At 46.3% G+C, this 57,671-nt stretch carries 52 protein-coding genes and 9 pseudogenes (1 of these 61 running past the window's edge); 31 read left to right on the top strand and 30 right to left on the bottom strand.

Translation table 11 applies throughout. The features are described from left to right. The 7 genes from E1963_RS10895 to proB form a co-directional block, all read right to left on the bottom strand. On the bottom strand, positions 1–405 hold the beginning of the coding sequence (locus E1963_RS10895; protein ID WP_132277893.1) for an aspartate aminotransferase family protein. Its footprint begins 774 nt before the window's first position; only the first 405 of its 1,179 coding nucleotides appear in the window; the start codon lies at positions 403–405; the stop codon falls past the left edge of the window. Between the two features lie 4 nt (positions 406–409). After that, positions 410–1,309, bottom strand: a complete 900-nt coding sequence (gene argB / locus E1963_RS10890) for an acetylglutamate kinase (RefSeq protein WP_132277891.1) — start codon at positions 1,307–1,309, stop codon at positions 410–412. A gap of 23 nt (positions 1,310–1,332) precedes the next feature. Then, entirely contained in the window at positions 1,333–2,556 is a 1,224-nt protein-coding gene (gene argJ, locus E1963_RS10885; RefSeq protein ID WP_132277889.1) for a bifunctional glutamate N-acetyltransferase/amino-acid acetyltransferase ArgJ, read from the bottom strand. A 19-nt stretch (positions 2,557–2,575) separates the two neighbouring features. Next, positions 2,576–3,022, bottom strand: a complete 447-nt coding sequence (locus E1963_RS10880; protein WP_132277887.1) for a GNAT family N-acetyltransferase — start codon at positions 3,020–3,022, stop codon at positions 2,576–2,578. Between the two features lie 20 nt (positions 3,023–3,042). Continuing rightward, complete coding sequence (argC, locus tag E1963_RS10875; RefSeq protein ID WP_132277885.1) at positions 3,043–4,083, bottom strand: N-acetyl-gamma-glutamyl-phosphate reductase; 1,041 nt, start codon at positions 4,081–4,083, stop codon at positions 3,043–3,045. Between the two features lie 254 nt (positions 4,084–4,337). Continuing rightward, on the bottom strand, positions 4,338–5,585 hold the full coding sequence (locus tag E1963_RS10870; RefSeq protein ID WP_132277883.1) for a glutamate-5-semialdehyde dehydrogenase: 1,248 nt from the start codon (positions 5,583–5,585) through the stop codon (positions 4,338–4,340). Then, positions 5,560–6,504 (bottom strand): glutamate 5-kinase, encoded by a 945-nt coding sequence (gene proB / locus E1963_RS10865; protein WP_132277881.1) that lies wholly within the window; start codon positions 6,502–6,504, stop codon positions 5,560–5,562. The genes E1963_RS10870 and proB overlap by 26 nt, the downstream gene beginning before the upstream one ends. Positions 6,505–7,074: 570 nt before the next feature. Here proB and E1963_RS10860 point away from each other — a divergent pair. After that, positions 7,075–8,295, top strand: coding sequence for an argininosuccinate synthase (locus tag E1963_RS10860; protein WP_117771729.1), 1,221 nt, complete (start codon positions 7,075–7,077; stop codon positions 8,293–8,295). A 65-nt stretch (positions 8,296–8,360) separates the two neighbouring features. Here E1963_RS10860 and E1963_RS10855 read toward each other — a convergent pair whose 3' ends face one another. Then, positions 8,361–9,329 (bottom strand): dipeptidase, encoded by a 969-nt coding sequence (locus E1963_RS10855; RefSeq protein WP_132277879.1) that lies wholly within the window; start codon positions 9,327–9,329, stop codon positions 8,361–8,363. Between the two features lie 119 nt (positions 9,330–9,448). Between E1963_RS10855 and E1963_RS10850 the strand changes: the two genes are divergently transcribed. The 3 genes from E1963_RS10850 to E1963_RS10840 are packed head-to-tail and all read left to right on the top strand — an operon-like array spanning position 9,449 to position 10,685. After that, the gene (locus tag E1963_RS10850; protein ID WP_132277877.1) at positions 9,449–10,171 is read left to right on the top strand and encodes a gamma-glutamyl-gamma-aminobutyrate hydrolase family protein; all 723 of its coding nucleotides are present in this window, start codon (positions 9,449–9,451) and stop codon (positions 10,169–10,171) included. Positions 10,172–10,229: 58 nt separating this feature from the next. Next, a complete protein-coding gene (locus E1963_RS10845) occupies positions 10,230–10,412 on the top strand; it encodes a hypothetical protein (protein WP_066573989.1) in 183 nt (60 codons plus the stop codon). 12 nt (positions 10,413–10,424) lie between these two features. Beyond that, complete coding sequence (locus E1963_RS10840) at positions 10,425–10,685, top strand: spore coat protein (RefSeq protein ID WP_066573987.1); 261 nt, start codon at positions 10,425–10,427, stop codon at positions 10,683–10,685. 102 nt (positions 10,686–10,787) lie between these two features. On the opposite strand, the gene E1963_RS23085 is transcribed toward E1963_RS10840, so the two are convergent. The 11 genes and pseudogenes from E1963_RS23085 to E1963_RS10790 all read right to left on the bottom strand — a co-directional run bounded on the left by E1963_RS23085 (position 10,788) and on the right by E1963_RS10790 (position 19,754). Then, positions 10,788–10,940, bottom strand: coding sequence for a hypothetical protein (locus tag E1963_RS23085; protein WP_330570791.1), 153 nt, complete (start codon positions 10,938–10,940; stop codon positions 10,788–10,790). Continuing rightward, positions 10,940–11,155: pseudogene (locus tag E1963_RS23080) on the bottom strand (permease); the annotation flags it as partial. The pseudogene E1963_RS23080 and the gene E1963_RS23085, both read right to left, overlap by 1 nt. A gap of 59 nt (positions 11,156–11,214) precedes the next feature. Further along, positions 11,215–11,379, bottom strand: a pseudogene (locus tag E1963_RS10830) (ArsR/SmtB family transcription factor); the annotation flags it as partial. Next, positions 11,379–11,966 carry an HD domain-containing protein gene (locus tag E1963_RS10825; RefSeq protein WP_132277875.1) on the bottom strand — a complete coding sequence of 196 codons (588 nt, stop codon included), beginning with the start codon at positions 11,964–11,966 and terminating at the stop codon, positions 11,379–11,381. The gene E1963_RS10825 and the pseudogene E1963_RS10830, both read right to left, overlap by 1 nt. Positions 11,967–11,999: 33 nt before the next feature. Further along, a complete protein-coding gene (locus E1963_RS10820) occupies positions 12,000–12,806 on the bottom strand; it encodes an MBL fold metallo-hydrolase (protein WP_132277873.1) in 807 nt (268 codons plus the stop codon). A 144-nt stretch (positions 12,807–12,950) separates the two neighbouring features. Then, on the bottom strand, positions 12,951–14,759 hold the full coding sequence (locus tag E1963_RS10815) for an ABC transporter ATP-binding protein (RefSeq protein WP_132278064.1): 1,809 nt from the start codon (positions 14,757–14,759) through the stop codon (positions 12,951–12,953). 40 nt (positions 14,760–14,799) lie between these two features. Beyond that, on the bottom strand, positions 14,800–17,157 hold the full coding sequence (locus E1963_RS10810; RefSeq protein ID WP_132277871.1) for an ABC transporter ATP-binding protein: 2,358 nt from the start codon (positions 17,155–17,157) through the stop codon (positions 14,800–14,802). Positions 17,158–17,178: 21 nt separating this feature from the next. Further along, on the bottom strand, positions 17,179–17,682 hold the full coding sequence (locus tag E1963_RS10805) for a MarR family winged helix-turn-helix transcriptional regulator (RefSeq protein ID WP_132277869.1): 504 nt from the start codon (positions 17,680–17,682) through the stop codon (positions 17,179–17,181). Positions 17,683–17,902: 220 nt separating this feature from the next. Then, positions 17,903–18,349, bottom strand: a complete 447-nt coding sequence (dtd, locus tag E1963_RS10800) for a D-aminoacyl-tRNA deacylase (protein WP_132277867.1) — start codon at positions 18,347–18,349, stop codon at positions 17,903–17,905. Between the two features lie 15 nt (positions 18,350–18,364). Continuing rightward, entirely contained in the window at positions 18,365–18,859 is a 495-nt protein-coding gene (locus E1963_RS10795) for an HD domain-containing protein (RefSeq protein ID WP_132277865.1), read from the bottom strand. After that, a complete protein-coding gene (locus E1963_RS10790; RefSeq protein ID WP_132278062.1) occupies positions 18,852–19,754 on the bottom strand; it encodes a DMT family transporter in 903 nt (300 codons plus the stop codon). Before E1963_RS10790 ends, E1963_RS10795 begins: the two co-directional genes overlap by 8 nt. A 142-nt stretch (positions 19,755–19,896) precedes the next feature. Between E1963_RS10790 and E1963_RS10785 the strand changes: the two genes are divergently transcribed. Further along, a complete protein-coding gene (locus E1963_RS10785; RefSeq protein ID WP_167482177.1) occupies positions 19,897–20,553 on the top strand; it encodes a TMEM164 family acyltransferase in 657 nt (218 codons plus the stop codon). A 42-nt stretch (positions 20,554–20,595) separates the two neighbouring features. On the opposite strand, the pseudogene E1963_RS22695 reads toward E1963_RS10785, so the two are convergent. From E1963_RS22695 to E1963_RS22690, 3 genes and pseudogenes are all read right to left on the bottom strand, one after another. After that, positions 20,596–22,878, bottom strand: a pseudogene (locus E1963_RS22695) (xanthine dehydrogenase family protein molybdopterin-binding subunit). Then, positions 22,869–23,339 (bottom strand): (2Fe-2S)-binding protein, encoded by a 471-nt coding sequence (locus tag E1963_RS10775; protein ID WP_132277861.1) that lies wholly within the window; start codon positions 23,337–23,339, stop codon positions 22,869–22,871. Before E1963_RS10775 ends, E1963_RS22695 begins: the two are co-directional and overlap by 10 nt. Further along, positions 23,336–24,145: pseudogene (locus tag E1963_RS22690) on the bottom strand (FAD binding domain-containing protein). Before E1963_RS22690 ends, E1963_RS10775 begins: the two are co-directional and overlap by 4 nt. 284 nt (positions 24,146–24,429) lie before the next feature. On the opposite strand from E1963_RS22690, the gene E1963_RS10765 reads away from it, so the two are divergent. Further along, positions 24,430–25,362, top strand: a complete 933-nt coding sequence (locus E1963_RS10765; protein WP_132277859.1) for a DDE-type integrase/transposase/recombinase — start codon at positions 24,430–24,432, stop codon at positions 25,360–25,362. A gap of 207 nt (positions 25,363–25,569) precedes the next feature. Here E1963_RS10765 and E1963_RS10760 read toward each other — a convergent pair whose 3' ends face one another. The 4 genes from E1963_RS10760 to E1963_RS10745 form a co-directional block, all read right to left on the bottom strand. Further along, on the bottom strand, positions 25,570–26,226 hold the full coding sequence (locus tag E1963_RS10760; protein WP_132277857.1) for an ECF transporter S component: 657 nt from the start codon (positions 26,224–26,226) through the stop codon (positions 25,570–25,572). A 108-nt stretch (positions 26,227–26,334) separates the two neighbouring features. Then, complete coding sequence (locus tag E1963_RS10755) at positions 26,335–27,525, bottom strand: MFS transporter (protein ID WP_132277855.1); 1,191 nt, start codon at positions 27,523–27,525, stop codon at positions 26,335–26,337. Between the two features lie 14 nt (positions 27,526–27,539). Further along, positions 27,540–27,941, bottom strand: coding sequence for a hypothetical protein (locus tag E1963_RS10750; protein ID WP_132277853.1), 402 nt, complete (start codon positions 27,939–27,941; stop codon positions 27,540–27,542). A 39-nt stretch (positions 27,942–27,980) separates the two neighbouring features. Further along, a complete protein-coding gene (locus E1963_RS10745; protein ID WP_132277851.1) occupies positions 27,981–28,712 on the bottom strand; it encodes a DUF5058 family protein in 732 nt (243 codons plus the stop codon). 204 nt (positions 28,713–28,916) lie between these two features. Between E1963_RS10745 and E1963_RS10740 the strand changes: the two genes are divergently transcribed. Together E1963_RS10740 and coaBC are read left to right on the top strand one after the other, a co-directional pair. Continuing rightward, entirely contained in the window at positions 28,917–29,489 is a 573-nt protein-coding gene (locus tag E1963_RS10740; protein WP_132277849.1) for a LysR family transcriptional regulator, read from the top strand. A gap of 208 nt (positions 29,490–29,697) precedes the next feature. Next, a complete protein-coding gene (gene coaBC, locus E1963_RS10735; RefSeq protein ID WP_132277847.1) occupies positions 29,698–30,894 on the top strand; it encodes a bifunctional phosphopantothenoylcysteine decarboxylase/phosphopantothenate--cysteine ligase CoaBC in 1,197 nt (398 codons plus the stop codon). A gap of 72 nt (positions 30,895–30,966) precedes the next feature. Here coaBC and E1963_RS10730 read toward each other — a convergent pair whose 3' ends face one another. The 4 genes from E1963_RS10730 to E1963_RS10715 all read right to left on the bottom strand — a co-directional run bounded on the left by E1963_RS10730 (position 30,967) and on the right by E1963_RS10715 (position 33,332). Further along, entirely contained in the window at positions 30,967–31,443 is a 477-nt protein-coding gene (locus E1963_RS10730; protein WP_262201632.1) for an S-methyl thiohydantoin desulfurase domain-containing protein, read from the bottom strand. A gap of 70 nt (positions 31,444–31,513) precedes the next feature. After that, on the bottom strand, positions 31,514–31,789 hold the full coding sequence (locus tag E1963_RS10725; protein WP_132277843.1) for a hypothetical protein: 276 nt from the start codon (positions 31,787–31,789) through the stop codon (positions 31,514–31,516). Between the two features lie 24 nt (positions 31,790–31,813). Next, complete coding sequence (locus E1963_RS10720; RefSeq protein ID WP_207669406.1) at positions 31,814–32,860, bottom strand: cytosine permease; 1,047 nt, start codon at positions 32,858–32,860, stop codon at positions 31,814–31,816. Further along, complete coding sequence (locus E1963_RS10715) at positions 32,820–33,332, bottom strand: ferritin (RefSeq protein ID WP_132277839.1); 513 nt, start codon at positions 33,330–33,332, stop codon at positions 32,820–32,822. Before E1963_RS10715 ends, E1963_RS10720 begins: the two co-directional genes overlap by 41 nt. 388 nt (positions 33,333–33,720) lie before the next feature. On the opposite strand from E1963_RS10715, the gene E1963_RS10710 reads away from it, so the two are divergent. From E1963_RS10710 to E1963_RS10595, 23 genes and pseudogenes are all read left to right on the top strand, one after another. Next, positions 33,721–36,549, top strand: coding sequence for a VaFE repeat-containing surface-anchored protein (locus E1963_RS10710; protein WP_132277837.1), 2,829 nt, complete (start codon positions 33,721–33,723; stop codon positions 36,547–36,549). Between the two features lie 227 nt (positions 36,550–36,776). Then, the gene (locus tag E1963_RS10700) at positions 36,777–37,100 is read left to right on the top strand and encodes a YdcP family protein (RefSeq protein WP_132277835.1); all 324 of its coding nucleotides are present in this window, start codon (positions 36,777–36,779) and stop codon (positions 37,098–37,100) included. Between the two features lie 14 nt (positions 37,101–37,114). Continuing rightward, on the top strand, positions 37,115–37,501 hold the full coding sequence (locus tag E1963_RS10695; RefSeq protein ID WP_132277833.1) for a YdcP family protein: 387 nt from the start codon (positions 37,115–37,117) through the stop codon (positions 37,499–37,501). A 181-nt stretch (positions 37,502–37,682) separates the two neighbouring features. Continuing rightward, the gene (locus tag E1963_RS10690; protein ID WP_201272029.1) at positions 37,683–39,164 is read left to right on the top strand and encodes a helix-turn-helix domain-containing protein; all 1,482 of its coding nucleotides are present in this window, start codon (positions 37,683–37,685) and stop codon (positions 39,162–39,164) included. Between the two features lie 190 nt (positions 39,165–39,354). Beyond that, positions 39,355–40,560 (top strand): annotated as a pseudogene (gene mobT, locus E1963_RS10680) (MobT family relaxase). Further along, the gene (locus tag E1963_RS10675; protein ID WP_132277831.1) at positions 40,561–40,695 is read left to right on the top strand and encodes a DUF3789 domain-containing protein; all 135 of its coding nucleotides are present in this window, start codon (positions 40,561–40,563) and stop codon (positions 40,693–40,695) included. After that, positions 40,692–40,913 carry a hypothetical protein gene (locus E1963_RS10670; RefSeq protein ID WP_132277829.1) on the top strand — a complete coding sequence of 74 codons (222 nt, stop codon included), beginning with the start codon at positions 40,692–40,694 and terminating at the stop codon, positions 40,911–40,913. The genes E1963_RS10675 and E1963_RS10670 overlap by 4 nt, the downstream gene beginning before the upstream one ends. 130 nt (positions 40,914–41,043) lie before the next feature. Next, a complete protein-coding gene (locus E1963_RS10665) occupies positions 41,044–41,544 on the top strand; it encodes an antirestriction protein ArdA (RefSeq protein ID WP_132277827.1) in 501 nt (166 codons plus the stop codon). 18 nt (positions 41,545–41,562) lie between these two features. After that, on the top strand, positions 41,563–42,066 hold the full coding sequence (locus E1963_RS10660; protein WP_132278058.1) for an antirestriction protein ArdA: 504 nt from the start codon (positions 41,563–41,565) through the stop codon (positions 42,064–42,066). 111 nt (positions 42,067–42,177) lie between these two features. Then, positions 42,178–42,567: a conjugal transfer protein gene (locus E1963_RS10655; RefSeq protein WP_132277825.1), complete on the top strand. Its 390-nt coding sequence runs from the start codon at positions 42,178–42,180 to the stop codon at positions 42,565–42,567. Then, a pseudogene (locus tag E1963_RS10650) lies at positions 42,554–44,056 on the top strand (ATP-binding protein); the annotation flags it as partial. The gene E1963_RS10655 and the pseudogene E1963_RS10650, both read left to right, overlap by 14 nt. A 746-nt stretch (positions 44,057–44,802) precedes the next feature. Next, positions 44,803–46,629: a group II intron reverse transcriptase/maturase gene (gene ltrA, locus E1963_RS10645; RefSeq protein WP_132277823.1), complete on the top strand. Its 1,827-nt coding sequence runs from the start codon at positions 44,803–44,805 to the stop codon at positions 46,627–46,629. A 112-nt stretch (positions 46,630–46,741) separates the two neighbouring features. Continuing rightward, positions 46,742–47,683: pseudogene (locus E1963_RS10640) on the top strand (ATP-binding protein); the annotation flags it as partial. Further along, positions 47,683–49,878: a CD3337/EF1877 family mobilome membrane protein gene (locus tag E1963_RS10635; RefSeq protein WP_132277821.1), complete on the top strand. Its 2,196-nt coding sequence runs from the start codon at positions 47,683–47,685 to the stop codon at positions 49,876–49,878. The pseudogene E1963_RS10640 and the gene E1963_RS10635, both read left to right, overlap by 1 nt. Further along, positions 49,875–50,570 (top strand): annotated as a pseudogene (locus E1963_RS10630) (lysozyme family protein); the annotation flags it as partial. The gene E1963_RS10635 and the pseudogene E1963_RS10630, both read left to right, overlap by 4 nt. A 621-nt stretch (positions 50,571–51,191) precedes the next feature. Continuing rightward, the gene (locus tag E1963_RS21955; protein ID WP_330570784.1) at positions 51,192–52,199 is read left to right on the top strand and encodes a reverse transcriptase/maturase family protein; all 1,008 of its coding nucleotides are present in this window, start codon (positions 51,192–51,194) and stop codon (positions 52,197–52,199) included. 80 nt (positions 52,200–52,279) lie between these two features. Then, on the top strand, positions 52,280–52,897 hold the full coding sequence (locus E1963_RS21950) for an HNH endonuclease (RefSeq protein WP_330570783.1): 618 nt from the start codon (positions 52,280–52,282) through the stop codon (positions 52,895–52,897). A 104-nt stretch (positions 52,898–53,001) separates the two neighbouring features. Next, positions 53,002–53,313, top strand: a pseudogene (locus tag E1963_RS10620) (C40 family peptidase); the annotation flags it as partial. Between the two features lie 15 nt (positions 53,314–53,328). Continuing rightward, positions 53,329–54,222, top strand: a complete 894-nt coding sequence (locus E1963_RS10615; protein ID WP_132277819.1) for a conjugal transfer protein — start codon at positions 53,329–53,331, stop codon at positions 54,220–54,222. A gap of 128 nt (positions 54,223–54,350) precedes the next feature. Beyond that, positions 54,351–55,010 carry a TetR/AcrR family transcriptional regulator gene (locus tag E1963_RS10610; RefSeq protein ID WP_132277817.1) on the top strand — a complete coding sequence of 220 codons (660 nt, stop codon included), beginning with the start codon at positions 54,351–54,353 and terminating at the stop codon, positions 55,008–55,010. Positions 55,011–55,085: 75 nt separating this feature from the next. Next, positions 55,086–56,033, top strand: coding sequence for an ATP-binding cassette domain-containing protein (locus tag E1963_RS10605; protein WP_132277815.1), 948 nt, complete (start codon positions 55,086–55,088; stop codon positions 56,031–56,033). Then, on the top strand, positions 56,026–56,799 hold the full coding sequence (locus E1963_RS10600) for an ABC transporter permease (protein ID WP_132277813.1): 774 nt from the start codon (positions 56,026–56,028) through the stop codon (positions 56,797–56,799). The genes E1963_RS10605 and E1963_RS10600 overlap by 8 nt, the downstream gene beginning before the upstream one ends. Before the next feature lie 125 nt (positions 56,800–56,924). Then, positions 56,925–57,224: a winged helix-turn-helix domain-containing protein gene (locus E1963_RS10595; RefSeq protein ID WP_243117679.1), complete on the top strand. Its 300-nt coding sequence runs from the start codon at positions 56,925–56,927 to the stop codon at positions 57,222–57,224. The last annotated feature ends 447 nt before the right edge of the window (positions 57,225–57,671 follow it).

Below are 57,671 nucleotides of genomic sequence, written 5' to 3'. Positions count from 1 at the left end.
CGAATCCTTCATGGCGATGAACTCATAACGCCCGGTCTGTTTCTGATACGCGTATTTTCTCGCAGCCTTCAGCGCCCCTTCTATCGCCTCGGTTCCGCTGTTCGTGAAGAACACACGGTCCATCTGCGTAACGCGGAGCAAGGCCTGGGCCGCCTTGCCGCACGTCGTATTGTAATAGAGGTTTGATGAATGGATGAGGCAGTCGATCTGCGCCTTCAGCGCATCGTTGAACTCTTTGTTTCCGTATCCGAGGGATGAGACGGCAATACCTGCGGCAAAATCGAGATATTTTTTCCCTTCCGCATCGTACACATATACGCCTTCTCCTTTTTCCAGCACGACCGGGAAACGGTTATATGTATGTACAAGCCCCTTCTTAGCGTCTTCAATATATGGATTCTTCATATTATTAATTCTCCGTAAAAAAGCGTTCTTCACTGTCATTTAATATAGCGGTTCCAATACCTCTGTTCGTGAATATTTCCAGCAGGAGGCAGTGCGGAATCCTTCCGTCCAGAATATGGACCCTGGACACTCCGTGTTCAATCGCATCGATACAGTTGTGGAGCTTCGGGAGCATCCCTCCTCCGATGTATCCTTCGTTCATCAGTCCCCGTGCCTCGGATACTTTCAGTTCTGAGATAAGTGCCTCCGGATCGTGGGGGTCTTTATACACGCCCTCGATATCTGTCAGAAATGCCAGCTTCTCGGCGCGCATCGCCCGGGCGATGGCACATGCCGCGTCATCCGCGTTGATATTGTATGTATTGAAGCTGTCATCCAGCCCGACCGGGCATATGATCGGGAGAAAATCCTTTTCCAGCAGGTCATACAGTATGTCGGCATTTACTTTTTTAATCTCTCCTACAAAACCGATATCCTCGCCGTCTGCATACTTCTTATCAACCGCGAGGAGGCCTCCGTCCTTCCCGCTGATGCCGATGGCGCGCACGCCGAGGCTCTCCACGAGCTGTACCAGGCTTTTGTTCACCTTGCCGAGCACCATCTCCGCAAGTTCCATCGTCGCCTCATCCGTTACCCGCAGGCCGTTTACGAACTCCGGTTCCATCCCGACTTTGCCGACCCATCTGCTGATCTCCTTGCCGCCTCCGTGGACGATGATCGGTTTGAACCCGACGAGCTTGAGCAGCGTTACGTCCTTGATCACCTGTTCCTTCAGATGTTCGTCCACCATGGCGCTTCCGCCGTATTTTACGACGATAATCTTGCGGTTGAACCTCTGGATATAGGGCAGCGCTTCGATGAGGACTTCTGCCTTATCCAGATATTTCTGCATATCTTTATTCATAATACATTGCTCCTTCTGCTTTGTCAGCTCCTGTAGTCCGCGTTGATCTCTATATAGCCGTGGGTCAGGTCGCATCCCCATGCGGTAGCGGCACAGCTGCCCATCTTCACATCTGCCGTGGCTGTCACTTCGGGTTCGGAGAGTATCTTCGTGGCTTCCGCCTCGCTGTAATCCAAGGCGGTTCCATTTTCGATGATCTGGATCTTCCCCGCTTTGCTCTCAAAGTACAGGTCCACCTTTTCCGGATCGAACTGCGCGCCGGAGTATCCCATCGCACACAGGATCCTTCCCCAGTTGGCATCGTGTCCGGCGATGGCTGTCTTCGTCAGGTTGGAGCATACGACCGCTTTCGCCAGCAGCTTCGCCTGCTCTGTACTCTCGCAGCCGACCGCCTTCACTTCAAACAGGGCCGTGGCCCCTTCACCGTCGCCGGCAATCTTTTTGGCCAGGTATTCGTTGACCGTGTGGAGCGCTTCTGCAAATATCTTATAATCGTCGCTTCCGTACTGGATCTGTGGATTTTCCGCCAGTCCGTTCGCCAGCAGCAGTACCGTGTCATTGGTGGACGTATCGCCGTCCACGGATATCATGTTGTATGTATCGTCTACATCCTCGCTCAGGGCTTTCTGCAGCGCTTCTTTTGTAATAGCTGCATCCGTCGTGATAAAGGACAGCATCGTGCACATATCCGGGTGTATCATGCCGGAACCTTTGGCCATGCCTCCGACGGTCACTTTCTTTCCGCCCACTTCTATCTCAACTGCCATCTCTTTTTCAGCAGTGTCTGTCGTCATGATAGCTTTGGCTGCTTCTGTCCCATTTGACAGGCTGTGGTCCTTCATTTCCGCCAGGACTTTTATGCCTGCGGTCAGCTTATCGATGGGTATCTGCCTGCCGATAACCCCGGTAGAACCTATCGCCACCCCGTCTTCGGATATCCCGAGGGCCTCTGCTGCTGCTTTCGCCGTATCTTCACAGTAGCCGTAACCTTCTGCCCCCGTGCATGCGTTCGCGATTCCCGAGTTGACGATGACCGCCTGTACTTTGCAGCCGCTCTTTACGATCTTCTGGTCCCATTTCACAGGAGCCGCTTTCACGACGTTCTTCGTAAATGTGCCTGCCGCCTCGCATGGCACCTGGCTGTACACGAGCGCCATATCGGTCCTGTCCGTATACTTGATTCCTGCTGCGGTCGAGGCTGCCTCGAATCCTTTTGCCGCGGTAACTCCGCCTTTGATCATATCCATATCTGTTTCCTCCTTCATGCTACTGTCCGATAAATGCAGTGATATTTTTTTCATTTAACACAAAATCATAATAGTTGAGGTCCAGACGCTTCGTCCAGCCGATCGTATTCCAGAACGCATTTCCAATGTCATTCTTCGTAAACGCTATGAGTGATACTTTGCTGACTTCTTCCTTTTTTAATGCTTCCATCGCCATGCCTACCATGGCTCTGCCGATGCCGCGGCGCCTGTAGTCTTCATCCACGCAGACGTGGTACAGGCATCCACGCCGGCCGTCGTGTCCGCACAGGATGCTTCCGACTACTTTACCGTCCTCTACGGCTACGACGCTTGTCGTAGGGTTTCTTTTCAGGAAGCGTTCCACTCCCTCCCTGGAATCGTCCACGCTCCGCAGGCCGAATCCGCGGATCTTCGTCCAGAGGGCATAGACGCCGTCATAATCTTCAATTGTCATTATCCTAACCATATCTTACCTCTTTCCTATCCTTACGGGAACAGCGGGACAAAGGCAAGCCCCTCGTCTTCGGGGAGCCCGAACATCAGGTTCATATTCTGTACGGCCTGCCCTGCGGCGCCTTTGACTAGATTGTCCATGGCACCCATCATGATGATACGTCCTGTCCTTTCATCTACCTTGAAGTTCACATCCACATAATTGCTGCCTTCTACCCATCGTGTCTCGGGACAGATATCCTTCTCAAGCACGCGGACGAACCTCTCGCCGTCGTAATATTTATCATATGCCGCCCTGACTTCTTCGTAAGTGGCCTTCTGCTTCAAGGAGGCGTACGCGGTAACGAGTATTCCCCTGTTCATCGGTACAAGATGAGTGGTGAAGTTCAACAGAACCTGTTCCCCGGACGCAAGCCCAAGCTGCTCTTCAATCTCCGGGGTATGCCTGTGGCCCGTCACGCCGTATGCTTTTATATTTTCATTGACCTCGCAATACAGGTTGCCGACCTTCGCCCCCCGCCCTGCACCTGATGTACCGGACTTGGCATCTATAATCAGCGTGTTCATATCTATCATGCCTTCCTTCGCCAGCGGATAGATGGACAAGAACGAGCATGTCGGATAACAGCCCGGATTCGCCACGAGCCTCGCATTCCTCACGGCCTCCCGGTTCACTTCGCACAGGCCGTATACCGCTTCCTCTATAAACCGAGGGCTTTTGTGCTCTATCCCGTACCACTTTTCGTAAGTCGCCACATCCTTGATACGGAAGTCCGCGCTCAAGTCGATAATCTTTGTATTGTCCAGCATCCCTTCGTTGACGACAGAAGCGCAGAAGCCCTGAGGCGTAGCCGTAAAGATAACATCCGCCTTCTTTGACAGCTCCTCCATATTGTCATCCAGACAGGAGTCCTCCACAATCTCAAACATGTTCCTGTAGATATCCGCATACTTCTCGTCTATGTAGCTTCTCGAGCCATACCACACGATTTCTGCGTCCTTATGCCCCGATAAGATCCTCACCAATTCGCCCCCGGCATACCCGGTAGCACCTATAATTCCAACCTTGATCATACGTCCTGCATCCTCCTCATAACCACGATACACCAGGTACATCAATGCATTTTTATACCCTGGTACCAGTAAATACTATACCAAAAAATCCTAAATGTCCAGTTGGGACACGATGATTTTAATTTGGGACGGGGTTTTTCTAAAAAACCTCCGTCCCCAATTGCACTTGAACTTAAAGGCTTTGCATAATTATACAATACAAATGTATAATATGCAAGCCCTTTTCCATTTTTTTCTTATTCTTATTTATTCAGCTAAGGGCGTGTCTGCCCGCTGCCAAATATAATATACTTTACTGTCGTGAGTGCCTCAAGCCCCATCGGTCCTCTGGTGTGGAGCTTCTGGGTGCTGATGCCGATTTCTGCGCCAAACCCGAATTCATGGCCGTCGGTAAATCTCGTAGAGGCATTTACATAGACAGCCGCGGCGTCTATCTCATTGTGGAATTTCAGCGCATTGTCATAATCACGCGTTATGATGGCTTCCGAATGGCCTGTATTATGTCTATTAATGTGGTCTATCGCCTCTTCTATCGAATCTACCGTCTTGAGCGAGATGATGGTGTCCAGGTATTCTGTTCCCCAGTCTTCTTCCGAGGCCGTTCTGATACCATCCTGTATCGAAACTGCACGCTCATCTCCCCGTACTTCCACCTGCTTCTGATGAAGCCTTTCATATATAAGTGGTATAGCCTTATCGGCTATACGGGAATGTACGACAAGAGACTCGCAGGCATTGCACACGCCGAGGCGCTGTGTCTTTGCATTCTCGATGATATCCACCGCCATTTGGATATCCGCCGACTCATCCACATAGATGTGGCAGTTTCCCGTCCCGGTCTCGATGACAGGAACCGTGCTGTTTTCCACCACGTTAGCGATAAGTCCGGCTCCTCCTCTTGGTATGAGCACATCGATGTATTCTTTCATCTTCATCATCTCCGTGACGGCGGCCCGGTCCGTATCTTCCAGCAGCAGGACTGCATCTGACGGCAGCTTCTCTTTTGCCAGGCCGTCCCGTATCACTTTCACGATCGCCTTGTTAGAGTTGATGGCATCCGAACCGCCCCGTAGTATCGCCGCATTACCCGTCTTGAAGCAGAGGCCGAACGCATCCGCCGTCACATTCGGGCGAGACTCGTAGATGATGCCCACGACGCCGAGAGGCACCCTGCGCTGACCAATCTGAAGCCCGTTCGGGCGTACCTTCACGCATTCCATCTTCCCTACAGGGTCCTCCAGCATCGCTATCTGCTCCAGCTCTTCAGCCATAGACTGGATTCTCTGGCTCGTCAGAAGCAGACGGTCTATGAGCGCCGGCTTCATCCCCGCTGCTCTGGCGTTCTTTACATCCTTATCGTTTTCCACGAGCAGATATCCCATCTGCTGCCTGAGCTCTCTCGCCACAGCCTTCAGCCCCTCGTTCTTTTCCTCCTGCCCGAGAAACTGCACGCTTCTCGATGCTTCTTTTGATTTCCTACCAATTTCCCGCACGTAATCCATAATATTGTCCTCCCGATTTAACCTGACTGATTGCTTCTTTTTTCATACGTTTCGCCTGCCTTCGGTACTGCTCCCGCTCCGGTGCCAGCTCGTTACCACCGGTATATCCGCTGTCCCTGGACAGAAACAGCGTCCCAATCTTCTTCCCGGCCATGATATCATTGATCGTATAGATGTTTTCTCCATTTGCGATGACCATATCCGCACCGGCATCTGTCGCTATCTTGGCCGCCTCGATCTTGGTGGCCATCCCTCCGGTCCCCACGGATGTGCCTGCGCCTTTACCCATCCTTTCAAGCTCACTGTCTATCCTGCCGACCGTGTGTACGAATCTGGCGCCAGGGTTCCGCTTCGGATCATCGGTATACAGCCCTTCTATATCTGACATCAGGATAAGCAGGTCTGCCCCGACGAGAGAAGCTACATGTGCAGCCATCGTATCGTTATCGCCAAAGTTGCCGTATAGTTCTTCATCTACCGATATGGCATCGTTCTCATTTACGATCGGCACCACGTGCATGGCTGCCAGCCTGTCGAACGTATTCCTGGCGTTTGCCGCGCACGCTTCATTAGTAATAGATTCTTTCGTCAGCAGCACCTGGGCGGTTAACTGGCTGTATTCAGCAAACAGCTTCTCATACATCATCATCAGTCTGCCCTGTCCGACTGCCGCACATGCCTGCCGGACATCTTTTTCCTTCGGCCTGCTCGTATACCCGAGCACGTTCCTGCCGATTCCCACAGCGCCGGAGGACACGACGATAACCTCTTTGCCTTTGTTGCGCAGATTGATCAGTATTCTCACAAACTTCTCCAGCTTATCCAGATTGATGTTGCCGGTCTCCGGATATGTTATCGTAGAAGTTCCTATCTTGATTACAATTTTCTTTTTATCTTTTAATGCCTGTCTGAAATCCATCTTTCCTCTCTCCATTCTCCTATTCAAAAAAAGAAGCGGGAACAAAAGCATATCGCTACGCTTCTGTTCCCGCACATCCTCAGGCAAAAGCCGCCTGATTGAATATAAGGGTAATAAAGTAACTATATCCTTCCTACATTACACAGTATTGAATTTTATGCGTGGAATACCCCGAGGGGATACGGGCAGCACGGCACAAAAACAACACTGCTTGCAGAAAGCAGAGGAGAGTTTACGTTATTTATGATATCGCTGTAATGCATGGTGTATAAACTTTTCATAACAACCGCTCCTTGTTGTGTCACAATTCATTTTATGGTTTCTTATTTTTTAACTATTTTACATGATTCATTCCATTTGTCAAGCATGGATTTTATTATTCATTCATATTCTGTGTATATTATAGCCCTTATATACATCATATTTGTATAATATACATTTTTTAACTTTATTTCCATTTTTTCTTGCATAATTATAAAATGTGGTGTATAGTAGTCTTTGCAAACGAGGTTGCTCACATTACATAAATTACAAAATATACAAATAATACATATCAGGAGGATTCATATCATGAAAGAAAAAGTTGTATTGGCATACTCAGGTGGTCTGGACACTACCGCCATCATCCCATGGCTTAAGGAAAATTTTGACTATGAAGTCATCTGCTGCTGCGTCGACTGCGGGCAGGGTGAAGAGCTGGACGGACTGGAAGAGAGGGCGAAATTGTCCGGCGCTTCAAAATTATATATTGAAGATATTGTGGACGATTTCTGCGACAATTATGTAGTGCCATGCGTGCAGGCTCATGCCGTTTATGAAAATAAATATCTGCTTGGCACGTCTATGGCGCGTCCCGCAATTGCAAAGAAGCTTGTAGACATCGCAAGGAAAGAAGGTGCCACTGCAATCTGCCACGGCGCGACGGGCAAGGGAAATGACCAGATTCGTTTTGAGCTTGGCATCAAAGCGCTTGCTCCAGACATCAAAATCATAGCTCCATGGAGAATGACCGATGTATGGACGATGGAATCCCGTGAAGACGAAATTGCATATTGCAAGCAGCACGGCATCGACCTTCCGTTCGACGCAAGCCAGAGCTACAGCCGTGACCGCAACTTATGGCACATCAGCCATGAAGGCCTGGAGCTTGAGGATCCGGCGAACGAACCGGATTACGGACATCTGCTCGTGCTCGGCGTTACACCGGAAAAAGCACCTGACGAAGGCGAGTATGTCACTATGACATTTGAAAAAGGCGTACCTAAGAGCATCAACGGAGAAGCGATGAAGGTGTCTGATATCATACGCAGGCTGAATGAGCTTGGCGGCAAGCACGGTATCGGAATCTGCGATATCGTAGAGAACCGTGTCGTGGGCATGAAGTCCAGAGGCGTGTATGAGACGCCGGGTGGCACCATCCTCTACGAAGCGCACCAGCAGCTTGAGGAGCTTGTATTAGACCGCGCTACTTACGAGACTAAGGAAGAGATGGGCAACAAGCTGTCCCAGATCGTATACGAAGGCAAATGGTTCACCCCTCTGCGCGAAGCAGTCCAGGCATTTATCGAAAGCACGCAGGAATATGTGACAGGCGAAGTCAAGTTCAAGCTTTATAAAGGCAATATCATCAAGGCCGGAACCACTTCCCCGTATTCACTGTACAGCGAATCTCTGGCAAGCTTCACTACCGGAGAGCTGTATGACCACCACGACGCCGAAGGATTCATCAACCTGTTCGGCCTTCCGCTCAAAGTACGGGCGCTGAAGATGCAGGAATCAGATGATAAATAGTAGGAAAGGCCTCTTGTGTGCAGTACAAGAGGCCTTCTTTAATACTGTTATAAGGTTTTAGCCGGTCAGACGCTCAGGCTCTTAAATACCCTGAGAACATTGCCGCACCATATCTTATCTAACTGGTCTTCACCAAGTCCCTTCTTCTTCAGCGCTTCCCAGAGCAGGCCCATATGCCCCACGTCAGGTATATCAAGCACATCCATTCCGTCAAAGCCGTCAAAATCTGTTCCGATTGCGGGAAATTCGCTGCCGCCTACCTCTATCATATGCATGACATGTGCCGTCATCTCCTCAATCCCCGATTCATTCTTATCCCCAAGAAAGGCACCATACAGGTTAAGTCCGGCTATGCCTCCTGCATTTGCCAGCTTTCGGATCATTTCATCCGACAGGTTCCTTGGATGGCTACACAGCGCCCTGCAGTTCGAGTGGGACGCCACGACCGGCCCCTTCGCATACTCCAGCACATCTCTGAACGTGCCGTCGGAAGCGTGGGACACATCTATAATCATACCTTTGGCGCTCATCTTTTCCACGACCTCTATACCGAATGGCTTCAGCCCCTGCCACATGACGGAGGAATCTCTGCTGTTCGGATAACCGATGCAATTCTCATAATTCCACAGGAGCGTCATCAGCCTTACGCCATTGTCGTACAGCGTATCAAGCCTGCCTATGTCACCGTTCAGCACACCTCCTTCCTCCACGGACAGCACTGCAGATATCTTCCCCTTCCGCTCGTTCTTATATATATCTTCTACCGACAATGCCATGGCAATATCATCCTTATGTATGCCGGTTTGCTCCTTCAGGTATCGTGCCATCTCGAGGATATGGCTGTAGCACGCGTCATATCCGCCTCTATCCTTAAAGTCATCCAGATAGCCGAAGCAGGCAAAAAACTGCGCCAGCGTACCTGCCTGCCTCATGCCTGGAATCGACACGTCACAGCTGCCTGTCATCAGGTCGCCTTCACCTCCCAGATCCATAAGCTTCCATATAGTATCACAGTGCATATCAATCAATTTCATAATTACCGTCTCCTTCACATACGTTCTAATGTAAGTTTCTATATAACAATATACTCCATTTGCAGAGAAAATGAAACCGTACGATCCATATCACTCAAAAAGTTCAAGAAGGAGGGCTTATGAATCCTGTTATCGGAATTGTAACCTGTGGTTTTATGAATGAGCGGCAGTTCGTGCCGCAGACCTATATCCATGCCGTGGAAGCATCCGGCGGAATACCAGTCCTGCTGCCGTGTATGACTGAGGAGAGCCTGTATTGCCATTATACCGACCTCTGTGACGGTTTCCTGTTTTGCGGGGGTGATGACATTACCCCTTTCTTATTCGGGGAAGAGCTGCTCACGGACCAGGGACATACAGACCTGATTACGGACAACTTCCAGCTATCGCTCATGCGGCAAATCACCTCGGCAAAGCTTCCTCTTCTCGCAGTCTGCCGTGGGATGCAGATACTGAATATCGCCATGGGCGGATCGATATACCAGGATATATCGCTGCGTCCGTGCCCTTCGGTCAATCACGTGCAGCTGTCACAGTCAAGGGAGGATGTAAGCCATAAAGTCACCTTTTCTTCCAATAGCATGCTATACAATATCTGCGGTGATTCCATATATACGAACACATTTCACCACCAGTGCATCAAAGCCGTCGGAGAAGATCTTCGGATTACCGGCATCACTTCAGACGGTGTCATAGAGTCTATCGAGAGCGTGACGCACCCGTTTACGATAGGCGTGCAGTGGCACCCTGAATGCATGTATTCCGTATCTACCCCTATGCAGAATCTCTTCCTGGAATTTATAAATTTTTCCAGAAATTCAAAAGTAATCCATCTCGTATAAGACCGGAGCTTGCGGGCATACTAACAAAGAATCAATAGGTATAAAGGAGGAGAAGCAAATGTCCGAAATATCAATCTTAGACTTACAGAATCTACGTCACCTTATCGGCGGCTATGACACATCCCACTGCAAAATGACCGAGTATGCCAATGAAGCAAAAGACCCGGAAATTAAAAAGCTGTTCGAGGATGCTGCCAATTCAGCTATGAAAAACAAACAGGATCTAATGAAATTCTTATAGGAGGAAATCAGTATGTTTGACGACAAAACGATGGTATCTGACGCTTTGACTGGCGTAAACGGAGAACTTTCAAAATTTGGGGAGATGATTCCTCAGACCGAAAACAAAGAATTAAAGCAATGCCTGAAGCAGTTACGTAATGAATGCGAAATGTCTCAGGAAAAGCTGTACCAGGTAGCAAGGGAAAAGAGCTACTATGTACCTGCTGCAAAGGCTACGCAGCAAGAAGTTGACCATGTCAAGAACATTTTGACAGGTCTCTCAATGAAATAGACCCAAACCTCTCTTTGCAAAAACAGCCGGCTATATGAAGCCGGCTGTTTTTATTATCCCATGTCAGTATCACATCCGTTCCAAGAGAATCGTATACTGCTGTTACAGCAGGAATGCATGGAAAATGTTGAATATATAGCCGACTGCAATAATCCCTGCCGTGCAGATTGCTACGAACAGAACGAGCAGCTTTGCCTTAACCACCTTTTTCAGCATTATCATGGACGACAGACTTAACGTTGTCACCGCCATCATAAAGGCGCTCCTGCTCTCGTAAATCCGATAAACAGTGGTATGGAGGAACATGAGCAAAAAGGTGTTACGGTACCCAGAAGCGCAGAGACTATATTGGCCCCAATGCCACGGAACCTTCCCAATATCTTCCTGCTCCTTTCCGGCGGAAGATAGCTCTGGATATAAGATATGACAAATATGAGGAAGCATAATAGAATGATTATCTTAATAGCATCATTTTTTTGATGTATTACCCATAATAACAGCCATCTGCCGATGGCTGCCTTTTGCTGCGTCATACTTGATTTTCCACATTCTGGACCGTGAGTTCCAGCAGACGCTGTACCGCGCACATGATTCCTGATTCACTAATCTTATAATAGGTCCATTTACCCTCCTGCCTGCTGGAGACAATACCTGACTCACATAGTATCTTCATATGGTATGAAAGGGAAGACTTTATGTTTCAATATTTCCCTTTTCTACATTTGGTTCAACAAATTCTTTTAAAGCATACTTCCACAGCTTTTCTGAACCTGCACCGGTGCATTCGTTCCGTTTCAGTATCTGCTCGAGCCTTACCTTATGCTCCCGCCATGCTTTTCCGTCCGTCGCCGCATTGAGCATCACCGGCTGGATGTTGTCCATGGCCCGGGCAAATCTTGCCTCCGGCGTCTTCCGCTCCTCAAACTCTTCCCAGAGGCTCTTCATCCTTCTGCACTGGTCCTCGGGAAGCAGGCCGAATATCCTGTCCGCCGCCTTCTGTTCACGCGCCTCTTGCGTCGCTTTCGCCGCCTCGTCATATGCATATGTATCACCCGCATCAATCTCCACGATATCATGGATGAGCAGCATGGTTACCGTCTTAAGCACATTTATCTCTTCGTTTGCATATTCACTTAGCAGAAGTGTCATTATCGCCATATGCCAGGCATGCTCCGCATCGTTTTCTTTTCTTATTCCGTCAGAAAGATAGGTCTGTCTGCCGATAAATTTTTCCTTGTCTATCTCACGAATAAATTCAAACTGCTCTTCCAGCCGTCCCATTCTCCCAACCTCCGTCACATGTATGAATCATTTTTATAATTCTATTGCCAGCCCTGTCCCTACTTCGCATACAGGAAGCGTCTCCTTCATCTTCGCCTTCACATCAAAGGATACACAGTGGCATGGGTACAGCATGTCTGCTTTGAGGCGGCCGAGATATCGTATCGTATCCTCCAGCCTCTCATCCACACGAAACAGGTGGAATCCGCCGATGATGCCGGCTATACGCGTTTCATTGCACACTGCTATTGCCTGCTCGACAATATTGCAGATACCGCTGTGGGAGCAGCCTGTGACGATGAAAAGCCCGTTGGGCGTCGTAAATGCCATGGCCGAATCTTCCATTACATAATCACCCTCCCACACGCCGCCTGCTTTGCGCTTTCCCAGCAGATTACGTGCCTCGAACGGAAGCCTGTCCGGAATCTCTCCGAGAAATACGCACCCTTCGCCTATCCAGTCCGGCTCCCTGCCAAGCTTCATTCTGCACAGGCTCTGCATTTCTTCTTCTGGAACGGGCGCGCCGATATTCCCCTCCGCAGCCTCCCTCTCTCCAAAGCAGCCCGGATGGGCAACGAGCTCCACCTGCTTCAGATCAAAGCGCCCTTTCAGATAAGCCAGACCACCGGTATGATCATTGTGTCCGTGGGACAGGACAATATGCGTAAGATTGCCAAGGTCTATCCCCATCTTATCCGCATTATATAGAAAAGCGTCCGAATACCCGGTGTCAAAGAGGATTCTGTTATTCCCCGACTCAATATAATATGACAAGGCCGGTTCCCCTAGATAATATTGGTCAATATATGTATTGTTGTCAATCAGAACACGAAGCTTCATACACCCACTTGCTCCCTTCGAATATATATTACTGCAAGTATACGCCAAAAGTAAGCAGTCGTAAATAGGGACAGGTCAAAATGCAATTAGGGACGTAACCTTTTTGAAAAAGATCACGTCCCTAATTGCATTTTGACCTGTCCCTTATGCGCTTCTTTCAAACTGTGAGTTATACAGTTCCGCATAGAAGCCATTTTGCGCCAGCAGTTCTTCGTGGTTCCCCTGCTCTATGATATCGCCGTCTTTCATGACGAGTATCATATCTGCATCCCGGATGGTTGACAGCCGGTGCGCGATGATAAAGCTCGTTCTTCCTTTCATCAGGTTATCCATCGCCTTCTGTATCCTGACTTCTGTTCTCGTATCTACGGAGCTTGTGGCTTCATCCAGAATCAGTATCTTCGGATCTGCAAGGATAGCCCGTGCTATGGTGAGCAGCTGCTTCTGTCCCTGGGACACGTTGCTTGCCTCCTCGTTCAGCTCCATATCGTAACCGCTCGGAAGTGTCTGGACAAACCGGTGTACATGTGCCGCCTTGGCCGCTTCCACGACTTCCTCATGGCTGGCATCCAGCCGTCCGTACCGGATATTGTCTTCTATGCTTCCTTTGAAGAGCCATGTGTCCTGAAGCACCATACCGAACATCTGGCGCAGTTCGCTTCTGTTGAAATCTCTGATGTCGTGTCCGTCCACCTTGATGGAGCCGCTGTTCACATCATAGAATCTCATTAGCAGCTTGACCATGGTCGTCTTCCCCGCTCCGGTCGGGCCGACGATAGCTATCTTCTGCCCCGGCTCGACTCTGGCACTGAAATCGTTGATAATCGTATGGTCAGGATTGTATCCGAAATGTACATGGTCGAATTCTACCCTGCCCTCCAGACCATCCACAGATACCGGTTCCGGCACGGTCTGGTCTTCTTCTTGTTCTTCCAGGAAAGCAAAGACCCGTTCCGAAGCCGCTGCTGTAGACTGCAGCATATTTGCCACCTGCGCCACCTGCTGTATCGGCTGCGTAAAGCTGCGTACATACTGGATAAATGACTGGATATCCCCGACCTCTATCGTCTTCTTGATGGCCAGGTATCCCCCCAGAATGGACACGCCTACATAACCGAGGTTGCCGACAAACTGCATGACCGGCATCATCATGCCGGACAAGAACTGTGACTTCCACGCTGACTGGTACAATATTTCGTTCGTCTCATCGAACGTCTGGATGACGTCACCTTCCTTGTTGAATACTTTGACGATATTATGTCCGCCGTACACCTCTTCCACCTGTCCGTTGATATGCCCAAGGTACTCCTGCTGTGATTTGAAATATTTCTGGGATTTCTTCACAATCAGCGATATGAGCCCCATGGAAATCGGTAGTATGAGCAGGGCAATCAACGTCATAAGAGGACTGATGCTGAGCATCATCACAAGTACGCCGATAATCGTCGTTACGGAAGTGATGACCTGCGTGGCACTCTGGTTCAGGCTCTGCCCCAGCGTGTCGATATCATTCGTAATTCTGGAAAGTATTTCGCCATGTGTCATTTTATCAAAATAGTTCATCGGCATTCGGTTTATCTTTTCAGATATCTCTTTCCTCAGACGGTATGTCATCTTCTGCGAGATTCCTGTCATGATATAGCCTTGGATAAATGAAAATGCTGCACTGACCGCATACAGGCAGAGCACGGCAATCAGTATCTCGCCGACTTTGGTAAAGTCGATGCCGCTTCCTCCCGACACTTTGCCGACAAGCCCGTTGAATATCTCCGTTGTCGCCTTTCCGAGAATCTTCGGGCCCACTATGCTGAAAATGGTTCCTCCGATAGCGAAGATGATAACAAAGAATATGGCTATCTTATACTTGCCCATGTAATTCATGAGCTTCTTCATGGTTCCTTTAAAGTCTCTGGCTTTCTCTCCAGCCATCGCTGCTCCGTGAGGGCCGCCCATCGGCCCCTGGCGTCTTTCTGTCTGTCCTGTCTCTGCCATGCTAGCCCACCTCCTTCATATCTTCACTCAGCTCTTTTTCTGATAGCTGAGAAGAAGCCATCTGATAGTATGCATCACAGTTTTTCAGCAGCTCTTTATGTGTGCCGATTCCTGCTATCACTCCATCATCGAGCACGATAATCTGCTCTGCATGGAGTATCGTGCTGATCCGCTGTGCGACGATAATCACCGTACTGTCTGCTGTCTTTTCTTTCAATGCATTTCTTAGCTTCACATCTGTCCTGTAATCAAGCGCAGAAAAGCTGTCGTCGAAAATATAGACCTTCGGATGCTTTGCGATTGCCCTTGCAATAGACAGCCTCTGCTTCTGGCCGCCTGATACGTTGGAACCGCCCTGGGAGATGGCACTTTCGTATTTCTTCTTTTTGCTGTCTATAAATTCCGTCGCCTGTGCTATTCGGGCAGCCTCCCTCATCTCTTCCTCGCTGCCGCCCGGATTGCCGTACATGATGTTGGAAGCGATATTGCCGGAAAACAGTATCCCTTTCTGTGGCACAAACCCAAGCTGGTTGCGGAGCTCGTGCTGTGTGATGCTGCGTACATCTTTTCCGTCTATAAGCACCTGGCCCTCGGTGACGTCATAAAATCTTGGAATCAGATTGACAAGCGTCGTCTTTCCGCTGCCCGTGCTGCCGATGATGGCCGTCGTCTGTCCCGGTTTCGCAGTAAATGTTAGATTGTGGAGCACATCCTCTTCGGCGCCCGGATACCGGAACGATACGTGGTCGAATGTAATTTCGCCCTTGCCATCATAAGGCAGGTCTTCTGCGTCTTCCGGGTCATGAATCAGCGTACTGCTTCTCAGCACTTCATCTACACGAACCGCAGATACTGCTGCTCTTGGGAGCATGACGGATATCATACATATCATCAGGAACGACATGATGATCTGCATCGTATACTGGATAAATGCCATCATATCGCCGACCTGCATCGTACCGTCATTGACATTGTGCCCCCCGGACCACACAATCAGTACCGTGACTCCGTTCATGATAAGCATCATGGTCGGCATCATAAACGTCATTGCCCTGTTGACAAACAGATTGACCCTTGTCAAGTCCATATTTGCTTTGTCAAACCGTTTTTCCTCGTACTTCTCTGTGCTGAACGCCCGGATGACCGGAAGGCCGGTCAGAATCTCCCTTGACACAAGATTCAGGCGGTCCACGAGATTCTGTACCGTCTTAAACTTCGGCATGACGACGACGAACAGAACGACGACGACGCAGAGTATCAGGCCGACTGCCAGGCCGATGATCCAGGACATATCGGCGTTCGTGTTGAATACCTTCCATATGCCGCCAATCGCCATAATAGGCGCGTACAGGACCATACGCAGTATAATGACCGTCAGCATCTGTATCTGCTGGATATCATTTGTACTTCTTGTAATAAGAGACGCGGTAGAGAATTTGTCAAATTCTCCGTTGGAGAAGCCGACCACCTTTTTAAATACATCCCCGCGGATTCCCCGGCCTACCGATGCGCCTACCCTGGAGGCCAGCAGACCTACAAGTATGCTGGCCATCATGCCAAGGGCCGCCAGCGCAAGCATTTTCCCACCGGTGAGCAATATATAGTTATTCTGTTTGTCATCTGTATTTATCCCTATATTGCTGTAAGCATTTTTGATGTAAGTCGTGGCTGCCTGCTCGACCATCGTTTCCGGCATGGACACTATATTTTTCTCAATCTGGGCGACAGCTTCATCCCGCTGCCCTGGCTCCATGTTTTCAAATATATCGAACACGGACATGCTGTCCACGTCCGGAAGCTGGGACTGGGCCTGTTCCACCGCCTGCTGCTTCATCTGCTCCTTTGCGGCTTCGGGCAGATCCTGTCCTTTCGTCTGCGCCTCTATCTGCTCGTTCACCTGCGCTTCGACCTGGCCCTGCATCTGGCTCTTCATCTGGGACTTCATCTCATCCTGCATTTTCTTCGTCATATCGCTGTCGGACTCAAAGCCACTGACGAGAAGCATCGGTCTGCCAAGTATTCCAGAGAGCGTGTCAAGCTTCTTGCTGTCATCTCTGACTGACTTCTTCAACGTGTATACCTTACCATTGTAGTCATAGTCTTTTTTGCTGGCCGTATACGCGTCTTTTACCGTATCTTGTCTGTCAGAAGCCACAAAAAGAAGCAGCTTATCAAAATCTTCTTTCCTGATTTCTTCCGGAACCGTCTCGCTGATTCCGCCCTGCTGTATACCTACATTTACGATATCGGAAGTGTAGGTCGGCAGCGACAGGTCACAATATGCCTGAATGATAAGTACGCAGAGTATGGCAAAAACCGCTCCGACATAAGGTTTTAAAAATTTTAACAGTTTACTCATATAATGCCTTTCCTTTCCTGTTTATATTCTGTCTTTCATTGCAGGACACGTACGCTCCATGATGAGCGCCATTTCCAGTCCACGGAATTCCTTGGAATCGAGAAGATTCTCCTGCATCTGGAGCAGAAGCCTCCTCAGCAGCATCTTTTCTTCCTGCGTCATATTTTGATAGAGGACTGCCTCCATCTCATCCATCACAGTTCTTATGTCCTCTACACAGCTTTCCCCTTTTTCCGTAAGCAAAATCCTGATAATGCGCTGATCTTTTTCGTCCGGCTCCTTTTCAATGTACCCACGGGTCTCCATCTTTCGCAGTGCGACTGTCATGGACGGAGGCGTGATACCTATCCTTTCCGCCAGCTCCCGCTGGGAAAGCTTCCCATTGCAGGACAGCACAAACAGAATCCCTGCCTGGCTTGGCTTCAGGTCAAAATCATCCAGGCGCTTATACGCCTGATACTTGCTCATATGAATTAAACGATGCAAAATCACAAAGACTGGTACATCATCCTTATGCGTGTTCATTTCGCACCCCCTCCCAGATAATTAGAAATCTAACAATTATATTATTCACCTTCACTATAAAAGTCAACATATTTATACTTATTTAATAATTATCTAATATATTTCAAAAATAATTCATTAAATAACTAATTAATTTCACCATTCAGGTACAGGTCAAAACGCAATTAGGGACGTAACCCTTTTGAAAAAGATCACGTCCCCGTTCACAGTTTAAACACAATTACAATTGTTCAGAATCTAATATTATTGTAAATGGACCATCGTTTGTTAGGCTTACTTTCATATCTGCCCCGAACTGTCCGCGTTCTACTACTTCTACCTGTTCTTTGCATCTTGCTATGATGTATTCGTACATCTCTTCTGCCATCCCGGGTTCCCCTGCCTCTATGAAGCTTGGCCGGTTGCCTTTTTTGCAGTTGGCGTACAACGTGAACTGGGATATGAGCAGCAGCTGCCCGCCTACGGTGTCCAGCGACAGGTTCGTCTTTCCCTGCTCATCTTCAAAGATGCGGAGCCCCAGCATCTTTCTGACCATCTTGTCGGCAATTTCTTTCGTATCGCTGTCACATACGCCGATGAGCACCATAAATCCTTTTCCTATCTGTCCCACAACTTCTCCATTAATCTCCACGCTGCTGTCGGACACTCTCTGTACTAAAAACCTCATTTTCTTTCTCTCCTCTTACTCAGCTAAAAACATAGCTGTTAATAAAGCTTTCCCGCTCTCTGTCACAAAAATGCGCTCCAAGGCGTTCCGCACTGCTTTTTCATTGATTCCATCCTCGTTTTCAAACAGGTTCACAAGGAAATCCGCTTCCACCAGTATCTGATAATCCATGCCGTCCATGTCTGAATAAGTATGGTGATGCCCGACCAGATAGCAGACCCGCTCGATAAGCTCCTCGTCATAACCTATCTCCGCGAGCATCTCTGCGGCTTCATCCGGACCAAGCTCCTCCTGGTGCTTCCCCGCGCTGTCGCCATATATCTCCTCGCTCCGGCGGATACCGATATCATGTACGGTGGCCGCGGCTTCCAATATATGCTGCGTCCGGCTGTCCAAATGCTCCATCTCGCCAATCATGCGGGAGTAGGCATATACTTTCATAAAATGCTGAATCCTGTGCGGCTGTCCCGCATAATACTCCGTCATCTTCATCAGCAGCTCATTACCCATATTGTATTTCCTCCTTCTTCCTCTCCGGCAGCTGCGCCAGTATGATTGCCGCAAACATGAGCACGCATCCGGCTGTCTCCCTCACGGACAGTGTCTCTCCCAGCACAATCCAGCCTGCAAGAACGGAGAAGCATGACTCCAGGCTCAATATCAAAGAAGCGATAGCCGGATTCACATTTTTCTGCCCTATAATCTGCAATGTATACGCTACTCCGCAGGAAAGTACACCGGCGTACAGAAGAGGCAGCCAGCCCTTGGCCATATCCGATATCCTCGGCATCTCAAGCACATACATCGGTACGATAGAGGCAGCTCCGCACACGAAGAACTGGATACACGCCATCTTAACCCCCTCGACCCTCGGGGAAAAATAATCTATTACGAGAATATGTACAGAAAAGATAAGCGCACCCAAGAACAGCAGCACATCTCCTTTTCCTACCGCAAATGTCTCGGTGATGCATAAAAAATACAGTCCGGTCAATGCTAAGACTACTGCTGCCCATACTTTGATTCCTGTTTTCTTCTTAAGAAATATACCTAATACCGGTACGATTACAATATAAAATGCCGTGATAAACCCGGCCTTTCCGGCTGTCGAATACTGGATGCCGAGCTGCTGCAGGCTGCTGGCGGCAAAAAGGAGAAGGCCGCAGACAGTGCCGCCCACTATCAGGTTTTTCCTGCTCCCACCAGCCTGATCAGCACCACGGCCCCTTTCATTCATTTTTCCTATTATAAATATGCATGGCAGCAGCGCCGCCCCGCCGATGAAGCTGCGCACCCCGTTAAAAGTAAACGGCCCCAGGTAATCCATCCCGACACTCTGGGCCACAAAAGCCGTCCCCCATATGAAGGCCGTCATTACAAGCATAATTGCATTCTTTGGTCTCATCATCTTTCACTCCACTAAAGTTCTCTTCGTTCCGTCTTAAGTAAACAACAATCGTATTATAGCATAACACAAGAGAAATTACACCTGTTTTCATCTCCGGAAACGGCGTATAATGACAGCAGGAACATATTACAGACAAGAGGTGACAATTTTGATAACATACAACCGTCTCCATTACAACCGCATCTACCTTATATGCGGGCTCGCAATGGCGGCCAGCGAAATCTGGAAACAGCTCTGCCTGACCTTTATCGTGAATCACGGGCACTACTACTGGTGGTACTTTCCCTTCCAGCTGTGCAGCATACCGATGTACATCTGCCTTATACTACCATGGGCAAAGTCTGTCAGGCTGCGGAAGATACTGCTTACGTTCCTTATGGACTTCGGCATGCTCGGGGGCATCTTCACCTTCTTTGACACAAGCGGGCTCCACTACTCCTATGCGCCGCTTACCGTACACTCCTTCGCCTGGCACATCCTGCTCATCTTGCTTGGCCTGACTGCAGGGCTTTCTCTTGAAAGCGACTATTCATGGAAAGGATATTGGAGATGTACCGCCCTCTACGGAGGCACGTGCATCATAGCCACTATATTCAATATGGTGTTTTACCGGTTCGGAGCCATCAACATGTTCTATATCAGTCCACATTATTATATAACACAGGTCATATTCAAAGAAATAGCAGAGTTCCTAGGGAATACCGCTGGCATCTTCATCTATATCGCATCCATCGTGTCAGGGGCTGCCGTCTTCCACTTTATCTGGCATCTCATTTACAGAAACAAAAAGGCATAAATATACGAAGTTGTCAGAAAGCTCTTGGAATTTTGAAAGGGGTCAGACCCCTTTCAAAATTCTTCCAGTTTTACTGCATTCCGAATATATTTTCTCTGCCGTTATGGTCAGTTCCCGTATTCTGACTCCTACCGCGTTAGCCACTGCGTTGGCGATGGCCGGGGACGGTGTGTTGATGACAATCTCCCCGATGGACTTTGCGCCAAATGGTCCGGTGGGCTCATAGCTGCTCTCAAACTCCACCCGTATATTTCCCACGTCGAGACGGGTCGGAATCTTGTACTGCATGAAGGAATTGCTGTAATTCTTCCCCTGCGTCCCGTAGACGACTTCTTCAAAGAGGGCCATGCCGATCCCCTGTGCCAGACCGCCTTCCGTCTGCACACGTGCCAGTGCAGGGTTGACGGCTGTCCCACAGTCTACTGCCGCCACATAGTCTATCGTTCTACCTGTCCTGTCTCTTTGTCCTCTTCCACTTCCGCCATGCCAGCCATGAACGGCGGCGGAGACACGGGAGAGGAAAATGCCTCGCTGGCATACAGGGCATCCTGGTTGCTGCACATCGCCCTGTTCCCTATCTCCGCCCGGGATATCGTCCTTCCGGTCTTCAGATCGATAACGTCCTCTCCGTCAAATTCCGTATCATCAGAGCTGCATCCGAGATACTGCGCCCCTTTCTCACGGATCATATCCCTCAGCTTCTCACACGTACGCACGACGGCCATACCGGTCACATAGGTCGTACTGGATGCGTAAGAGCCGGTGTCATATGGAGATGCGTCTGTGTACACACCATGTACGATTATCTCTTCCATACCGCAGTCCAGACATTCTGCCGCCATCTGCGCGAATATCGTATCACAGCCTGTCCCCATGTCGGCAGCACCGACCATCAGGCTGTAGAAGCCGTCGTCATTGACCTTGATGCCAACAGATGCCGTGTCCACGCCCGATATGCCGGACCCCTGCATCGCAAGGGCGGCTCCGACTCCGCGCACTTTTCCATTCCCCATATCCCGGCAGGGGTACTTCGCATCCCACCCAATCATCTCTTTCGCCCGCTCAAGAAGCGGTCGAGCGCACAGCTGCCGGCTCTCTCCCCATAGTATGCAGGCATCATCTGCCCTTCCCTCACTATATTCTTCTCCCTGAACGCAACCGGATCCATTCCATCTGCGCAGCCAGTTCATCTACCGCTGACTCCACCGCAAAGATGCCCTGGGTGGCTCCATAGCCTCTGTATGCCCCGGCGGACATCACATTCGTATACACCACGTCATAGGCAAAACGAAATGCTTCCGTCTTACCATAGAGAGGGATGGACTTATGTCCGGACAGCCCAACCGTCGTAGGGCCATGCTCTCCGAATGCCCCTGTGTTGGACAGCGTATAGAGATCTATCGCTTTTATGATTCCGTCCTTATCCGCTCCCATGCGCACGCGCACTTACATCTCATGCCTTGGAGAAGATGCGGTAAGCGACTCCTCCCTCGTATATATCATCTTGGCCGGCTTTCCTGTCGCCCATGTCACAAGAGCCGGATACACTTCTGATACTACCGTCTGCTTCGCACCGAAGCCCCCTCCAATCCTCGGCTTGATGACCCGGATCTTAGACTTCGGGATGTCGAGGGCATTGGAAAGGATTCTTCTAACATGGAACGGTACCTGGGTGGATGACACCACGTTCAGCCTTCCATAAGCATCCATATAAGTATAAGTGCGGAATGTCTCCATCATGGACTGCTGGTTCGCCTGCGTATGGTAAGTCCTGTCCACCACATACCGGCATTCTTCCAGCACCTTATCTACATCTCCGTCAGCGCACGCGCCACTGGCGCAAAGGTTCCTCTTATTGTCCGCACCCACCGGGCAGAGGCTCTTCCAGTTCTCCTCCGGATGGACAAGCACCTCGTTATCCCTGGCGGACCGGAAATCCAGCACTTCATATTTAACCTTGATAAGCCTGAGCGCTTTCTCCACGGCATCCTTTGAATAACCTGCAACGACAGCCACCGCGTCACCCACAAACCGTACCCTCCTGTCAAGAATCAGCCGGTCGTACGGGCTCGGCTCCGGATAGGTCTGTCCCGCCATCGTAAAACGCTTGTCCGGGCAGTCCTCGTATGTAAGGATACACTCGATGCCGGCGGCCTTATCTGCTTTTTCCAGATTAATATCCTGTATAAGCGCATGTGCGTGAGGGCTTCTCAGCACTTTCACAATCAGGCATTCCTTTGGCGCCAGATCGTCGGTGTACACCGCCTTGCCGGTGACGAGCGCCTTATGGTCCACTTTCTTGACCGATTGGTTCACTACACGCATGCCGGCCCCTCCCCTCTCGTCTGCATATATTTCCGAATCGCGCGCAGCTGACCCATATATCCGGTGCAGCGGCACAAGTTGCCGGACAGATATTCCTTAATCTCATCTATAGCCGGATCTTCAAGCTCTCTGGCCATTGCCAGCACGTTCATGATAAACCCAGGAGAACAGAAGCCGCACTGCTCTGCTCCTTCAGCCGCCAGAAATGAGCCGAACTCTGCCGCCTCCCTCTCGACACCTTCCAGCGTGGTAATCTCTCTTCCCTCCGCAGCCGCGGCCAGCACGGAACAGGAAAGCCGTGATTTCCCATCTATCCACACGGTACACAATCCACAGTTCGTCGTCTCGCAGCCACATTTCACGCTGCTGCAGCCAAGATCCCTGAGCACATCAAGCAGGACCGCGTCCTCACGGATATCCGCCACCGTCTCTTTACCATTTAATATAAACTGAACCATCATATTTCTGCTTCCTCCGATACGATTGACGTAATTGCCCTCCTGATCAGGACTTCTGCCAGATGCCTCCGGTACCCGGCGCTCCCCCTCATATTGCTCCCATAGGAGGATTCTTCTGCCGCCTCTTTCGCATAGGCGGCTATCTGCTCCGCATCCGTATCACTGGATATCTTCCATCCCTTTTCCAGAAGCGAAGCCCGCATCGGCCTGGCCCCTGCAGATACGTACCAGCATTCCTCGCCGTGCAGGAGCCCTGTCACCACGGCACAGGCAAGCACGGGGAAATCCGTCGCTGTCCGGCGTACAGAAGCATATCGAATCTTTCGCTCGCGCTTCCTTATTATGACAGACACTAATATGTCGTTGTCCGGCCTGTGGCTGACAAATTCAGCAAGCCGAATCGTCCCGCCGTTATACAACTCCACAAACGTATCCAGAGCCAGCAGGCACGTAAGTACATCTGGGAAGCCGTATCTCCCTTAGATGCTTCCTCCAACGGTCGCCTGGTTGCGGAACTGGACACCTACGATATGACGGACCGCCTCTTGAATGGCGCCACCGTACATCTTACGCAGCCTTTCGCGCTGTTCCAGCGTACGCAGCGTACACATCGCCCCTATCTTAATTACATGGTCTGTCTCCTCAATCTGGTCAAGCCCGAGACCGGATATATCTATTATCGTCTGAACTCTTGCATTCCCGAGCCGCATCCACATCATGCCGCCCATGACACGGCTGTTCCGCGCCTGATTCAGCTCGTACGCCTCTTTCAGCGTTCTTGCTTTAACATATTGGTTTACCGAAAACAAAATATGGCTCCTTTCTCTTCTCCCTCACAGGACGTTATCCGTTCAATAATGTCACCTTGTTTACTGCGGAAAAAAGGTGCAAATGAGTCCAGTCATTCGCACCTTGCAATGATATATTCTACCATATATGCACGCTTCATGCAATGGGAAAATCATCTGCCTTCACGGGCGGATGTAGGATTACAATACATGTGTTACAACTGAATAATTAAAATGCAGGGTTCTCTCCTTTGTGTTATATTTTAGTCACCACAACCACAACATAAACAAAGGAGTTCCCTGCTATGGCTAGTATAACACAAGATATGAGATACCGTCTATCCCTGATCCGCTACGCTGAGAAGTATGGCGTCACCAAGGCGGCTGTCAAATACAAGACCAACCGGCAGTATGTCTACCGCTGGAAACGCCGCTTTGACGGCTCCATGGATTCCCTCCGTGACCGCTCCAGACGGCCTCACCATCACCCCAACCAGCATACCCCACAGGAAGAAAAACTTATCTCGGATATGCGCCGCCGTAACCCTGATGCCGGACTGGTCGTCTTCTGGGTCAAACTCAGGCAGCGCGGTTATTCCCGCTCCATCACCGGACTCTACCGCTTCCTCAAAAAACAGGGCATCATGGCCGTACATCCACCCAATCCAAAGTACATCCCTAAGCCCTATGAGCAGATGGAGTATCCCGGGCAGCGTATTCAGGTGGATGTGAAATTCGTCCCTTCCGCCTGCCTCAAAAACAGCAGGGTCATTGGGAAGCAGTTCTTCCAGTACACTGCCATTGACGAGTATTCCAGATGGCGCTTCGTGGAAGCCTTTGAGGAACACAGCACCTATTCTTCCGCGCAGTTTGTGGAACACCTCGTAAAAGCGTTCCCCATCTCCATCGAGTGCATCCAGACGGATAATGGGTCGGAATTCACCAACCGCTTTACTTCTCACCGGGACAAGCCGACCCTCTTGCAAAAGCACTTGGAAGCACACGGGATAAAGCACAAAGTCATCCGTCCCTTTACCCCTCGTCACAACGGGAAGGTAGAGCGCAGCCATCGGAAAAATAATGAACGTTTTTATGCGACCCATCTGTTCTATTCCTTTGAGGACTTTGCTGCGCAGCTGAAGGTGTATAACCGTAGGGACTATAATAATTTCCCCATGCGCCCTCTAGGCTGGAAAACACCGAATGAGGTCTTAAAGGATTATTTACGGTCAGTGTAACAAATGTTTGACAAACCTACAAAAACGCCCCTTCCGTTCCGGAAAATATTTCAATATGATGGTTCTGATTGAATAAGCGATTGCAATCCAGGAGATCGCTTGTAATAAAACAGCCAGGTATCAGAATTATCGATACCTGGCCTTCCGGCAATTCTCAACTGCCGGTTAAATTCTATCCTATAAGCTATCCAGCCGCAAGCAGGCACGCTACCGCACCGCCTGCGCGCTGAACATGCCGAAGTTCATCTTCTTCATCACCTGGATGAGCACCTTGCCAAGCGCCAGTACGAGTACCGCTGCCGCTGCCGCTTCTGGTATGCCTGACGCGGTCACCGTTCCCATGATCAGTCCCCATACAGCTGTAATCCCTACTTGCTTCGCATCTGCATACTGCTGGGCGAACAATACATATATGCTGCCCATGACTGTAACCGTATTCACCAGTGAACCGATAAAGCCTACGACAGGCAGTGCAATCATCTGGCTGACTTTCAACCTGGCCAGCAGAATCCAGAGCCATCCGGCCACAATGCCTATCAATATGCGGCATCCCACAGATATCCAGATTGCCTTGGCCGCACCTGCAAGTCCGGTCGTGCTCATAAATGGTGAAAATGCAAATGACAGCAGGGTAGGCGCCATCGTGTTGCTCACCAGAGAGCAGATGCCGAACACGCCGCCTAATATCGCTCCCGCACCGGGACCAAGCAGCACTGCTCCGATAATTACCGGAATGTGTACAGTTGTCGCCTTTATAATCGGCAGCTGAATCATACCGAGCGGCGTATTCGCCAGCACGATGACGATAGCCGCCATAAGTGCGACACTGACCATCCAGCGAGTGTCATGTTTTCTTTCTCTCATTATTCAATTCCTCCTTGTTATCATTCTCCGTCAGCGGAGATACAATACAATTACGGTTTTATTATAGCATTGCCTGCACCTAATCATCAAGTGTTAAATTCCATACAGCTATACCGCCTGCCCGTCTGCTGCCGGTGCAGGTATGCCTGTAGCCGCGTCTTCATTTCTTCTGCGGCTGTAATCAGCAGCATACAGCAGTGCGGCAGTCATAAGCACGCCAAGAAGTGCCAGCAAAATCCATGCCATATTGTAAGATTCTGTTACGTCGTAGCTGAGCTCGATGGCCGGTACCCCGAGCATATATCCGGCATTTGTGAACATAGAGACAAATCCATAGTTCTCCGCATAGTGTTCTGCACCGAAGAGCTTGCTTGTGAGAATGGAATTCGTCACCGTCCCGATACATGTCCCCAGCCCGAATACAAGCGCCATGACGTAAACCATCGGTTTATGCGTAATAAAAAGCAGCGTGACCGGTGTCAGGATAAAAGCAATGTTGCCCACAAGGATGCCGGCCCTGGCCCCCTTTCTGTCGAACACATCGCCGAGAACCAGCTTTCCCGGTATGGCAATCGCCAGATACAAGGATGCCACCGAAGCGGCAAATACGGGTGAATAGCCTGCGTCCATCAAAGCGGACGGAATGTGGGACAGGATTGCGCCCACGAATGCCACGCACAATGCTCCTGCTATGAATATCCAGAAGACAGGAAGCCGCCTCAGTTCTGAAAGCAATGGATTCCACTCTCCCATCCCCTGCCCAGGCAGGCTGTTCTTGTCTGTCTTTTCTGCTCCGTCTTCTGCCCCATACGGCTTAAGCCCCCTATCGGAAGACCTGCTCTTGACGACAAACAGTGTCAGCGGAACAAGAACGGCCAGCATCATGATACCCAGATATATATATGCCTTCTGCCAGCCGGCACCTTCAATCCATCCCCAGATAACCGGGCTCAGAAGCGAGCCTCCGATTACTGAGCCTGCCATCGCGATGCTGATAGCCAGCGCCCGCTTTTTCTGGAACCAGTTCGTAATAAGAATCAATACAGGAAGCATCGTGGCACCTGTGGCAAATATGCCTCTCACGACTGCCAGCGTATAGAACTGGGGCAGTGTCCTGCAGAAAGCGCTGGCTCCGAACAGGATGCTGACAAATATGATGTTGATGAGGTATATCTTCTTATTCTTCATGAAATACGGTGCTGCCAGTGCTCCGGTCAGGGCCGGGGTCACATTGTTAAATGCAGGTGCAAGATCCGGCCCTGTTATGACAGGAACAAGCATCCGGCCCAAAAACAGCATTCCGAGAAATAAGATTACCGTAGTGACGACCGACGATGCTCCGATGGCAAGTGTCGTATATCCTCCCCTTCATCCGTCCCACGTTCCACATTGTTAACGCGAAGGGCATTGGTGGCTGCCGGAAGCTTCATGTTCATGATATTACCGGTAATAAATGACAGATACGTCCCTCCCGATTCAAGGAACGGAGAGAAAGACACCACCTCGACGAGGCTAACCCTCCCATAGATTGCAGTAAGCGTTATGATTGCGCTGATCGTATTCGCGAACTGTATCTTTACGCCGCTTCCGTATACAGCCGTAATAACCGCAGGTACCATGAGAATTAATAGTACGGCGATACTGTTGCTGATTTTTCCAATCCTGTGCGTAGAATTGATATACGTACCATGTAAGTCTGCTTTTCGTTTTTTCATATTGTCTGTCCTCCATTCTCGTCCGGCCGCTATAGCAGCCTATATCAGCAGGTTAACTACGTAAGCGCCGAGCATCCCGCACAGCATCCCGCCAGGGAGAGCCATTTCCATAAAGAAGTGTTTTCCTGTCTTCCCGGCAAGCCAATTGAATGCAAGTGCCGCCACTGCCGCTGTCACCAAAGCAGCCAGAGAGAGAACCTGCTCCGGTTTCTCGGTCCAGTAAGTCAGATACGGCGCGCAGAACCATCCCATCATAGCTATGAACACCCCGTCTATCAGAAGGCTGTAGATGACCGGCTTTTTCTGGCGGAGCTTCATCATCCCCCGGTCCAGGCTTTTCTGCCCGAAGATGACAAGAAGATGCTCATACAATATGCAGATAGACATTGCCCACATAGAACCGATAAAAATAGATGCGTTGTAACCTTCATCCGTATATGACAACAGGCCGTAGGAACGGGCAGCGATATTGGCCGCCACATTTTCATAAGAGCTGGATCCGATGACAGAAAGGCGCAGCCAGGGGAAATAGCTGCCCAACACGGACATGAGCATCACAAGAATTATCAGGATCGGTATGCTCGGCACGATAGAAAACAACACACTCCCCGTTAACGTATTCCTCATGACATGCTTTGACATGCCAAGCTCTTTCCCATGCCTCCATGCACGGTACATAAATAGAAAGGACTGGCAGAGCACATACAGGATTACGATAGCGCACGTCAGAAACATTACAGGTGAATCGGCTATTGTCAGATACTCTTTCATAATAGTTCCTCCTCTACATTCTTTACATTTGCATTCGTCTCTCTGTTTCTATATAATAAACAGTATAGAAACAATATTTTATCCTTGCAGGACTGTTCTGTTAAAAATATATCATGCTTTGTGTATCTTTAGTTATCCCCAAAAAAATAACACGTATAGTTATTTAGTTATGGGTACTTGAAGCAGAACCGAGAAAGGTTCGTTATGAATTTCAACCATTTGGAATACGCCCTGGCCGTAGCAAAACATGGCTCTATCAGCAAGGCTTCCCAGCATCTTTTTATGTCACAGCCATATCTGAGCAGCATGATAAGAAACCTGGAGGCAGATATGGGATATCAGATTTTCGACAGGACCAGTTCCGGCATTGCCCCTACCAAAGAAGGGGAACAGTTTATGAAGAGTACCCGTAACATTCTGCTGGAACTGAAAAAGATGAAAGAGCTGAATTCCGGCGAGGAAGAAAAGCCGCTGAATATCTCCTGCTATTATGCGACTTTTATAATGGAATTGTTCCTGAAATTCTGCAATGCGTCAAAGGACAAGCTGCCAGATAAGATAAAGGAGATGGGGAATGTAGAAGTCATGGAGTCTGTTCTGTCCGATGAATGTGCGATGGGCATCGTATTCTACGCTCAGAAAAGGCAGGATAGATATGAAGCTATGGCAAAAGAGTACGGTCTTTATCTGAAAGAACTGATGGAACCTATGAATACATACGCAGTCCTTAAAATACCTGAAGCTGCTCGGAATCGAAGACCATCCATTGCTCCTTGAGGTATCCGACCGCGGAAGCTTTTATGACGCCTTAAAAAGCTGTTAAACTCAAGCTATGTCACTGCCCCGAACCACCGGCTTACCAGACGGGAGACGGCATTTCTGTCGTTTGTAAAAAATGGTGGAAAAATCTAGCTGCATTTGTTACTGTATAAGATAATACCAGCTATAGCGGGACAATTTCGTTCATACAGAAAGGATCTATATTATGAATTTACAAGGAAAAACTATACTTCTCGGCGTCTCAGGCGGAATCGCCGCATATAAAAGCGCTTCTCTCGCGAGCCTGCTCGTTAAATCGGGCGCGGAAGTGCATGTGCTCATGACAGAACACGCCAGAAACTTTATCAATCCTGTCACGTTCGAGACACTGACCGGCCATAAATGTATAACCGATACATTTGACCGTAATTTTGAATTTAACGTGGAGCATGTGGCGCTGGCCAAGAAGGCGGACGCTGCCATCATCGCTCCTGCTACCGCTAATGTGATCGCGCGGCTCGCGCACGGGCTGGCGGACGATATGCTGACCACCACGGTCCTGGCCTGCCAGTGTCCGAAGATTATCGCGCCTGCCATGAATACGCGCATGTATGATAATCCAATCACGCAGGACAACCTTAAGCTGCTTAAGAAATACGGGATGGAAGTGGTATCCCCCGCTAGCGGACGGCTTGCATGCGGAGACACCGGAAGCGGAAAGATGCCGGAACCCGATACGCTGTTCCAATATGTATTAAGGAGCTGCGCCCTGCCCCAGGATATGGCCGGCCTCAAGGTCCTCGTCACGGCCGGCCCTACGCAGGAGGCAATCGACCCGGTCCGGTTCATCACGAACCATTCCTCCGGAAAGATGGGGTACAGCATTGCCAGAATCTGTATGCTCCGCGGGGCAGACGTCACGTTAGTCACCGGACGGACCGCTCTGGAACCTCCGATGTTCGTGGACACCATCCACGTCATCTCTGCCCTGGACATGTTCCGTGCCGTAACCTCCAACAGCCAGGGCAAAGACATCATCATTAAGGCGGCGGCAGTTGCCGACTACCGGCCGGCACAGGTAAGCGAAGAAAAGGTGAAAAAGTCAGACAGCGAACTGGCCCTGTCCCTTGAGCGTACGGACGATATACTCAAATACCTCGGCGAACACAAAGCACCCGGCCAGTTCCTATGCGGATTCTCTATGGAGACAGAACATATGGTCGAAAATTCCAGAAAGAAGCTTGTCAACAAGCATCTCGACATGATAGTAGCCAATAATCTGAAAGAAGAAGGCGCGGGCTTTGCGGGCAACACGAATGCAGTCACATTCATCACCCCGGATACCCAGACGGAACTGGGCATCATGGACAAGGAGGACGTAGCCATGTGCCTTCTTGATGAGATACTGAAGCGCATCCGATAATTGGTTTAAGCAAAACGGACGCCGAGGAGGTATGGGACATCTGCCCCATACCTCCCCTGAAGAGCTCTGGCATCAATCAAACGGTACCGTGGTCCTGCCAAAATCAAATCCTTCCCTGCACACCCATTCCTTCTCTAAAACCGTCCCTCTGCAGAGGAATTTGCCTTCCAGCACCTTAAGGACTTTCTCGACAGGATTCGTATGTTCCGCTTTCGCGCGCAGCAGCGCCTTGCCGGTTTCCTGCAGACTTGTGGCAGAACCGGCTACCAGACACTCCTTGCAGTCTGCTTTGCTCAGAGGCAGCAGACAGTATGCAATGAGGATATTGTCGTAAGCAACTATGATGCTTCTTCCGATCAATTCCATCGTTGCAGTATCACAGGCATCCGGCGTCTCGATTACTACGCTTTCTCCATATATGGAAGCATAGACGAGGGGGCTGACCGGATGTCTGTACACGCAGGTCAGGATATTGCCAAGCGTCGGCACCGATCTGCCGCAGGAATCCGCATTTAAGAGAGGAATGCCAGCCTCCGACGCAACCTTCAGGAAATAGGGGACTGGATACAGTCATGTTCCAGCGTGTAGAGATATCCGATCTTCTTTCCCTTAGCCTCCATCAGCTCCTGCATCTTGCGAAGCGCGATGATTCCATCCCGGGAATCATGGCATACGGCTGCATTTGTAGATACAGGCCCAGTTTTCCTGCTGTTACAGCATAGAGGCCTTCCTCCATCTCATCTACATTGACAAATTCTATTTCAATCGGCCTCTCCCTGTCAATCCGCTCGATCTCCTCGATCGCATATTGCAGCGGATAGTCGCCCCCATCGCTTCTAAGTACAGTTCCGTGGCACATTTCTATGAAATCTTGTTTGTAAAGAATACGTGACATAGGTCTTTCCTACTGTTCGTATATTTATGATTGTGTTTCAGTTCGGCTCGCAAGCTTGCTCGTCAGAAAGTATAGTATGCCCGAGACAAGTATGCCGTTGATGGTAAGAAAGCCAAAGGGAAGGAACAAGGCTGCAAGCACGCCGCAGACGAGGCATATGATACCGTTCCAGTGGAAGCCGGGACGTTCTTCCCAGTTTTCGACTTTACCATGTTTTAACGGCCAGTAGTCCGTAATCATGACGCCGGCCACCGGAGGTATGCAGCTTGCCATCAAATCCAGGAAATTCGTAAAGTAGTTCATAATGTCGAACACCGCCAGCAGTATGCCTACGATTCCGGCTACCGCCGTTGCGGCTGCACGTTTTTTCCCTGACAGATGGAGCAGGCTGGTGATTGCCAGGCCGCCGGTGTAGGCATCGCAGGCCATCGTCGTCCATGTGGCAAGGACAAGGATGATCAGGCCGATAATTGGCAGGCCAAGTTTTGCAATCAAGACAGATATGTCAGATTCCCCAGTCGCCGCACCCATGACAGACCCTGCGATAAACAGGAACAGGCAGTAGGGAATGATGCCTACGACAGCTGCAAGGCAAGAGCCCTTCCTGTCACGGCAGAACCTGTGGTAGTCAGGTGATATCGTGCTGCCTACCGCCTGCATGCCGAAGACCATCGCCACCCCTTCCGCAAGGCTGATGGGCTCGACAGGCGAGGCTTTGACAAGCTCCATAAACGATATATCCTGCAGACACGTAACCATGCCGTAGATACAGAGGAGGATAAGCGCGGGAACAGCGATTATGTTCAGCTTCGATATGATCTTTTCTCCCAGGATGGAGACTGTCAGCATGATGATGCCAAGAACGATGATGGTCGCTTCACGGTTCCGGTGGATGTTATTCAGAGTCAGTATCTGGATAAAGGATTCTCCCGAGATTTGGCAGTCGCTGCCGGTCCAGCATATGAGCGTCGTCGCCAGGATAAAAGAAATATAAACTGGAACGGCTATCTTGTTCCTTATACGCTGCTGCTTACAATACGAGTGACGGTGCGGTATACGTCCTTGTCCCAAGTTCACTGTCCAGCATGTAGAGGCTCTTTGCGTCTTCTCCGAACAGCTCAAACCTCTTGATCAGGTCTTCCGCGCTTTTTTCCTCTTCACCCTGTTCTTTTACGAACCAGTCTAAGAACTGCATAGTTCGGAAATCTTTCACCGAATACGCGGCATCATAAATATTGTGAATCAGATTAGTCACATATCTTTCATGCTTCAGCCCTTCTTCCAATACGCCCTTTGCGTCACCAAGCGGTATATCCGGCTTGTCCACTGTCTCTAAAACCACTTTTTCTCCATTGTTCTGAAGGTACTGAATCATGAGCATCGCATGGTCTCTCTCCTCCTGTGTCTGGACCTTGTACCAGTTTCCAAATCCTTCTAATCCCATATCATAATAGAAGTTGGAAAATTCCAGGTACAGATATGCAGAGAAAAACTCTTTGTTTATCTGGTTATTTATTAAATCAACTACTTTTTTATCTAACATGTGTAAACCTCCTTTTATCTTTGCTCTGCTTATATTATACCCTCACTGAATACTGATTTCAACTGTATAATACTTGAAGAAGATTCGCTTCTATGTAATAAAAAAACACACTAAAAATCTGATTATCCGCTAAAACACAGTATCTATCTGCATTTACAAGGGAGTAAAAACATCAAATTACTACGATTTTACTACGATTGAATGAGCCTTGATACGTCCTATTCCCTAGATTTGCAAAGATAAGGTACAGCACATCAGTATTAAAACGAGAAAAAATTGAATATTTCATAGACTATGGAACGCATAAAATCAGCGTTCCTTTTCTATTTCCAGCCGTTCCTAGTGGACGGCTATTTTATTACCCAAAATGAAAGGAGTATTAGGAATTATGAAAAAGATATTAAAGCGATTGTGTACGGGCTTCTTAGCCTTTGCGACTATCGCTACCACTCTGCCGAGTACACCCGTTCATGCGTCGGAAACGCAATATTGGACGGAGTCGGACGAGCGTGTTGGTATCGTGGAACGTGTAAATAATGACGGCTCTATCACAGAAACCTTTAACGAGGGACATCTGAAAGTTGAGGGCGAGGACGCTTACTGTATCGACATCAACACAGCTTTCAAAAACGGATATAAGACCAGAGCTGACGCAAGCACACGAATGAGTGCCGACCAGATAGCCGACATTGCCCTATCCATTGAGTATGTCAATCAATACACAGCCAGCCACAGTGGTTTAAGCAGTAATCACGCCTACCTTTTAAGACAGTTGGTTGTCTGGCAGAGATTGAGCGTACACCTTGGCTGGCAGTGTGATAACGTGCGAGCTTCCTATGATGAAATCCCAAAGGCAACGCAGGACGAGGTATTCGCAGGAGCGAAAGCCTTTGTCAAAGAGAATAAAGGACGCTATGAATGTGGTGGTTATATCTACTCTGGCGAGGGGCAGGAATTAGGACAATTCTGGGCGAACCTTAATGTAGGAAATGCCACCTTGAAAAAGAGTTCCACCAACGCCAGCATTACAGACGGTAACGGAAATTACAGTATCGCTGGTGCAACGTATGGTGTCTTTTCTGATAAGGATTGCAAAAATCAGCTTGCCACCCTTACGACAGATAGCAACGGCAATACCGAAACCGTAGAAGTCAAGGCAGGCACAGTCTATATCAAGGAATTATCCGCACCGACTGGCTACAAGGTAGATAATACGGTGTATTCTCTGAAAGTAGAAGCTGGCAAAACAGCAATCTTGAAAGTAGCTGATACACCAAAAGTAACGGACACCTTGATTGAGCTTTTCAAAATTGACATGGAAACACAGAAAAGCAATCCGCAGGGCAACGCTACCTTAGAGGGTGCAGAGTTCACATGGAAGTATTACGCTGGTTATTACAATAAGGACAATCTTCCTGCTGAACCAACACGCACATGGACGACAAAGACAATCGCTGAAAAAGACAGCGACGGCACAATCCATTATGTTACCCGTTTAGCTGACGCTTACAAAGTAGCTGGCGACAGCTTCTATATGCAGGACGGCAAAGCTGTACTTCCACTTGGAACACTGACCGTAGAGGAAGTCAAAGCACCAAACGGCTACCTGCTTGACGGTGCATATATGCAGGCAAATGGCAGTGAGGAACAAATCAAAGGAATGTACCTTACACAAATTACCGAGGACGGCGACCTTGCCGTACTGACTGGAAGCAATCAATTTTCCGTATCAGACAAGGTTATTCGTGGCGGTGTCAAAATCCAAAAGCGAGATTTAGAAACGAAAGATACCAAAGCACAAGGCGGTGCGACCTTAAAAGATACAGCCTTTGAAATCATTTCCTTAAATGATAATGCCGTATTAGTTGAGGGCAAGCTATACAAGAAAAATGAAGTCGTAAAAACTATTCATACTTACATTGAGGGCGTGGCTTCTACTTCTGCTGACTTGTTACCACATGGGAAATACCGCATTGAAGAAAGCGAACCACCAGAGGGCTACTTGACAGACGGTGCAAAAGCGATTGAATTTACAATCACAGAGAATGGAAAAATCGTTGATTTAACTGATGAAGCCCACTCTGTCTATAACCAGATTAAACGTGGCGACTTAGAGGGCGTAAAGATTGGAGCAGGTACACACAAGCGTCTTGCTGATGTTCCGTTCAGGATCACAAGCAAGACGACGGGCGAAAGCCACATTGTCGTAACGGACGATAACGGGCAGTTCTCTACTTCTTCCGACTGGGCTTCCCACAAGCACAACACCAACAAGGGCAAGACCAGCGAGGACGGCGAAAAAATGATTGTCGCAGGTAAAGACGTAACAATCATTGATACGGTCAAGCTGGACGGACTTGTGAAAGGCACTAAGTATCAGTTGAAAGGCTGGCAGATGTTACAAGAAGAAAATGCAGAGCTTATCATTGACGGCAAACGTGTAGAAAACGACTATACCTTTATTGCTGATGATGAAGAAATGAAAGTTGAGATTGCCTATACATTCAATGCTTCTGCTCTAGGTGGCAAGAACCTTGTAACCTTTGAAGAATTGTACGATTTAAGCAATCCAAAAGAACCCGTCAAAGTAGCAGAACACAAGGACATTGATGACGACGGGCAAACGGTATTGATTACAGAGCGTATCATCAAGATACATACCACATCGACCTTTGAGGACGGCAAGAAAGAAATCGAAGCAGGCAAAGACGTAACGATTGTAGATACCGTTACCTTAGAGGGCTTGGAAGTTGGGACTAAGTATCAGCTTGTGGGCTGGCAAATGTTACAAGAAGAAAATGCGGAGCTTATCATTAACGGCAAACGTATAGAGAATGACTATACCTTTACCGCTGACAGTGAAAACATGGAAGTACAGATTGCCTTTACATTTGACGCTTCCGAGCTTGGCGGTCAACAGCTTGTAACCTTTGAAGAATTATACGATTTATCCGACCCAGAAGAACCGAAAAAGGTTACAGAACATAAGGACATTGAGGACGAGGGACAGACGGTAATAATCAAAGAAGTTCCCGAAGAACCAGAGAAACCAGAGAAACCAGAAACACCGACTACACCCGATACGCCAACCAAAACTGACAGTCCCAAAACGGGCGACAGTACAAACCTTATGGCATTTATCGTGATGTTGCTTGCTTCTGCTGGCGGTATTGCAGGTACATACTTCTACAAACGCCGTTCCTTGAAAAAATCATAAGGTGGTAACTGTATGAGAAAAGGAAAATCACGCTCTCCGCCGTTACCGTGTCGGCAGACTTCCGCTTATTCTGGCTTGTCTGCCTACAACCTGCAAGAACACGGATAGTCAAGGGTGCGAAGCATTTATTTACCCTTTACTATCTGGGGGCTTGCTGGTATCTCATGTAATGCCAGAATAAGAACCTATCAAAATAAGTTTAAAGAAAGAAACGAGGTAAAAACACTATGGAATTAAAATATGTTGTGCCGAACATGGAAAAGACATTCGGCAATTTGGAATTTGCAGGAGAAAGCAAGGTTGAACAACAGCGTGTCAATGGTCGCTATGTTCCCATAACAAGAAGCTACAACTTGTATTCAGACGTACAGCGTGCTGATGATATTATCGTAACCATTCCTGCCAAAGCTGGCGAAAAGCATTTCAAGCCAGAGCAGAAAGTCAAATTGATTAACCCACGCATTACCGCAGAGGGCTACAATATCCGTGGGCGTGGATTTACAAACTATATCTTACTGGCTGATGATATGTTGCCAGTTGAAAGTAAATAAGGGGGTATTCAATTATGAGATTAGCAAATGGAATTGTATTAGATAAAGAAAAGACTTTCGGCGTGTTGAAGTTCTCTGCCCTTAGACATGAGGTGCGTATGGAAAATGAGGACGGGACAACCAGCGAAGAAATCAAACGCAGAACCTATGACCTCAAATGCAGTGTGCAGGAACGCATGATACAAGTATCTATTCCTGCTGATGTAGCGGTCAAGGACTATCCTTACAATGCAGAAGTAGAGCTTATCAATCCCGTAGCTGATACAGTGGCAAATGCCAACTTTAGAGGGGCTGACGTGGACTGGTATATCAAGGCTGACGATATTATCTTGAAGAACAAAGGCAACCAGCCAGCAGGAAATCCACAGAACAACAATCCGCAGGGACAGCCAAAAAAATAGGTTTACTGAATAAATTTTCATTGTAGGGGATATACGATAATGATATAATGCGAATACAAAGCACAAATATCTTCAAAAAGGCTTTCGCAACCATTAGTTGACAAATTACCATGTGCAATATGTAGAATTGCAACTATATTGTTTGGTAAAATATAGCTAAATAAAGAAAGGAGCAGTTCGCATGAATATATCGCAGAAAATACTATTACAAAGAAAAAAGAAAGGAATTTCTCAAGAAGATTTAGCTAATGCTTTAAATGTATCTCGACAAGCTGTTTCTAAATGGGAAAGTTCTCAGAGTGTTCCAGATATGGACAAAATAGTTGCATTGAGTGATTATTTTAATGTTACAACAGATTATTTATTGAGAGATGAAATTGAAACGATAGTTTACCGCTTTTCAATGGGGACGCTTCTGTTTCTATTCCTAGCGGTTATCCTGCTACTGAACCTAAAACAGCTCATGCGTACCGATTGGGAGCATTTCAGCCTATTGGATAATGGGCTGACGTTTTCAACTTACAACTTCATAACCCTACTGATAGCGACTGGTGTTTGTGCATTGGTCGCTTTTCTGTATTATCACTTTTGTTATGACCGTTTCAAACAGTTATTGCACCGTCAAAAGCTGGCACGAATGATACTGGAAAACAAGTGGTATGAAGCCGATACCGTCAAGGACAGCGGTTTTTTCACTGACCTGCAAGGCAGATCAAGGGAAAAAATCGTCTGGTTTCCAAAGATTTATTATCAAATGGAAAAAGGATTGCTTCATATCCGCTGTGAAATCACATTAGGAAAGTATCAAGACCAGCTCTTGCGGTTAGAGGATAAGCTGGAAAGTGGCTTGTACTGTGAGCTGACCGACAAGACCTTACATGACGGCTATATTGAATACACGCTTTTGTATGATACGATAGCGAACCGTATTTCTATTGACGAAGTGAAAGCAGAAAACGACTGTCTAAGGCTGATGAAAAATCTTGTCTGGGAATATGACGCACTCCCTCACGCTCTGATAGCTGGTGGGACGGGTGGCGGTAAAACCTACTTTCTGCTGACAATCATTGAAGCCTTGTTGCAGACCAACGCCGAGCTTTACATCTTAGACCCGAAGAACGCTGACCTTGCGGACTTGGGAACAGTTATGCCGAATGTGTACCATACGAAAGAAGAAATGATTGATTGCGTCAATGCCTTTTATGACGGCATGGTGGCACGAAGCGAAGAAATGAAACAGCACCCGAAGTACAAGACGGGCGAAAACTACGCCTACTTGGGACTACCGCCCTGCTTTCTAATCTTTGATGAATATGTGGCATTTTTTGAAATGCTGGCAACAAAAGAAAGCGTGAGCCTGCTTAGCCAGCTAAAGAAAATCGTTATGCTGGGACGGCAGGCAGGCTACTTTCTGATTGTTGCCTGCCAGCGTCCAGACGCAAAATATTTCAGCGACGGGATAAGGGATAACTTCAACTTCCGTGTGGGGCTTGGGCGTATCAGTGAACTTGGGTACGGTATGCTGTTCGGTTCAGCTGTGAAAAAGCAGTTTTTCCAGAAGCGTATCAAAGGGCATGACTTCTTACAGACAATCGGCTCACTTGCATACGCTAGGCAGGACGGGACGGCGACGTGCGAAGCGAAAGACGACGGCACGGACTAGCCGTTGCTGGTGTGGCGGTAGCCACGCCAGCAGACATCAGCCCCTCATTATCTAACAGAGGGGCGCAAATCTACAGGAAACAGTATCAAAAATACGGAAATCTCCGCTAAGTACAAGGGTTTCCGTTAAATTCTTACGGGTGTGACATGGACGCTGAAATGTCACATTCCAACGATTGGAGGAATGACAACTGAATGAAAACGACTGGATAACAGATTTAAAGGAAAAGCGGTCAGCCTACGGCGTATCACAAAGCAGGCTGGCACTCATGGCTGGCATGAGCCGTGAACATTTAAGCCGTATCCAGTCTGGCAAAGTCAAGCTGACAAAAGAAGTCAAAGAACAGCTTACGGTTGCACTGGAAAAACTCAATCCAGACAATCCGCTGGAAATGCTGTTTGACTATGTACGCATACGCTTCCCTACAACGGACGTAAAGCACGTCATAAGGGATATACTCAAGCTGAACATGGATTTCATGCTACATGAGGACTTCGGATTTTACAGCTACACGGAACATTACTATATCGGGGACATATTCTTACTGACCTCGGCTGATGAAGAAAAAGGTGTCCTGCTGGAACTAAAAGGAAAAGGCTGTCGGCAAATGGAAAGCTACCTGCTGGCACAGGAAAGAAGCTGGTACGATTTCCTTATGGACTGTCTGGTGGACGGCGGTGTGATGAAGCGTCTTGACCTAGCAATCAACGACAAGGTGGGTATCTTGGATATTCCAGAGCTTACCCGTAAATGCAACAATGAGGAATGTATTTCCGTGTTCCGTTCCTATAAGTCCTATGCTTCTGGGGAGCTTATCAAAAACCACGAGCAGGACAAGGCAGACATGGGACACACACTGTATATTGGTTCTTTGAAATCAGAAGTCTACTTCTGCATTTATGAAAAAGCCTATGAACAGTATGCAAAGCTGGGTATTCCTATTGAGGAAACTTCTGTTAAGAACCGCTTTGAGATACGATTGAAAAATGAACGTGCTTACTATGCCGTGCGTGACCTGCTGACCTATTACGACGCAGAACGGACGGCATTTTCTATCATCAACCGTTATATACGGTTTGTGGATAAAGAGGACGACGTAAGACGCAGTGAATGGGAAACCAATGAACGGTGGGCTTGGTTCATTGGAGAAAACAGAACCGCTTTAAAGCTGACGACAAAGCCAGAGCCATACACCTTAGAACGGACACTACGCTGGGTGGCACGGCAGGTCGCACCGACCTAAAAAATGCTGGAAAAGATTGACGCTGGTAATAAGACAGAATATCTCAAACATATCTGTGAAAACGCAAAGCTTACAGAAAAACATGAAATGATTATCCAACAGCAGACCGCTTCCGTGGACGAGCTGGTGGAGGTAGAAAAGGAGGAAACTTAAATGTGGCATTTATTATGGGACTTACTGCTGGTTTCATTAGGGGCAGGCATTGGTGTTGTCCTTATGTGCCTGTTAGTTGTCGGAAAACAGGCTGACGGCAGAATTGAACAAATGGAAAGGAGCAATGAAGAATGAACTTCGGACAAAATTTATACACTTGGTTTTTAAGCAATGCACAGAGCTTAGTGCTTATGGCAATCGTGGTTATTGGTATCTACTTAGGATTTAAAAGAGAGTTTTCCAAACTTATCGGCTTCCTTGTAGTCGCCCTTGTTGCGGTAGGTCTGGTCTTTAACGCTGGCGGTGTAAAAGACGTGTTGTTGCAGTTATTCAATAAGATTATCGGAGCATAATCAACAGAAGTTTGCAGACAGGCAAACTTCTATCCTTTCCCCCTATGGGAGCTGGGCTTAGGGGGAATGAAAGGGGGTAACGGAATGGTACACAAAGTATTTCCAGCGAAAAGAAAGGACATGAATAACTATGAAAGAATTAAGAGTGCTGATTGAAACAACAAGACCGATAAACGGCGTCCTGCGTTCTGCATGGTTTGACCTGCCGATTGATGAAACGGAACTGGAAGAAACACTAGGAATTGAAGCAGACAGCGAGGACTATCACATTATTGAAAAAGAACTTCCCTTTGCTGATGAAGTGGACGAAAACACAGCGATTGAACGCTTAAATGAGCTTGCCCTCATGTATCAAAATATGCCTGTGGAACTTCGGAAAAGCTATGCGTCATTTTCGGAATACTATTCAGACTTTGACGAATTTTACAATTACAGAAATTCCATTATCCATTATGCAGGCTGTGCTACCATGATTGATGTTGCCCGTCATGTACTGGCTGACAATCCAGCTTTTGCTTCCCTGTCGGAAGATTGTGTGCGCTACTTTGATTATGAAGCCTACGCACAATCACTGGAAGAAAATGGGCGGTTTGTTAAAACCGAGTACGGCATATTTGAAATCCCGTGGTAAGAAAAGAGGTGTATGCCTATGGTTGATGATATGCGTGTGTATATCGCTAATCTTGGAAAGTACAACGAGGGCTACTTAGTAGGCGACTGGTTCTCTTTCCCTCTTGACTATGAAGAAATCGCAGAGCGTATCGGACTGAATGCTGAATACGAAGAATATGCCGTCCATGATACCGATAACTTCCCCTGTGAAGTTTCCGAGTACGCTTCCATTGATGAACTGAACAACCTGTATGAAATGATAAGTGAGCTTGATGATTACATCATAGACCAGCTTGACGAATTTATCTCTCATTATGGGACAATAGAAGAACTGGTAGACCACAAGGACGATATTTATTTCTATCCCGACTGTGACTGCATGGAGGACGTTGCTCGTTATTATATTGATGAACTGCAAGTCCTCGGAGAAATTCCATCCAGCTTGTCCTATTACATAGATTATGAAGCCTACGGTCGGGACTTGGAAATCGGTGGTCGCTTTATCGAAACCAGCTATGGTATGTGTGAAATCCAGTTATAAGGCTGTCAGATCAGAACCCTGTCAAGGGTACTACTGACAGCTCATTTATTTTCAAGGGCAGTCGGCCTATATGCTGACTGTCCTTATTCATTTCAAGAAAGGAGAAATCCCATGAAGAAAATTAAATCCTATACGGGTATCTGGAACGTGGAAAAAGTGCTGTACTCTATCAACGATTTACAGCTTCCGTTTCCTGTTACCTTTACCCAGATTACATGGTTCGTGCTGACAGAATTTTTCATTATCCTGTTTGCCGACCTGCCCCCTCTTTCCACGATTGAGGGCGCATTTTTGAAGTATTTCGGTATTCCCGTTGCGCTCACTTGGTTTATGAGCCAGAAAACTTTTGACGGGAAGAAGCCATACAGCTTTTTGAAATCCATGATTACCTATGGGCTTCGACCCAAACTGACTTATGCAGGAAAAGCCGTGAAACTGCGTAGCCAGAAAATCAATGAACCAATCACGGCAGTTAGGAGTGTGATGTATGTTCCCGATTAAATATATCGACAACAACCTTGTGTGGAACAGGGACAATGAGGTATTCGCTTACTATGAGCTTGTTCCATACAATTACAGTTTTCTTTCAGCAGAACAGAAGTTTATCGTGCATGACAGCTTCCGTCAGCTTATCGCACAATCCCGTGAGGGAAAAATCCATGCGTTGCAGATTGCCACAGAAAGCTCACTAAGAGCCATACAGGAACGCTCAAAGAAGCTGGTAACAGGTCGTCTGCGTGATGTGGCAATCCAGAAGATTGACGAACAAACCGACGCATTAGTGGAAATGATAGGCGATAATCAAGTGGATTACCGCTTTTTTCTTGGCTTTAAACTTGTGACAAGTGAACAGGAAATGAACCTTGCCACTGTGAAGAAATCCGCCCTGCTTACATTCAAGGAATTTTTGAATGAAGTCAATCACACGCTGATGAATGACTTCATTTCTATGCCGAATGATGAAATCAACCGCTACATGAAAATGGAAAAACTGCTGGAAAACAAGATTTCCAGACGCTTCAAAGTACGCCGTCTGGACAAGAACGACTTCGGCTATCTCATGGAACACCTTTACGGACGGGACGGTATCGCCTATGAGGACTACGATTATAGCCTACCAAAGAAGAAGCTGAAAAAGGAAACGCTTATCAAACGATATGACCTTATCCGTCCCAGCCGTTGTCTGGTTGAGGAAAGCCAGCGGTACTTGCGTCTGGAACATGAGGACAGCGAAAGCTACGTGACCTACTTTACGGTCAATGCCATTGTGGGAGAACTAGACTTTCCGTCCTCTGAAATCTTCTATTTTCAGCAACAGCAATTTACGTTTCCGATTGATACTAGCATGAATGTGGAAATCGTGGGCAACAAGAAAGCCTTAACCACGGTACGCAACAAGAAAAAGGAATTGAAAGATTTGGATAACCACGCCTATCAAGCTGGGAGTGAAACCAGCAGTAACGTGGTGGACGCTCTGGACAGCGTGGACGAACTGGAAACGGAATTAGACCAGACAAAGGAAAGTATGTATAAGTTAAGCTACGTCATACGGGTGTCTGCACCCGATCTTGACGAGCTGAAACGCCGTTGTGATGAGGTCAAGGACTTTTACGACGATTTGAATGTCAAGTCGGTTCGTCCTGCTGGGGATATGCTGGGCTTACATAATGAGTTTTTACCAGCCAGCAACCGGTATCTCAATGACTATATGCAGTATGTAAAATCTGACTTCCTAGCAGGGCTTGGCTTTGGAGCGACCCAGCAGTTAGGCGAAAATGAGGGTATCTATATGGGCTATTCCGTTGACACTGGGCGCAACGTCTATCTGCAACCTGCCCTTGCCAGTCAAGGTGTCAAAGGTACGGTTACAAATGCCCTTGCTTCTGCTTTCGTGGGTTCGCTGGGCGGTGGAAAATCGTTCAGTAACAACCTGCTTGTCTATTATGCGGTGCTGTTTGGCGGACAGGCGGTTATCCTTGACCCTAAGTCTGGTGCGAAACGTTCCTACTTGAAAAGAGTAGGCACAGCACTTCATTAAATCAATATTTAATGTGTGTTGGAGAACTAAACACACGAATAGTCGAATGACGGGGTAACGCCCTGAAAGGCTACTTTAATACTCCGACTGGCAGAAACTTGAGTAAACAAGGCTCTGTCAGAAGCTCGGTAAAGTCGGCAGACAGACACCGTAACAGATAATGCTGACGAAAGATTCCCAGAGGTGGGCGTTGTGTCCTATATGCCGGAAGTCTATAAAATATCTATGGTTAGAATGTAGATGAGAGGTCTACTGACGAATCCTTGAATGTACAGGTCTATATCGGGGCTGGATAGAAATGTCCAGTGACACAAACAGTGTCGCTACTGTGGGTGAGTAAGACTCCGCATTTATGAAAATCCATATAACGTTAAAGGCGTTATCAAGGTAGCAGGCTTATAGAGGAAACCTAAGGATATATGTACAGATAGTGTGTTTGGAACGTTGAAAGCTGACAACATGGAGATTTTACTGTCTGTGAAGTGTTCACATCAGAAAGTTATTGTGAGATTAGCAATGATATAAGGTGTGTTAATGTCAGTGAGAGTGGTGGCACAGTACCTATGAAACCGTGATAACAAGCGGTGGAGGGATAGCCACTAGTCATATGAAGAATAGAATTACTAAGAAAAAAATGGTATGGGTTCGAGTAAGACTAAGAGATGTACTTGCTCCTGCAAACAAGGAGGGTACAGACCATGCTAAAGAAAAACAAGCTCCGCTATAACGAGTATTATGATATGCAACATATTTATGACGAGTTATACGCACAGAGCAAGAACGGTAATAATTTTTATAAGTTACTTGAAATTATTGGTTCGGAACAAAATATTTGTTTAGCTTACCGTAATCTGAAATCAAACAGTGGCAGTAAAACGGCTGGAACGGACGGAATGACGATAGACGATATAAAACAACTCAGCAATGCTGAGATTGTTGCTACCGTTCGGGAAAGCCTTAGCGACTACCGCCCAAAATCAGTCAGACGTGTTTTCATTCCAAAAGCTGGGAGCGATAAAATGCGTCCATTGGGGATTCCGTGTATCTGGGACAGGCTGGTACAACAATGTATCCTGCAAGTCCTAGAGCCGATATGCGAACCAAAGTTCCATAATCATTCCTATGGATTCCGTGCGAATCGAAGTGCCCACCATGCAGTCAGCAGAGTAACGACACTGATAAATTTATCAAAATATCATTACTGTGTTGACGTAGACATTAAAGGATTTTTCGATAATGTCAATCATGGAAAACTATTAAAACAAATCTGGACACTTGGTATTCGGGATAAAAGATTGATTTGCATTATCAGCAAAATGCTGAAAGCTGAAATTGACGGCGAGGGTGTCCCAGAAAAAGGAACACCACAAGGCGGTCTGTTAAGTCCACTGCTCTCCCTCATAGTCCTTAATGAATTAGATTGGTGGGTAAGCAGTCAGTGGGAAACATTCCAGCCGAAGAACCGCAGTAAAAATGGGTGGCTTCAATACGCAAAGAAATATACCAAACTGAAAAGCGGTTTTATTGTACGTTACGCTGATGATTTTAAAATCATGTGTTCAACCTATGGAGAAGCACAAAGATTTTACCACAGTACCGTAGATTTTCTTAATAAAAGGCTGAAATTAGAAATCAGTCCAGAGAAATCAAAGGTAGTAAATCTGAAGAAAAATTCATCAGATTTTCTGGGGTTCAAAATCAAAGTCATTCCAAAAGGAAGAACGAAACACGGTTATGTTGCCAAAACAGATATGAACCAAAAAGCATTAAAGAAAGCGAAAACAAATCTAAAGTTAAAGGTAAAAGATATAGCCAGACATACGACTGGCTTCAATATCAGCAGATATAATCTGACAGTTATCGGTATGCAGAATTACTACTGCATAGCAACTAACGTATATAACAACCTGACAGAAGTAAGTTACGCTCTCTTACCGACCATACGAATCCGTTTAAGGAACATTGCAAAATCAGTTCCATTTGAAAGTACAAGTTCAGAATTTCAGAGCAGGACAAAAGGAATCAGACCAAAAACAAAAATAGTGATGATTTCGGATAATCCGCTATTGCCGATTCAAGGAGTACAACACAAAAATCCTATGAATTTCTCGCAAGATATTTGTAATTTTACAAAGCAAGGGAGAAACAAGGTGCATGAGGACGTTGTAGTTGTAACAAAAGAAGAAATCCGAGCGTTGTTGGAAAATGAAAACCCTGCCGATAGCGTAGAGTTTAACGACAATCGTATTTCGGCATATATCGCACAACAAGGCAACTGCTATGTAATGAATCGTCGAGGAACTCCGTCCATTCTGACATGTATTCACAAATCAGACAAAGGAGATAACCTTGATAGATATTCTAATCTGGCATTTGTGGAAATTCCCATTGCAAAGGCAATCCTAACAGAATCAGCAGACGAAGCAAAATCACTGTTAAAAGGTTATGTTCTTAATAGTCAGCAGAAGAAAAAACTGAACAGAATACGGACGAATTACGGATATCAGACAATAACTGGGAAATAACTTATAAATCTATTTGGATATGATGGAACGCCGTATGAAGCGAAAGTTTCATGTACGGTGTGAAGCGGGGGAAAACTTGGAGATAACATCAAAAAGTTACCTATCGCTATAACGTGGGAGTTGGAAAGAAACACTCCCAGAGATAGCAGTGGAAATCAATATCGTAAACCTAACCAGTGACAGCGAAAATGCAGGACTTCTTGACCCATTCATTATCATGCGGAACGTCAAGGACGCTGAAAGCCTTGCGATTGACATATTGACATTCCTTACAGGGATTTCTTCACGGGACGGCGAAAAATTTCCTGTGCTAAGAAAAGCGGTGCGTTCTGTTACCCAGAGCCAGTCAAGGGGCTTGCTTCATGTGATTGATGAGTTACGGAAAGAAGATACTGCTATATCCCGTAACATAGCCGACCATATCGAGAGTTTCACGGACTACGATTTCGCACACCTGCTCTTTTCAGACGGCAACGTGGAACACGCTATCAGCCTTGAAAAGCAGTTGAATATTATACAGGTGGCAGACCTTGTATTGCCCGATAAAGATACCACTTTTGAGGAATACACCACCATTGAATTACTGTCTGTGGCAATGCTTATCGTTATATCCACTTTTGCATTAGACTTTATTCACAGTGACCGGTCAATCTTTAAAATCGTGGATTTAGATGAAGCATGGGCATTTCTGAATGTGGCACAGGGCGAAACCTTATCTAACAAACTGGTACGTGCCGGACGAGCAATGAACGCAGGTGTTTACTTTGTCACGCAATCCTCTGGGGACGTATCAAAGGAAAGCTTGAAAAACAATATTGGGCTTAAATTTGCTTTTAGAAGCACGGACATCAACGAGATAAAGCAGACCTTAGAATTTTTTGGCATTGACAAGGAGGACGAGAACAACCAGAAGCGGTTACGGGATTTGGAAAACGGACAATGCCTGCTTCAAGACCTTTACGGGCGTACAGGTGTTGTGCAGATACACCCTGTATTTGCGGAACTGCTGACTGCTTTTGACACTAGACCACCCGTAAGAAAAGAGGTGGATTGATGAAAGAAAAAAGCACAGGAAAGAAACTGCTCCGTATCTTCCTTACTGTCCTGCTGGTAGCGGTTATTGTTATTTTCCTGCTGGCTATGCTGGGGACGGTGGTTCATGCAGCGGGCTTGGTGGACGATACGGTAGACGCTGGTAACCTGTATTCAAAGTACCCATTAAGCAATTATCAGCTTGACTTCTATGTGGATAATAGCTGGTCGTGGCTTCCGTGGAACTGGTTGGACGGTATTGGAAAAAGTGTGCAGTACGGGCTATACTGTATCACAAACTTTGTCTGGACTATCAGCCTGTATCTAAGCAATGCCACGGGCTATGTGGTGCAGGAAGCCTATAAGCTCGATTTCATTAACGACATGGCGGACAGTATCGGAAAAAGCATACAGACGCTTGCAGGGGTAACACAAAACGGCTTTTCAAGCTCTGGCTTTTATGTGGGTTTCCTCTTACTGCTTATCCTCATTGTAGGTATCTATGTCGCCTATACGGGACTTATCAAACGGGAAACCAGCAAGGCACTTCACGCTGTTATCAACTTTATTGTGGTGTTCTTGGTATCGGCTTCCTTTATAGCCTATGCTCCCGATTACATAAAAAAGGTCAATGATTTTTCAAGTGATATTAGCACAGCGTCGCTGGACTTGGGGACAAAAATCATGCTTCCAGACAGTGACAGCAAGGGTAAGGACAGCGTGGACTTGATACGGGACAGCCTGTTTGCCATACAGGTTCAACAGCCGTGGCTACTGCTCCAATTCGGAAACAGTGACATAGAGGAACTTGGGGCTGACCGTGTGGAAGCTTTGGTATCTGCTAACCCGTCGGACGAGGACGGGGAAACCAGAGAGCAGGTCGTGAAAACAGAAATCGAGGACAGGGACAATGACAACATGACGATACCGCAGGTGGTAAACCGTCTGGGTATGGTGTTCTTCCTACTGTTCTTTAATCTCGGTATCACGATTTTTGTATTCCTGCTTACCGCCATGATGATATTCAGCCAGATACTTTTTATTATCTTTGCCATGTTCCTGCCGATTAGCTTCCTGCTGTCCATGATACCCAGCTATGAGGGCATGGCAAAACAGGCAATCGTCAAGGTATTTAACACGATTATGACACGGGCAGGAATTACGCTCATTGTTACGGTGGCATTTTCCATATCTAGTATGTTCTACAACCTGTCAGACGGCTACCCGTTCTTTATGGTGGCGTTCTTGCAGATAGTGACATTCGCTGGGATTTATACGAAGCTGGGCGACATTATGAGTATGTTCTCTCTCAATGCTGGGGACAGCCAGAGCATGGGACGCAGGATATTCCGCCGTCCCTATATGTTTATGCGCCACAGAGCAAGACGAATGGAGCGACGCATGACAAGAGCTGTGGGTGCTGGCAGTATCGCAGGCGCAGTGGCAGGCTCTATGGCTTCGGACAGTCATGGTGGCAATCCGCCCCGTTCCAATACCACGAAACAACCGCAAAGAAAGAATACGGCTTCTGCTTCTCTTGGTGGTCGGGCAGGTTCGGCGGTCGGTACAGTCTTAGACACTAAGAACCGTGTCAAGGACAAGGTACGGCAGGTCAAGCAGAATGTCAAAGACCTGCCGACACAGGCTGGTTATGCTGTCCACTCCGCTAAAGAAAAAGCAAAGGAAAATGTGACGGATTTCAAGCGTGGCATGGTACAGGAGCAGGAAACAAGGCAGACTGGACGGGCAGAGAAACAGAACCAGCACAGACAAAGCGTGGCACAGAAACGTATGGCATTACAAAAGGCACAGGAAGCAAGGCAGGCAGAAAAGAAAGCGGACGGATCAGCAACGAAGTCTAAAGACGGAGGTGCTACCCGTCAATATGAACGACCTGCAACAACTTCTAAGTCTGTGCAAAAAGAAGCACAGAAAGTACAGGATAAATCCCGTCAAGCGGTATCTCCTGTCAAGCAGGAAACCCAGCGCAAAAAAGAACGTCCTGTAACGTCTGGGGCTACTGTCAAAATGCCAGAGCAGAAACAATCCGTACAGCGTGAGAATGTCAAGGCTGGGGATAAATCTTCTTCTGTGTCCCAACAGCAAACCAGACAGACGATACAGGCACAACGGACATTTAAGAACCAGCAGACCAGACAGCTAAAGAAAAAAACAAGCGGTAAGAAAACAGTTAAGAAGAAAGGACGCAGGAAATGAAGCTAAAGCATATCGCCATTATCGGCAGTCTGTTTCCTGTCCTTTTATCCATTGTACTGTTTTTCGGTATTCTGATTAGTGCGGAGGACGACGACGGGGGCGGTGGCTATTCATCTTCCATTACAGGTATGAACCTGTCCGCAGAAGTCCTCAAACATCAGCCTATGGTGGAGAAATACGCTAAGGAATACGGTATCTCCGAGTATGTTCCCTACCTGCTGGCAATCATGCAGGTGGAAAGCGGAGGGACAGCCGTGGACGTTATGCAGTCCAGTGAAAGTCTGGGCTTACCTCCTAACACATTAGATACGGAAAGCTCAATCAAGCAGGGGTGTAAGTATTTTGCGTCCCTGCTTTCTTCCTGTGAAAGTCAAGGTATCAAGGATATGAATGTTGTTGTCCAGTCCTACAATTACGGTGGAGGTTATATCGGCTATGTGGCTGGCAACGGGAAAAAGCATACATTCAACCTTGCCGAGAATTTTGCCCGTGAAAAGTCGGGCGGAAAAAAAGTGACCTATACCAACCCGATAGCCGTTGCAAAAAATGGTGGCTGGCGGTATGGCTATGGGAATATGTTTTACGTTGATTTGGTAAATCAGTACCTTACTGTCAATGAAATATCGGGGGAACTGGCACAAAAAGTAATGAATGAAGCGTTGAAATATCAAGGCTGGAAGTATGTGTTTGGGGTGCGCCCGTAAGGGCATGTAATGATTGTGTGTTGACAACACACTAGGAAAAAGAATTTCAAAAGCAATATCCTATCAACAGTCGACTTATCTGTAAGGGAAACCAAGCAGGGAGTATAGCATGTCGGCAAAGTCATAAGTTGAACAGTTACCAGTTCACGACTGAATGGCGAGTTGAAAAGATAAGAATGAGGGTGAAAGCTAAACTGCCTGAATGACAGTCTGATTGGTGTAACGTAGCCTGCAACGGAAAGGTAACTATAAACGTTGTACAAATACGGATAGACAGAAAACCGCCGTAAGTCTGCCTATGGAAATTCCCGTATTTGAAGCCTTTGATATAAAAAGGTAAAACAGACGAACGTCACACCCGACATCTTATCAAGTTATCATTATATGTACTAAACGGGGATTGCCTAAATCAGAACGCTTCTCTATGAAGCTATGCGTAAACCTAGCAACTAGGGATAAATTTCAAGAAGAAATTCAAGGAAGATGACGCTGAATATCTGACATGGCAACGGAGATTTCGTAGTAGTCGGAGCTGGGGAAAGCCCAGTACATGGCGAAGGAAATCAGCTTATTCAGTTTAATAAAATTTAGGAAGGAGCGTGAGGCTCAATGAGAAATCCAGAAATGGTATTAAACAATCTAGTAAAAAATGCCACAAAAGAAAACTACAAATTCAAAAGATTGTATCGTAACTTCTATAATCCGAATTTTTACATTATGGCATACGCAAAACTCGCTCCTAACGGTGGAAATCTTACCAAAGGAACAATGGAACAAACAATTGACGGCTTCGGAAATAAAAGGATTGAAAAACTAATTGAATTGATGAAATCTGAACAGTACACACCAGCTCCAGCACGTCGAGTTTATATTCCAAAATCCAATGGGAAGAAACGTCCTTTAGGAATACCTAGTTTTGAAGATAAGCTAATTCAAGAAATTGTACGTCTAATATTAGAAGCAATTTTTGAAGAAAACTTTAGTGAACATTCACATGGCTTTAGAGCAAACAAAAGTTGTCATACTGCTCTCACAGAAATGAAATGCTGTTTTACGGGGTGTAAATGGTTTGTTGAGGGAGATATTAAATCATTCTTCGACAATATCAATCATCATATTTTAATCAAGCTACTAAAAAAGAAAATCGAGGACGATAAATTTATTCGTCTGATATGGAAGTTTTTAAAAGCTGGATATATGGAGGATTGGCAATTCCATAAAACTTATAGCGGAACTCCGCAAGGGGGTATCATTTCCCCCATTCTATCTAATATATATCTTAATGAATTAAATGTGTTCATGGACAAACTTAAAACAAACTTTGATAAAGGAAAAGCTAGAAAGAAAAGTGTTGAATATAAAAGGATAGAGAATAAAAAGGCATATTGGAAAAATAAGCTCAAATTATTAAAAAATGATGAGAATAAGCGTAATCAAATTATAAGTAAATTAAAAGATTTAGAAAAAGACGCTCTAATAACACCATACTCTAATCCTTTAGACGACAACTATAAAAGGATTTACTATACAAGATATGCTGATGATTTTCTCATAGGCATTATCGGGTCTAAGACAGACGCAAAAGAAATCAAAGAAAAAAATAAAAGAATTCCTTGAACAAGAATTGGATATAGAGTTATCAGAAGAAAAAACAACGTATGCATAATTACAAATGTAATCTATTTGTACCTAAAAGTGTGTGGATAAAGAAGTTACAAGAAAGTGGCATTTTAACCCAAAAGAAAGACGGCTCATGGCGACCAATTGCAAGACCCTCATTATTGTATCTGAGTGATGTGGAAATCCTCAATACATACAATTCGGAAATAAGAGGATTGTATAATTACTACAAGTTAGCAAAGAACGTAAGTGTATTAAATAAGTTCATGTATTTTATGAAGTATAGCCTTTATATGACCTTTGCTTCAAAATATAAATCCTCTGTTCCAAAGATACTAGACAAATACATGAAAGACAAAGTATTCACAGTCTGGTATGACACAAAAAAAGGACGCAAAAGCGTATCACTTTATTGTAATGGTTTCAAGATTGACAAATCTGTTTCCTCAACAACAGATAAACTTCCAAACACCATGAAATATAAAGTGCAAACAGAACTGACCCAAAGATTAAACGCCAATCGGTGTGAAATTTGCGGGACGTCTGACGGGAAAATGGAAGTTCATCATGTGAGAAAACTTAAAAGCCTTAAGGGAAAAGCATATTGGGAAAGAATGATGTTGGCACGTAAGAGGAAAACATTGGTGCTATGTACAAGCTGTCATCATAAATTACATGCAGGAAAACTAGATTGAATAAGTGGCGAGCCGTGTGCATTGAGAAGTGCATGCACGGTTCTGAGGGGAGCATTTGGAAACCTATTATAGAAATATAATAAGGCGCTGGGTGCTTACCCTACGGTAGCAATCCCAACACTTCTTTTGACTGTTCGGGGCTGACACAGTGGTGCTATGGCAAGGCTGGTATCTCTTTACCGAGAACAGCACAGGAACAATACGACGCTACACAGCATTTACCACTGGCACAAGCTAAAGCTGGCGACCTCGTATTTTTCCATAGTATCTACAATGCAGGAAGCTATGTAACGCACGTCGGTATTTATGTGGGAAATAACCGTATGTACCACGCAGGTAACCCCATAGGATATACCGATTTGACTAGCCCTTACTGGCAACAGCACTTAATCGGTGCAGGAAGAATTAAACAATAGAAAGGAATGGAAACTATGTTCAAGAGAAAAGAAAAACCTATCAAAGAGAAAAAGGTACGGACTATGAAAGTCGGTACGCATAAGAAATCCGTGGTGGCTTTATGGCTGGTGCTGATTGCAAGTGTCAGCTTCGGAGTTTACAAAAATTTTACCGCAATAGACCAGCACACCGTACATGAAACAGAAACCATTCAGCTTAGATTGAATGACACCAATGGGATTGAGAATTTTGTTAAGAACTTTGCAAAGTCTTATTACACATGGAGCAACAGCAAAGAAAGTATAGAAGCCCGTACTGCTTCTATCAACGGGTATCTGACAAAGGAATTACAGGACTTGAACCTTGATACTATAAGAACAGATATACCGACCAGTTCTACGGTTACAGATGTACTTATTTGGGACGTGGTACAGTCTGGGGAGAACGCTTTTTCTGTTACCTACGAAGTAGATCAGCAGATAAAAGAGGGCGACCAGACGAAAGCAATCAAGGCAACCTACACCGTGAAAGTCCATGTGGACACTGACGGAAATATGGTTATCGTGCAGAACCCTACTCTTGCCCCAGCAGTCCAGAAGTCAGACTATGAACCAAAGGCACAGGAAGCAGACGCAAGCGTGGACGCTGATACGGTTAATGACGCAACGGCATTTCTGGAAACATTCTTTAAGCTGTACCCTACGGCAACCGATAAGGAGCTTGCTTATTATGTGGCTGACAATGTACTTGAACCGATAAACGGGGATTACCTGTTTTCAGAGTTGGTAAATCCTATTTTCTCACAGGACGGCGAAAACGTGAAAGTAAAAGTAGCCGTGAAGTTTATTGACAACCAGACAAAAGCGACACAGGTATCACAGTATGAGCTTATGCTTCATAAGGATAATAACTGGAAGATTGTAAGATAAATTTAAAGGCTTGTATTCATAAACGCCTTATTTTTATTAGTCTAATATTGTTTTTGTTGACAACATACACTGTGTATGTTATATTTGTTTTATACAAACACGGTGTATGTATTGAAAGGAGGAGTATAATGCCACGCAACAAATATCCAGAAGAAACTGTACAGAAAATACTGGATGTTTCTTTGAAATTATTTCTTGAAAAAGGTTATGAGCAAACAACTATATTAGATATAGTAAATAATCTAGGTGGGCTGTCACGTGGAGCTTTTTATCATCATTTCAAGTCAAAAGATGAAGTTCTGAACGCTTTGAGCGATAAAATGTTCTTTGAAAACAATCCATTTGAACAAGTAAAAAATGAAAAAGGATTAAATGGTTTGGAAAAGATACAAAAGGTCATTAAATCACAGTTTCAAAATCAAGATTTACAGGAAATAAATGCAATGACTGTTCCTTTAGCAAATAACCCTAGAATTTTAGCCGAATATATAGCTAGCAATCAAAGCGTACTAGCGCCACTTTTTGAGGAACTGGTTCAAGAAGCTATACAGGATGGTTCAATTAAAAACATAAAATATCCAAAAGCATTTTCCAGTCTGTTTGCCATGATAATTGATGTCTGGTTTATGCCAACTATATGTCCATGTTCTAAAGAAGAATTACTTGAAAGGTTATATCTTATTAAGGAAATGTTGGACGTATTAGGTGTTCCGATTTTAGATGAAGAAATAATACAATTATCAAAACACAAAATACAACAAGTAATGGAAACTATAGAAAAAGAATAAAATTGCTTTGCAATTTTATTTTTACCGATATATATACAGACAGTATGTATATATCAGAAAGAGAGAGGAATATATATGAGTTCAGATAGTATAGCAATCAATGTCAAAGGACTAAAAAAGAGTTATAAAGGTGTTTCTGTTCTAAATGATGTTAATTTTACGATTGAAAGTGGGACAATTTTTTCATTGCTTGGTTCAAATGGAGCAGGAAAAACAACAACAATTAAAGCATTGACGACGTTAATTAAACCCGATGATGGAGATATAAGTATATGCGGATATGACGTGATAAAACAATCATATAAAGTACATGAGGTTATTAGTCTTACAGGGCAATTTTCTGCCGTTGATGAAACACTTACAGGATTTGAAAATCTTGTTATAATAGGAAAATTACATCATCTGCGAAAGCCGAAAGAGAGAGCAAATGAGTTATTGTCTTACTTTGATTTAACCCATTCTTCAAATCGGTTAGTATCAACTTATTCTGGTGGTATGAGAAGAAAACTTGATATTGCAATGAGCTTAATAAATAGTCCTACTGTTTTATTTTTAGACGAACCAACAACAGGACTTGACCCTCAAAGCCGACATAATATGTGGGATATTATCCGTGATTTAAAAAAATCGGGGACTACCATTTTTTTGACAACGCAGTATTTGGAAGAAGCAGAACAGCTTGCAGATAACATAGCAATCTTAGATAAAGGTGAAATTATTGTTGAGGGTACTTTAAACGACTTAAAGAAATTATTACCACAGGAAAAAGTTGAATTTATATTTCCAACAGAGCAGGAATTTAAGAAAGCAATATCCTTACTTATCGGATATAAAGTGATTCCCCATAGTGAAAGTAATCGATTGACGGTATATACCTGTGAAGCAATCAATGTATTAACTAAACTATTTCAATTATTTACTTCACATAATATTGATATAAAAGACTTTTCACGGAAATCCCCCTCATTAGAGGATGTGTTTTTAACTTTAATTGGAGAAAAGGAGGCTTTAGCAAATGGATAAAGCACGAAAAAAATATAGTGATACCTTGACAATGACTGGAAGATGCTTGTTGTTGTCAAAACGTAATATAGATACATTTTTAACAAGTCTGGTTCTACCTGTTTTAATGATGATACTGTTTGTTTATGTACTTGGTGGTGCTATGAACGTAGGAAGTTCATCATATGTGAACTATATTGTACCTGGTGTTATTCTCCAGTGTATTGGACAATGTGCGTCCACAACCGCTATTACCGTAAATAGCGATATTAGAAATGGCATTATTGACCGCTTTTGTACAATGCCTATTAAGAAATCATCTGTTTTATGCGGTCATGTTTTTAGTGCCGTGCTTCGCAATTTATTGACAACGATTATTGTAGTTGCAGTTGCTCTCATAGTAGGTTTTCGTCCATCTGCACAGGCTCTTGATTGGTTAACAGTATTCTTTATTGTTTTGCTATATATTATCGCAATATCTTGGATTTCTGTTTTTATCGGTATTAAAGCTAATAGTTCAGAGGGAGCTGGTGCGTGTGCAGTTTTTGCTGTTGTACTTCCATATTTAAGTTCTGGGTTCGCTCCCCTAGAAACTATGCCCCAATTTTTACGGATTTTTGCAGAAAACCAGCCTATGACACCAATTATTGAAACCATGCGTTCTTTATTATTAAAAGAACCATTGAATACTCATACTTTATTTATAGCAGTCGCATGGTGTTTAGTTTTAAGCGTTGTATTCTATTTTTTATCAAAGACCGCTTTTAAAAAAAACACAACAAAATAGAGAGGTGGTAATATGGGAAAATTTTAATAGCTGAATTTACAGAAAATGAGGAGCAGATTTTTCGGCAAACCGTTGAATGGCTATCTGCTAAACTATCCAGTGCCCCTGTCCTTATTAAGCAACAAGTGGTTGGATTTCAGATTGACCCATTTATTCGTACTTTTACAAATGAAAATACTGAAAGTGTTTATTTAACTGCAAAAGAATTTGACCTGCTCTACTTTCTGTATTCTCACAAAGGACAGGTATTCACTAAAGAACAGCTTTACGATAATGTCTGGGGACACGACCACATAACAGACACTAAAAATCTAACTTCATTTATCAGAAAGCTACGCAAGAAGATTGAGCCGAACCCAGATAGCCCACAGTATATTATAACTGTCTGGGGTGTCGGCTATAAATTCGACGAAGAAAAACCGTAACTTGTTATTCACAACATTGTGATCTACAAGTTACGGTTTATTTATTCTCATTTATTGTATCTTCAAAGAGCTTTACGTTTCGCATGGACTCTTTGGTGGCTTTCATTACATCAACAAGGACACGCACTTCATATTCATTGCAATCTGTAAAAAGCTCCTGTGCTTCTTTCTCAAAGACAGCTTTTAAAAAGAAAATGCCGATAAAGCCCGTAAATAAAGGATATATCGACATTTACCAATTTATGAAAAGATAATCAAATTTCTTATAAGTTTTTCTCATAAAAACAATGCCGTATAGCATTGTCTCTTTAACGTTTCATATGTACCTTCAAAACTGCACACAAGAAATACCTGCATCCATTACCTATCCACCATCATATCTGGTCATGCCCTCGACCGATTAGTAGCAGTCAGCTCCATGCATTGCTGCACTTCCACCTCTGCCCT

This window comes from Extibacter muris, assembly GCF_004345005.1.
Classification (GTDB): Bacteria; Bacillota; Clostridia; order Lachnospirales; family Lachnospiraceae; genus Extibacter; species Extibacter muris.
The sequence above is the reverse complement of the archived record's forward strand: the minus strand, read 5'-3'. Positions and strand labels throughout refer to the sequence as shown.

Bases quoted from the DNA above. Each gene is read 5' to 3' on its own strand.
- ltrA (WP_132277823.1), top strand. From the start codon at position 44,803: ATGCTAAAGAAAAACAAGCTCCGCTATAACGAGTATTATGATATGCAA.
- E1963_RS10655 (WP_132277825.1), top strand. From the start codon at position 42,178: ATGAAGAAAATTAAATCCTATACGGGTATCTGGAACGTGGAAAAAGTG.
- E1963_RS10710 (WP_132277837.1), top strand. From the start codon at position 33,721: ATGAAAAAGATATTAAAGCGATTGTGTACGGGCTTCTTAGCCTTTGCG.
- E1963_RS10660 (WP_132278058.1), top strand. From the start codon at position 41,563: ATGGTTGATGATATGCGTGTGTATATCGCTAATCTTGGAAAGTACAAC.
- E1963_RS10610 (WP_132277817.1), top strand. From the start codon at position 54,351: ATGCCACGCAACAAATATCCAGAAGAAACTGTACAGAAAATACTGGAT.
- E1963_RS10840 (WP_066573987.1), top strand. From the start codon at position 10,425: ATGTTTGACGACAAAACGATGGTATCTGACGCTTTGACTGGCGTAAAC.
- coaBC (WP_132277847.1), top strand. From the start codon at position 29,698: ATGAATTTACAAGGAAAAACTATACTTCTCGGCGTCTCAGGCGGAATC.
- E1963_RS10805 (WP_132277869.1), bottom strand. From the start codon at position 17,682: ATGAACACGCATAAGGATGATGTACCAGTCTTTGTGATTTTGCATCGT.
- E1963_RS10820 (WP_132277873.1), bottom strand. From the start codon at position 12,806: ATGAAGCTTCGTGTTCTGATTGACAACAATACATATATTGACCAATAT.
- E1963_RS23085 (WP_330570791.1), bottom strand. From the start codon at position 10,940: ATGATGGCGGTGACAACGTTAAGTCTGTCGTCCATGATAATGCTGAAA.
- argC (WP_132277885.1), bottom strand. From the start codon at position 4,083: ATGATCAAGGTTGGAATTATAGGTGCTACCGGGTATGCCGGGGGCGAA.
- E1963_RS10690 (WP_201272029.1), top strand. From the start codon at position 37,683: ATGAATATATCGCAGAAAATACTATTACAAAGAAAAAAGAAAGGAATT.
- E1963_RS10695 (WP_132277833.1), top strand. From the start codon at position 37,115: ATGAGATTAGCAAATGGAATTGTATTAGATAAAGAAAAGACTTTCGGC.
- E1963_RS10740 (WP_132277849.1), top strand. From the start codon at position 28,917: ATGAATTTCAACCATTTGGAATACGCCCTGGCCGTAGCAAAACATGGC.
- E1963_RS10670 (WP_132277829.1), top strand. From the start codon at position 40,692: ATGAACTTCGGACAAAATTTATACACTTGGTTTTTAAGCAATGCACAG.
- argJ (WP_132277889.1), bottom strand. From the start codon at position 2,556: ATGGATATGATCAAAGGCGGAGTTACCGCGGCAAAAGGATTCGAGGCA.
- E1963_RS10665 (WP_132277827.1), top strand. From the start codon at position 41,044: ATGAAAGAATTAAGAGTGCTGATTGAAACAACAAGACCGATAAACGGC.
- E1963_RS10700 (WP_132277835.1), top strand. From the start codon at position 36,777: ATGGAATTAAAATATGTTGTGCCGAACATGGAAAAGACATTCGGCAAT.
- E1963_RS10845 (WP_066573989.1), top strand. From the start codon at position 10,230: ATGTCCGAAATATCAATCTTAGACTTACAGAATCTACGTCACCTTATC.
- E1963_RS10755 (WP_132277855.1), bottom strand. From the start codon at position 27,525: ATGCTGTTTTTGGGCCGGATGCTTGTTCCTGTCATAACAGGGCCGGAT.
- E1963_RS10600 (WP_132277813.1), top strand. From the start codon at position 56,026: ATGGATAAAGCACGAAAAAAATATAGTGATACCTTGACAATGACTGGA.
- E1963_RS10815 (WP_132278064.1), bottom strand. From the start codon at position 14,759: ATGGGCGGCCCTCACGGAGCAGCGATGGCTGGAGAGAAAGCCAGAGAC.
- E1963_RS10715 (WP_132277839.1), bottom strand. From the start codon at position 33,332: ATGTTAGATAAAAAAGTAGTTGATTTAATAAATAACCAGATAAACAAA.
- argB (WP_132277891.1), bottom strand. From the start codon at position 1,309: ATGAATAAAGATATGCAGAAATATCTGGATAAGGCAGAAGTCCTCATC.
- E1963_RS10850 (WP_132277877.1), top strand. From the start codon at position 9,449: ATGAATCCTGTTATCGGAATTGTAACCTGTGGTTTTATGAATGAGCGG.
- proB (WP_132277881.1), bottom strand. From the start codon at position 6,504: ATGGATTTCAGACAGGCATTAAAAGATAAAAAGAAAATTGTAATCAAG.
- E1963_RS10725 (WP_132277843.1), bottom strand. From the start codon at position 31,789: ATGTCACGTATTCTTTACAAACAAGATTTCATAGAAATGTGCCACGGA.
- E1963_RS10860 (WP_117771729.1), top strand. From the start codon at position 7,075: ATGAAAGAAAAAGTTGTATTGGCATACTCAGGTGGTCTGGACACTACC.
- E1963_RS10675 (WP_132277831.1), top strand. From the start codon at position 40,561: ATGTGGCATTTATTATGGGACTTACTGCTGGTTTCATTAGGGGCAGGC.
- E1963_RS10855 (WP_132277879.1), bottom strand. From the start codon at position 9,329: ATGAAATTGATTGATATGCACTGTGATACTATATGGAAGCTTATGGAT.
- E1963_RS10795 (WP_132277865.1), bottom strand. From the start codon at position 18,859: ATGGGTAATGAGCTGCTGATGAAGATGACGGAGTATTATGCGGGACAG.
- dtd (WP_132277867.1), bottom strand. From the start codon at position 18,349: ATGAGGTTTTTAGTACAGAGAGTGTCCGACAGCAGCGTGGAGATTAAT.
- E1963_RS10605 (WP_132277815.1), top strand. From the start codon at position 55,086: ATGAGTTCAGATAGTATAGCAATCAATGTCAAAGGACTAAAAAAGAGT.
- E1963_RS10745 (WP_132277851.1), bottom strand. From the start codon at position 28,712: ATGAAAGAGTATCTGACAATAGCCGATTCACCTGTAATGTTTCTGACG.
- E1963_RS10880 (WP_132277887.1), bottom strand. From the start codon at position 3,022: ATGGTTAGGATAATGACAATTGAAGATTATGACGGCGTCTATGCCCTC.
- E1963_RS10790 (WP_132278062.1), bottom strand. From the start codon at position 19,754: ATGAGACCAAAGAATGCAATTATGCTTGTAATGACGGCCTTCATATGG.
- E1963_RS10760 (WP_132277857.1), bottom strand. From the start codon at position 26,226: ATGAGAGAAAGAAAACATGACACTCGCTGGATGGTCAGTGTCGCACTT.
- E1963_RS10750 (WP_132277853.1), bottom strand. From the start codon at position 27,941: ATGAAAAAACGAAAAGCAGACTTACATGGTACGTATATCAATTCTACG.
- E1963_RS10825 (WP_132277875.1), bottom strand. From the start codon at position 11,966: ATGGGACGGCTGGAAGAGCAGTTTGAATTTATTCGTGAGATAGACAAG.
- E1963_RS10765 (WP_132277859.1), top strand. From the start codon at position 24,430: ATGGCTAGTATAACACAAGATATGAGATACCGTCTATCCCTGATCCGC.
- E1963_RS10775 (WP_132277861.1), bottom strand. From the start codon at position 23,339: ATGATGGTTCAGTTTATATTAAATGGTAAAGAGACGGTGGCGGATATC.
- E1963_RS10615 (WP_132277819.1), top strand. From the start codon at position 53,329: ATGTTCAAGAGAAAAGAAAAACCTATCAAAGAGAAAAAGGTACGGACT.
- E1963_RS21955 (WP_330570784.1), top strand. From the start codon at position 51,192: ATGAGAAATCCAGAAATGGTATTAAACAATCTAGTAAAAAATGCCACA.
- E1963_RS10810 (WP_132277871.1), bottom strand. From the start codon at position 17,157: ATGAGTAAACTGTTAAAATTTTTAAAACCTTATGTCGGAGCGGTTTTT.
- E1963_RS10635 (WP_132277821.1), top strand. From the start codon at position 47,683: ATGAAAGAAAAAAGCACAGGAAAGAAACTGCTCCGTATCTTCCTTACT.
- E1963_RS10870 (WP_132277883.1), bottom strand. From the start codon at position 5,585: ATGGATTACGTGCGGGAAATTGGTAGGAAATCAAAAGAAGCATCGAGA.